The sequence below is a fragment of the Pseudoxanthomonas kaohsiungensis genome (assembly GCF_010211765.1).
In the GTDB taxonomy this organism is placed as follows: Bacteria; Pseudomonadota; Gammaproteobacteria; order Xanthomonadales; family Xanthomonadaceae; genus Pseudoxanthomonas; species Pseudoxanthomonas kaohsiungensis.
In genome coordinates this window covers 1-57,671 of sequence record NZ_PDWO01000014.1, presented here as the reverse complement: position 1 = coordinate 57,671, position 57,671 = coordinate 1, and the positions used below count along the sequence as shown (strand labels likewise).

Here is a 57,671-nt window from a genome sequence, read left to right as displayed (position 1 = left end):
GAATCCTCCATCAGCGCCACCATCGCCTGCACGCTGCTCTCGGCGATGCCGCCGATCAGCCCGGCCTCGCGCAATTGCCAGAACAGCCGGGTGAGGCCGATGGAAATGCCGACGCCCGGCAGCCTCGACTTGGTGTAGTGGCTGGCCAGGTCCTCGTAGCGCCCGCCGGAGCAGATCGAGCCGATCTCCGGGTGGTCGACCAGCTGGGTCTCGTAGACGGTGCCGGTGTAGTAGTCCAGGCCGCGGGCGATGGAGAAGTTCAGGCAGTAGGCGGCCTCGGGCACGCCCAACGCCTTGACCAGTTCCAGCACCTCGCGCAGCTCGGCGGCGCCGGTGCGCAGCGTCTCGCTGGCCTGGTCGCCGGCTTGGGCGAGCACCCGCTCGATCCGCGCCAGCGCGTCGTCGTGGGACTGCGAGCGCACTTCGACGAACGCCAGGATCCGCTCCACGGCCGCCACCGGCAAGCCGAAACCGGGACCGGCGAGGGTCTCGCGCACGTAGTCGGCGCCACGCTTGTCGATCTTGTCCACTTCGCGCAGGACCAGCGCCTGCTGCTGCGGATCGGTGACGCCCTGGGCCTCGAAAAAGCCGCGCATGAGCTTGCGGTTGTTCAACTGCACCTTGAACGCGCCGATCCCCAGCTCGGCGAACACCGCGTGGATCACCGCCAGCACCTCGGCGTCGTAACGGATGCTCAGCGCGTCCTTGCCGATCACGTCGATGTCGCACTGGTAGAACTCGCGGAAGCGGCCGCGCTGGGCTCGCTCGCCGCGGTACACGCGCTGCATCTGGTAGCGCCGGAACGGGAAGCTCAGCTCGTGCTCGTGCTCGGCCACGTAGCGCGCCAGCGGCACGGTCAGGTCGAAGCGCAGCGCCAGCTCGGGGAGGCCACCCTCGGGCTTGCCGGCCTCGGCCCCGGCCGCGGCATTGGCCAGCGCGCCGGTGGACTGGACGAAGTACACCTGCCGCTCGGTCTCGCCCCCGGACTTGGTCAGCAGCACGTCGGAGAGCTCGAACACCGGCGTCTCCACCGGCAGGAAGCCGAAGCGCTCGTAGTTGCGGCGGATCACGTCGAGCATGCGCTGGAACGCGATCTGCTCGCGGGGCAGCAGCTCCATGACGCCGGGCGGGGTACGGGGCCTGATCAAGCGGGAAACTCCTCACGCGCTGGGGCCGCAATTCTACCTTGGCCGGGGCGGGACCCGTTCGGCGCGCGCGTCCGCGCGCCGGTATCATGGGCGCACCGATCAAGCGACGCGACGCATGTCCTGGCCCCCGTTCGACAGCCCCTGCCTGGCCCCGCCACCGGATGACGCCGGCCCGCTGGGGCCGTGCCTGCATTGCCAGGTCCGCCACCTGGCGGTGTGCTCGGCGCTGTCGCCCGAGGAGATCCAGGCGCTCGAGACGGCGGCCAGCGTGCAGGCGCTCGAACCCGGGGCGGTACTCGCCCGACAGGGCGAGACCCGCCGCCACGTGTATACCGTCACCCGCGGCGCCCTGCGCCTGGTGCGCGTGTCCGCCGACGGCCGCCGCCAGGTCGCCGGCTTCGCCTTGCCGGGCGACTTCGTCGGCCTCAGCGGCGCCCCCACCCACCAGCACGACATCGAGGCCCTGGCCGCGACGGAACTGTGCCGTTTCGGCGCCGACGCGATGCAGCGCCTGGGCACCCGTTATCCGCACCTGCAGGCCAAGCTGCTGGAGCGCGCCTGCGTAGAACTGGACACCGCCCGCGAGCAGATGATGTCGCTGGCGCGGATGACCCCGATCGAGCGCATGGGCGACTTCCTGCTCAGGCTGGCCGCGCGCCAGGCGCGCGCCGGCAACCCGGGGCCCGCGGTCGCGCTGCCCATGCCGCGCGCCGACATCGCCGACCACCTCGGCCTGACCGTGGAAACGGTCAGCCGCAGCCTCACGGCGCTGCGCACGCGCGGGCTGATCGCGCTGCCGGGCACCTACGTGGTGGAAATCCTCGATCCGGCCGGCCTCAAGGCGCTCGAAGCAGCCTGAGGCCGCATTGCACGACCCGGCGTGCCGGTGATGACCGGATCCGCCGCGATGCGTCGTCGCAACGCCCGCCAGCGCGCTGCCGGAACCGGGGAAACGGCCAAAGAAAAAGCGGGCCGGAGCCCGCTTTCTCGTACCAGCTAGGGAGCGCGCGGATTACTCCGTCACGCCCTCGCCTTCCTCGACAGCCTTGATCGACAGGCGGATGCGGCCCTGCTTGTCGACTTCCAGGACCTTGACCTTCACCAGGTCGCCTTCCTTCAGCGCATCGCCGACCTTCTCGACGCGGTCGTTGGAGATCTGCGACACGTGGACCAGGCCGTCCTTGCCCGGCAGGATGGTCACGAAGGCGCCGAAATCCATGATCTTGGCGACCTTGCCCTCGTAAATCCGGCCCGGCTCCACGTCGGAGGTGATCTGCTCGATGCGGGCCTTGGCGGCCTGGCCGGCGGCGCCGTTCACCGAGGCGATGGTGATCGTGCCGTCGTCCTGGATGTCGATCTGGGTGCCGGTCTCCTTGGTGATCGCCTGGATCACCGAACCGCCCTTGCCGATCACCTCGCGGATCTTGTCCGGGTGGATCTTGATCGTGATCAGGCGCGGCGCGAACTCGCTCAGCTCCTGGCGCGGTGCCGTCATCGCATGGGCCATCTCGCCCAGGATGTGGAGGCGGCCGGCCTTTGCCTGCGACAGCGCCTGCTTCATGATCTCTTCGGTGATGCCCTCGATCTTGATGTCCATCTGCAGCGCGGACACGCCGTTCTGGGTACCGGCCACCTTGAAGTCCATGTCGCCCAGGTGGTCTTCGTCACCCAGGATGTCGGACAGCACGACGAAGTCGTTGCCTTCCTTGACCAGGCCCATCGCGATGCCGGCGACCGGTGCGGAGATCGGCACGCCGGCATCCATCAGCGCCAGCGAGCTGCCGCAGACCGAAGCCATGGAGGAGGAGCCGTTGGACTCGGTGATTTCCGAGACCACGCGGATCGTGTACGGGAACGCTTCCATGGTCGGCATCACCGCCAGCACGCCGCGCTTGGCGAGGCGGCCGTGGCCGATCTCGCGGCGCTTGGGGCCCATCATGCGGCCGGCTTCGCCCACCGAGTACGGGGGGAAGTTGTAGTGGAACAGGAAGTGCTCCTTGTACTCGCCGGAGACCGCGTCGATGATCTGGCCGTCGCGGGCGGTGCCCAGCGTGACCGCGACGATCGCCTGGGTCTCGCCACGGGTGAACAGCGACGAGCCGTGCACGCGCGGCAGCACGCTGACCTTCGACGTGATCGGGCGCACGGTGTCCAGCGCACGGCCGTCGATGCGGACCTTGGTCGCCAGCACCGAACCGCGCATGGTCTGGTATTCCAGCTCGCCGAACTCCTTGGACATGGCCGAGGCGGTCCAGCCGTCGGCTTCGGCGCGTCCGGCCAGCTGCTGGAACACGTCCTTCTTGATCGCGGCGATGGCGTCGCGGCGCTGCAGCTTGTCGCGCACCTGGAAGGCGGCCTCGAGCTGGTTGCCGACGGCTTCCTTCAGCGCCGAGATCAGCGCTTCGTTCTTGGCCGGCGCGGCCCAGTCCCAGTTCTTCGTGCCGGCCTCGGTGACCAGCTCGTTGATGATGTTGATGACCTTCTGCATCTCGCGGTGGCCGAACATCACCGCGCCCAGCATCACGTCCTCGGACAGCTCGGCCGCTTCGGACTCCACCATCAGCACGGCGTTGGAGGTACCGGCGACGACCAGCTCCAGCTTCGAGTTCTTCAGTTCGCTGACGGTCGGGTTGAGCACGTACTCGCCGTTGATGTAGCCGACCTTGGCGGCGCCGATCGGGCCGTTGAACGGCGCGCCGGTCAGGGCGACGGCGGCGGACGCGCCGATCAGCGCCGGGATGTCGCCGTCGATCTCCGGGTTCAGCGACATCACCGTGGCGATGACCTGCACTTCGTTGCGGAACTCCTCCGGGAACAGCGGACGCAGCGGGCGGTCGATCAGGCGCGAGATCAGGGTTTCCTTCTCGGTGGCACGACCTTCGCGCTTGAAGAAGCCACCCGGGATGCGGCCGCCGGCGTAGAACTTCTCCTGGTAGTCGACCGTCAGCGGGAAGAAGTCCTGGCCTTCGCGGGCCGACTTCGCTGCCACGGCGGTGACCAGCAGCACGGTGTCATCGAACTTGACGATGACGGCACCGCCGGCCTGGCGGGCGATCTCGCCGGTTTCCAGGGTGACCTGGTGCTTGCCGTACTGGAAGGTTTTGGTGATTTTTGCCACGTTGGTTCCTTGGAGATTCTGCTTGCGATTGACCGGGGGCGGCCCTTGCCGCGACCGGGTGGCCGGAGAGCCCGGCCGCTGGCGATGGAGCGTCCGGACCGGCCGGACCGACTACGGGGTTTTCCTTGCGGGTGCCGAAATGCAAACCGCGGCGCATCTCTGCGCCGCGGCGGGGTCTTGCATCAGCGACGCAGGCCGAGCTTCTCGATCAGGGCCTTGTAGCGCTCGTTGTCCTTGCGCTTGAGGTAGTCGAGCAGGCTGCGGCGGCGGTTGACCAGCTGCAGCAGGCCACGACGGCTGTGGTGGTCCTTCTTGTGGGTCTTGAAGTGCTCGGTCAGCTGTTCGATGCGGCCGGTGAGCAGGGCGACCTGGACTTCCGGCGAGCCGGTGTCGTTGGCGCCGCGCGCGTTGTCGGCGATGATCTTCTGGGTATCGATGGACATGGTTTCTTCTCTGGATGCGAGGCCGGCAGGAACGCGCTGGGCGCACCGCCTGACCCGCCGCTTGCGGATGGCCGCCCCGCCCGGCAGAACAGGGCAATGGGCGGAAAGGGATTGGCCCGGAAAACAGGCGCGCGAATTGTACCTGCGGGCACCCGCTCCGGACAAGGCGCTAGCCGCCGCAGCCCGGCTCCAGGGCCGGCCGGAACAGGCGCTGCGGCGACAGGCGGCCATCCGCTTCGACGCTGCCCAGGCCCAGGGGCCGGCCGCCGCGGGTGAACACGCCGGCCGGCTCGGCCGCCGGCCAGGGCCCGCGCAGGCGCTGTCCCAGGCTGAACCGGGCCGCCTCCCCCTCCTCCAGCTCGACCCGCGGGAGGCCGGCCAATCCCGCCGACAGGGGCAGCAGGCAGGCGTCCAGCGCGGCCTCGCCCGCCCCTTCGGCGAGCGCCTCCAGCTCCTCCAGGGTGTGCATCCGCGGCTCCCTGAACGGATCGACCCACAGCCGGCGCAGGCTGGCGATGTGCGCGCCGCACCCCAGGGCCTCGCCCAGGTCGCGTGCCAGGCTGCGGACGTAGGTGCCGGTTCCGCAGGTCACCCGGATGCGGAGCCGGTCGCCGGCGAAGTCCAGCAGTTCGATCGCGCGGACCTCCACCTCGCGCACGGGCGCTTCGATCGCCTCGCCCCGGCGCGCCCGCGCGTACAGCGGCTCACCGCCCTGCTTGAGCGCCGAATAGACCGGCGCACGCTGCTGCAGCACCCCGGTGAACGGAGCCAGCGCGGCCTCCAGCGCGGCGCGCTCCAGCACCGGCACCGGCCGCCGGCGCAGGGGCTGGCCGTCGGCATCGTCGGTGTCGGTGGTGGCCCCCAGCACGATGCCGGCCTCGTAGGCCTTGTCCGAGCCCAGCAGCAGGCCGGCCAGCTTGGTCGCCTCGCCGAAGCACAACGGCAGCAGCCCGGTCGCCAGCGGATCCAGGCTGCCGGTATGGCCGCCCTTCTCGGCCCGGAACAGCCGCCGCGCCGCCTGCAGGGCGGCGTTCGAGCTCATTCCCGCAGGCTTGTCGAGCAGCAGGATGCCGTCGAGGGGTCGGAAGCGGATCTTGGGACGGTTCATCGTCATGGCACGACCTGTGCGGCCCGCCGCAGCGGCGCGATCGCGCCGCGCCGCCGGCGGAGGGGATGGCGGCGCCAGGGCAGCCGGAGCGGGCGCAGGCCTACGACTCGGGGTCGATCGGCGGATTTTCCTTCAGCAGCGCCTCGATGCGCTCGCCGCGGTCGACCGAGTCGTCGTAGTGGAAATGCAATTCGGGCACGTGGCGCAACTTGACCCGCCGGGCGAGCTCCATGCGCAGTTCCCTGCCCAGTTCCTTCAGCGCCTTGACCGCCTCGGCCGAACGGTCGGGCAGCAGCGCCGTGACGAACACCTTGGCATGGGCCAGGTCGCGTGTGACCTCGACGTCGGAGACGCTCACCGAGGGCAGCCCATGCTCGCGCACGGCCTCGTGGATCAGCGTGCCCAGTTCGCGGCGCAGCTGCGCCGACACCCGGTCGGTACGGTGGAAGGACTTGGTGGGCATGGCTCTACTCCTCGCCGGCGCGTGGTCCGTGCCGGTGCAGACAACGGTAGCAGCCCGGCACGGCGGCAGGGCCCGAAACGACGGGACGGCCGCGTGGGCCGTCCCGTTCCTCGCGCATCGGCCGGCCCGTGCCGGCCGATGCGCGGCTTACAGCGTGCGCTGGACCTCGATGCGCTCGAAGCACTCGATCTGGTCGCCCGCCTTGACGTCGTTGTACTCCTTCACGCCGATGCCGCACTCGGTGCCGTTGCGCACTTCGTCCACGTTTTCCTTGAAGCGGCGCAGCGACTCCAGCTCGCCCTCGAATACGACCGTGTTGTCGCGGAGCACGCGGATCGGCTTGTTCCGCTTGACCACGCCCTCGATGACCATGCAGCCGGCTACCGCGCCGAACTTGGAGCTGCGGAAAACATCTCGCACCTGGGCGATACCGATGATCTCCTCGCGGATCTCCACGCCCAGCAGGCCCGAAGCGACCTGCTTCACCTGGTCGATGACGTCGTAGATGATCGAGAAATAGCGCAGGTCCACGCCGCTGGACTCGATGATCCGGCGGGCCGAGGCGTCGGCGCGGACGTTGAAGCCGATCACCGTGGCCTTGGTGGTCGCGGCGATGTTGGCGTCCGACTCGGTGATGCCGCCCACGCCGGAGCTGATCACGTTGATCCGGATCTGGTCGTTGGACAACGCCGTCAGCGACTGCTTGAGCGCCTCCACCGAACCCTGCACGTCGGCCTTGACCAGCAGGTTGAGGACCTGCTGGCCCTCGCCCTTGCCCATCTGGGCCATGATGTCTTCCATGCGGTTGCCCGCGGCCTGGACCAGGCGCGATTCGCGGCGCTTGGCGTCGCGCTGCTGGGCCACGTCCTTGGCCAGGCGCTCGTCCTTGACGACCACGAAGTCGTCGCCGGCATCGGGCACGCCCGACAGGCCGAGCACCTGCACCGGGATCGACGGGCCAGCCGAGGCCGGCTGGCCGCCGACCTCGTCGAACAGCGCGCGCACGCGGCCGTACTGGATGCCGCAGACCAGGTAGTCGCCCTTCTTCAGCTGGCCCTGCTGGACCAGCACGGTGGCGATCGGGCCACGGCCCTTGTCCAGCGCCGACTCGATGACCACGCCGCTGGCGTTGCCGTCCGGCACCGCCTTCAGCTCCAGCACTTCGGCCTGCAGCGAGATCGCATCGAGCAGCTCGTCCACGCCGGCGCCGGTCTTGGCCGACAGCTCGACCATCTGGGTGTCGCCGCCGAAGTCCTCGGCCACGACCTGCTCGCCGAGCAGTTCGTTCTTGACCCGCAGCGGGTCGGCATCGGACTTGTCGATCTTGTTGATCGCCACGATCAGCGGCACGCCGGCCGCCTTGGCGTGCTGGATGGCTTCCTTGGTCTGCGGCATGACGCCGTCGTCGGCCGCCACCACCAGCACCACGATGTCGGTCAGCTTGGCGCCGCGGGCACGCATGGAGGTGAAGGCCGCGTGGCCCGGCGTATCCAGGAAGCTGATCACGCCCTTGGGCGTTTCCACGTGGTAGGCGCCGATGTGCTGGGTGATGCCGCCGGCCTCGCCATGGGCGACCTTGGTGCGGCGGATGTAGTCCAGCAGCGAGGTCTTGCCGTGGTCGACATGGCCCATGATCGTGACCACCGGCGGACGCGGCGACATGTCGCCCTGGTCCTGCTCGACGTGCGCCAGCAGCTCGCTCTCGGCGTCGTCGTTGCCGGCGCGCACCACCTTGTGGCCGAGTTCCTCGGTCACCAGCGCGGCGGTGTCGTGGTCGATGGTCTGGGTGATGGTGGCCATCACGCCCATCTTGAACATCGCCTTGACCACGTCGCCGCCCTTGAGGGCGAGCTTCTGGGCCAGGTCGGCCACGGTGATCGCGTCACCGATGGCCACCTCGCGCACGACCGGCGCGGTCGGGCGCTCGAAGCCGCCGGCACCGCCGGCGGACGAACCGCCCCGCATCTCCTGGCGACGCGGCTTGGGCTTGCCACCCGGGCGGGTCGTGGTCCGGCGCGCACGCTCGGCGGCCGACAGGTGCAGCTGGCCGGCGAAGCGGCTGGCGGCCGAGTCGTCCTCGATCCCGGCAACCATCGCGTGCGAGCCGCGGGTCTTGTGCTTGTGGCCGCGGCCGTCGTCGGCACCCCGGTCCGGGGCCGGACGGTGGGCGGGCGTGGCGGCGCGGGGCGGGCGCGGCACGCTTTCGTCGATCGGTACGCGCGTCGCGGCCGGCTTCTGCCGCTCTTCGTCGGCCTTGCGCTGCTGCTCCTCGGCGAGGCGCTGGGCCTCCTCCTCCTGGCGCTTGCGCTCCAGCTCCTCGGCCCGGGCCCGGTCGACCTCGGCCAGGTGCTGCTGCTCGGCGAGGTTGCGCTGGCGCGACTCCTCCAGCTTGCGCAGGACCTCGGCGCGCTCGTCGTCGACCGAACCCGCCGGAGCGCCGGTGGTGGCGGCGCCCTCGGGCGCCTTCACGTAGGTGCGCTTCTGCCGGACCTCGACGTTGACCGTGGTCTTGCTGCGTCCTCCGCCGACGGTCAGCTCCTGGACCTTGCGGCGGGCCAGGGTGATCTTCTTCGGCGCGGCGGCGTCTTCGACCGGGGCTTCGGCCTTGCCGTGGGAGCGCTTGAGGAAGCCGAGCAGCTTGAGCTTCTCGGCGCTGGACACGACCTGGTCGGGATCGCTGAAGGGCATGCCGGCCTCGGCCAGCTGCTCCAGCAGCTTCTCGACCGGGGTGTTGACCAGCTCGGCGAGCTTGCGAATGGTGGTTTGCTGCGACATTCGGATCCTATGCTCTGTTTGGCGCCCCCTCGCGCAGAGCAAGGGAAACGCGGATTCTAAGCCCTTGCGGTTGCAGGGCGGTGTTCATCGCCGGCTCATTCGCCGTACTCCGTGGGGGCGGCCGGGGCGTTCACCGGCCCCGCTCCAGGCGGGCCGGGGCGCTCATGCGCCACGCTCCAGGCGGGCGATCTCCTCGGCGCGGGCAGCCAGGATCAGCGCCGCGGCGCGGGCCTCGTCCAGGCCTTCGATGCCGAACTCCACCACTTCGTCGGCGGCCAGGTCGGACAGGTCCTCGCTGGTGCGCACCCCGTGCGAGGCCAGGGCGAAGGCGGTTTCCTCGTCCATGCCTTCCAGCGCCAGCAGGTCCTCGGCCGGCTGGTGCTCGTCCAGCTCCTCCTCCACCGCCAGCGCCTCGTTGAGCAGGGCGTCGCGGGCGCGCGAGCGCAGCTCCTCGACGATGTCCTCGTCGAAGCCCTCGACCGCCAGCAGCTCGCCGACCGGGACGTAGGCGATCTCCTCGACCGTGTTGAAGCCCTCGGCGACCAGGATCCCGGCGATCTCCTCGTCGACTTCCAGCTTGTCCATGAACAGCTGGCGGGCCACGGCCTGCTCGGCCTCCGACTTGGCCGCGACCTGGTCCTGGGTCATGACATTGAGCTGCCAGCCGGTCAGGCGGCTGGCCAGGCGCACGTTCTGGCCGCCCTTGCCGATCGCCTGGGCCAGGCGGTCCTCGGCCACGGCCAGGTCCATCGAGTGCTTCTCCTCGTCGACGATGATCGACTGCACCTCGGCCGGCGCCATCGCGTTGATGACGAAGTTGGCCGGGTTGTCGTTCCACAGCACGATGTCCACGCGCTCGCCGTTGAGCTCGTTGCTCACCGCCTGCACGCGCGAGCCGCGCATGCCGATGCACGCGCCGATCGGGTCGGTGCGGTTGTCGTGCGCGACCACGGCGATCTTGGCGCGGTCGCCCGGATCGCGGGCGCAGGCCTTGATCTCGACCAGGCCCTGGCCGACTTCCGGCACCTCGAGCTTGAACAGTTCGATCATGAACTCCGGCGCGCCGCGGCTGATGAACAGCTGCGGGCCGCGCGGTTCGCTGCGGACCTCGAACAGGTAGCCGCGCACGCGGTCGCCGGTGCGCAGCACGTCGCGCGGAATGCCCTTGTCCTTGGGGATGAAGGCCTCGGCATTGCCGCCCAGGTCGACATAGATGTTGCCGCGCTCGGCGCGCTTGACCACGCCGGTGACCAGCTCGCCGACGCGGTCCTTCCAGGCATCGACCACCTGCTGGCGCTCGGCCTCGCGGACGCGCTGCACGATCACCTGCTTGGCCGCCTGCGCGGCGATGCGCCCGAACTCCGGGTTCTCGATCTGCTCCTCGATCCAGTCGCCGACCTCGACGCCGTCGGCCTCGTCGACCGCGTCCATCAGCCGGATCTGGCGGTCCGGGGACTCCATGACCACGTCATCGGCCACCACTTCCCAGCGGCGGAAGGTCTCGTAGCTGCCGTCCTTGCGGTCGATCGCCACGCGGGTGACCACGTCCTGGTCGACGTAGCGCTTCTTGGCCGCCGAGGCCAGCGCGGCCTCGAGCGCGTCGAAGATCACATCGCGCGGCACGCCCTTTTCGTTGGCGACCGCGTCCACTACCAGAAGAAGTTCCTTGCTCATCTCGATTTACCCCGCGTGCGGCTTTCCGGCCGCCGGCTTGTTGGAGGATTGCTTGCCAGTGCTGCCGTTGCCGGTCTTCGGCGCAGGCTTGCCCTTGTTCGAGGGCGAATACTTGTTCGGCGCCAGGCCGAGCGCGGCCCAGTCCGGGACCAGGCGCGCCTTGTCGATGTTCTCGGCGGCCACCGCGAACTCCGCGCCATCCAGCCCGAACACCACCGTGCCGGCCTCGACCCGCAGGATCCTGCCCTGCAGCCGGCGGCGGCCGTCCTGCGGCAGCTTCAGCGACACCTTGGCCTGCTCGCCCAGGAAACGGGAGAAATGCGCTGGCGTGAACAGCGGCCGGTCCAGGCCGGGCGAGGACACCTCGAGGGTGTAGTTGCCGGAGATCGGATCGGCCACGTCCAGCTGCGCCGACACCTCGCGGCTGACCGCCTCGCAGTCCTCGATGGTGACCGTGCGGGCGGCCTCGCCGGCGTCAGCGGGCACGTCGATATACAGGCGCAGGGTCGCGCCGCCGGGCGCCGGCAGGTATTCGATGCCAAGCAGCTCCAGGCCCAGCGACTCGACGGTCGGACCCAGCAGCTCGGTGATTTCGCTGTGCTTGTCGCTCATTGCGGCGGCTTCTCGAACGCGGAAAACGGAAGCTTGGACGACGTCCGGACCCCGGAAACGACAAAGGGCCCGACCGGGCCCCTTGTCCGACGGGAGGCCCGCCTGGGCTTCCCATCCGATGATGCTGGAATCGGCGCAACGGCGGGAACATGCGCCGTTGCAAGCCCAGGCTTTGTGGCCGCCGTTTTCCCGTGGAAACACCGGGAAAACGGAACCACGAAACATGGTAGCGGGGGCAGGATTTGAACCTGCGACCTTCGGGTTATGAGCCCGACGAGCTGCCAGACTGCTCCACCCCGCAGCAGAGGCGGGATTATGACGATTGGCCGGACCTATTGCAAGCCTCGGGAGCGTCTGCCGCCTGAACCGTGGACCTGGAGGGTTCGCCGGCTGCAGGTCTGAAGGCATCCGCCTTGGCCTGGGATGCCGTGCGCCGGGTGCCATGGCGAGCAGGCCATGGCTGGCGTGCCCCCGCCGGGAAGCAGCAACCACGGAATTCGGCAGCCCCTCCCGGATCCGGCGCACCTGTCCGGCTTCCCGACAAAGCAGAACCCCCGGCAAGAAGCCGGGGGTTCTCTTGGAGACCTGATGGCGGCGGCGGATCACATGAAAGCGCGCTGGCACCACTCCAGGATCGGGTTGAGGCCCAGCGGCAGCACCAGCAGGGCCAGCGAGTTCACGCCCAGCACGATGCCCAGCACGCGATCGTTGTGCCCCGGCAGCGGCGCGCCGACCGGCTCGTCGAAGTACATCACCTTGATGACGCGCAGGTAGTAGAAGGCGCCGATCACCGCACAGATCACGCCCAGCAGCGCCAGCCACAGCATCCCGCCCTGCACCGCCGCGCCCAGCACGGCCAGCTTGGTCCAGAAGCCGAGGAACGGAGGCACGCCGGCCAGCGAGGCCATGATGCACAGCACCAGTCCGGCCATCCACGGGTTGCGCGCGTTCAGGCCCTTGAAGTCGTCGATGTTCTCGGCCTCGAAGCCCTGCCGCGACAGCGCGATGATCGCGCCGAAGGACGCCGCCGACATCAGCGCGTAGGCGATGGCATAGAACAGCGCCGCCGCGTAGCCGCGCTCGTCGCCGCTGGCCAGGCCCATCAGCAGGAAGCCGATGTGGGAGACGGTCGAGTACGCGAGCATGCGCTTGAGGTTGCTCTGGGCCACGGCCATCAGGTTGCCGACCACCAGCGAGACCGCGGCCAGGCCCGCCAGCAGCCACTTCCATTCATCGGCCAGCGGGCCCATGCCGGCCTCCAGCAGCCGCCAGGCCATGCCGAACGCAGCCAGCTTCGGGGCGGAGCTGACGAACAGCGCGACCGGCGCGGTGGCGCCCTGGTACACGTCCGGCAGCCACATGTGGAACGGCGCGGCGCCGAGCTTGAAGGCCACGCCGGCGACCATGAACACCGTGCCGGTCAGCAGCAGCGTGCGCTCGTCCGAGCCGGCGATGGCGGCGTTGATCGCATCCAGCTGCAGCGTGCCGGTGGCGCCGTAGACGAGCGACATGCCGTACAGCAGCAGGCCCGAGGCCAGCGAGCCCAGGACGATGTACTTCATCGCCGCCTCGGTCGCCTTGCCGTTGTCGCGATCGGCCGCCACCAGCGCGTAGGAACACAGGGCCAGCAGCTCCAGGCCCAGGTAGACCATGACCAGGCTGCCGGCCGAGACGAGCATCATCATGCCGGCGGTGGCGAACAGCACCAGCACGGGCACCTCGCCCTTGTACAGCTCGCGCTCGCGCAGGTAGCTCCAGCCGTAGACGAGGGTCAGCCCGCTCATCAGCACGATCGCCAGCTTCATCACGTCGGCGGCGGTATCGCGCACGAACATGCCGTTCATCACCGTGCCCTGCCCGCCCTGGCCGGTCGCCAGCATCGCCAGCACCACGACCAGCACCAGCACCGACAGGAAGTGGGTCCAGACCTTGTGCCGGGCGTCGATGAACAGGTCCACGATCAGCAGCGCGAAGGCGCCACCGATCAGCACCAGTTCCGGCAGCAGCGGCAGCAGCTCGGCGGCGGTCGGCATCGAGGGAGACGTGATCATCTTCTGGGAATCCTTACAGCTTGCTGGTGGCGATCTGGATCGCCAGTTGCGCGATCGACGGCTCCATCAGGTCGGTCAGCGGCTTGGGCCACACGCCGAGCAGCAGGGTACCGGCGGCGAACACCCCCAGCACCAGCGCCTCGCGGCCGTTGATGTCCTTCATCTCGGCCACGTGCGCGTTGCCGACCTCGCCGAAGAACACGCGCTTGTACAGCCACAGCGTGTACGCGGCGGTGATCACGAGCGTGGTGGCGGCCAGGAACGCGACCATCGGATGCTTCTGGAAGCTGGCCATGATGACCATGAACTCGCCGACGAAGCCGCTGGTGCCCGGCAGGCCGGCATTGGCCATGAAGAACAGCATCGAGAAGGCGGCAAACCACGGCATCACGTTGGCCACGCCGCCGTAGTCGGCGATCCGGCGCGTGTGCATGCGGTCGTAGAGGACGCCAATGCAGGTGAACATCGCGCCCGAGACGAAACCGTGCGAGACCATCTGCACCATCGCGCCCTGCAGGCCAAGGCGGGCGGCGTCGAGCGAGCCGAAGTCGCGCACCAGGGTGAAGACGATGAACGTGCCGAGGGTGACGAAACCCATGTGCGCGACCGACGAGTACGCGACGAGCTTCTTCATGTCGTCCTGTACCAGCGCGACCAGGCCGACGTAGACCACCGCGATCAGCGACAGCGTGATCACCAGCCAGGCGTACTCGTGGCCGGCATCCGGGGTGATCGGCAGGTTGAAGCGCAGGAAGCCGTAGCCGCCGATCTTCAGCGCGATCGCCGCCAGGATCACCGAACCGGCGGTCGGCGCCTCGACGTGGGCGTCCGGCAACCACGTGTGGACCGGGAACATCGGCACCTTGACCGCGAAGGCGATCATGAAGGCGAAGAAGATCCAAGTCTGCTCGCGGGCCGTCAGCGGCAGCGCGTACAGGTCGGCCAGCTGGAAGCTGCCGCCCTTCAGGTACAGGTAGACCAGGGCCACCAGCATCAGCACCGAGCCGAGGAAGGTGTACAGGAAGAACTTCAGCGCCGCATAGATGCGCCGCGGCCCGCCCCAGACGCCGATGATCAGGAACATCGGGATCAGCATGGCCTCGAAGAACACGTAGAACAGGATCGCGTCGGTGGCGGCGAAGATACCCACCGTCACGCCCTGCAGGATCAGGAACGAGGCCACGTACTGGTGCACGCGCTTGTTGACCACGCCCCAGGCGCCGACCAGGGCCAGCACGCCGACGAGGGTGGTCAGCAGGATCAGCGCGACCGCGATGCCGTCCACGCCGAGGTTGTAGTGGATGCCGTAGGACGGGATCCAGGCGTGCCGCTCGACGAACTGCATGCCAGGGTCGGCGTAGTCGAAGCCGGTCAGCAGCCGCAGGCTGGCCAGCAGCGTGGCCACCGCCACGGCCAGCGAGGCCCAGCGCGCGGCCGCCGCCCGGGTTTCGCCCAGGGCGAGGATCAGCGCGCCGCCGATCACCGGCAGCCAGATCAGGACACTAAGCAGATGCGTGTTCGCCACGTCTCGTTCTTCCGTACGGTCAGCGCCAGACACGCATGAGCACGGCCAGAAGTGCAATCAGGCCGATGATCATCGCGAAGGCGTAGTGGTAGAGGTAACCGGATTGGGTGCGGCGCAGCAGCGTGGCGGCCAGGTCGACCACGCGCGCGCTGCCGTTCACGAGCACCCCGTCGATCAGGGTGCTGTCGATCCAGCGCGACATGCGGCCCAGCGCGACGCCACCACCGGCGAAGCCCTTGATCCACAGGTGGTCGAAGCCGTACTTCTCTTCGAGGATCCGCACCAGCGGCGCGAAAGTGCGGCGCGCGCGGCCGGCCAGGTCGGGCTTCCACAGGTAGAACAGGGCCGCGAGCAGGAAGCCGGCCACGGTCAACCAGAAGGCCGGCATCATCATGCCGTGGGTCGCGTAGGCGACCGGACCATGCCAGAACTCCTCGCCGACGCGGGCGATGGTGTCGCGCGCCGGATCGATGAAGTCGATCGCGCCGGTGAAGTAGGTCACGAGCTGCCCGGGCACCGCCGCGGCGTGGTGCGTGCCCTTCCAGTCGGTGCCGAACAGCATCGGGCCTGCGGTGAAGAAGCCGATCAGCACCGACGGGATCGCCAGCAGGACCAGCGGCACGGTCACCACCCAGGGCGATTCGTGCGGCTCGTGTGCGCCGTTGTGGGCATGGTCGTCGTGGCCGTGCTCGTCGGCGTGCGCATGGGCATCCTGGCCGTGCGCGGCCTCGGCATGGCCGTGGTGGGCGTCATGGCCGTGCCCATGGCCGGCGTGCGCATCGCGGAAGCGCTCCGGCCCATGGAAGGTCATGAACAGCAGGCGGAAGCTGTAGAAGCTCGTCACGATCACGCCGCCCAACACCGCCCAGTAGGCGTAGTGCGGGATGAACCAGGCCCAGCCGCTGGCCGCCCCGGCGCCATGCGCGTGCAGCGCGGCGGCCTCGATGATGGTGTCCTTGGAGTAGAACCCGGAGAAGAACGGCGTGCCGACCAGGGCCAAGGTGCCGATGACGCTGGTCCAGTAGGTGACCGGCATGTACTTGCGCAGGCCGCCCATCTTCCGCATGTCCTGTTCGTGGTGCATGCCGATGATCACCGAGCCCGCGGCCAGGAACAGCAACGCCTTGAAGAAGGCGTGGGTCATCAGGTGGTAGACCGCGCCCGAGTAGGCCGAAACGCCCAGCGCCACGGTCATGTAGCCCAGCTGCGACAGGGTCGAATAGGCGACCACGCGCTTGATGTCGTTCTGGACGATGCCGATCAGGCCCATGAAGAACGCGGTGGTGGCGCCGATGAACAGCACGAACGCCAGCGCGGCCTCGGACAGCTCGAACAGCGGCGACATGCGCGCCACCATGAAGATGCCCGCGGTCACCATCGTCGCGGCATGGATCAGCGCCGAGATCGGCGTCGGGCCTTCCATCGAGTCCGGCAGCCAGACGTGCAGCGGCACCTGCGCCGACTTGCCCATCGCGCCGATGAACAGGCAGACGCAGATGATCGTGGCCACGCCCCAGGGATGGCCCTCGAAGATCTGCACCTGCGCGCCGGCCAGCTGCGGCGCGTTGGCGAACACCGTCGCGTAGTCCAGCGTCCCGAACCACAGCAGCACGCCGGCGATGCCCAGCAGGAAGCCGAAATCGCCCACGCGGTTGACCAGGAACGCCTTCATGTTGGCGAACACCGCGGTCGGGCGCTTGAACCAGAAGCCGATCAGCAGGTACGACACCAGGCCGACCGCTTCCCAGCCGAAGAACAGCTGCAGGAAGTTGTTGCTCATCACCAGCATCAGCATGCTGAAGGTGAACAGCGAGATGTAGCTGAAGAAGCGCTGGTAGCCCGGGTCGTCGGCCATGTAGCCGATGGTGTAGACGTGGACCAGCAGCGACACGAAGGTCACCACCACCATCATCATCGCGGTCAGCCGGTCGACCATGAAGCCGACGTGGGCCGAGTAGCCGCCGACTTCGAAGAACGTGTAGACGTTCTGGTTGAACGGCGAGGCACCGCCGGCCACCAGCTGGTACAGGACCCAGCACGACAGCGCGCAGCTGGCGGCCACGCCGAGAATGGTCGCGTACTGCGCGCCCCTGCGGCCGACCTGGCGCCCGAACAGGCCCGCGATGATGCTGCCCAGCAACGGGGCCAGCACGATCAGCAGCAGATGGGTTTTGGAGATGATCATGGTGTGCCGTCTAATCCAGTACGTGCCTGTCGGTGCGGACGCGGGCCCGGGGCCCTCGCCTGCGCATGCCGCAATTCCCTACTATCGCCAGCCGCATCGCCTCGAAGGCCGAAGCGTTGCGCGATCATTGGTGTTCCCCGCCGTTCCTGGCGGTACCGCGCGGGTCCCGGAGAACCCCGCCCGGCCATCCGTGGCCGGGCGCTGGGCGGATCGAACCGATGGCTCGGTCCGCTCAGCCCTTGAGCGTGTCCACCTCGCCGACGTTGATCGTGCCCCGGGTCCGGAACAACGCGACCAGGATCGCCAGGCCGATCGCCGCTTCGGCCGCGGCCACCGTCAGGATGAAGAAGACGAAGATCTGCCCTGCCGCATCCCCAAGCTCGCGCGAGAACGCGATGAAGTTGATGTTGACCGACAGCAGCATCAGTTCGATCGACATCAGCAGGACGATGACGTTCTTCCGGTTGAGGAAGATGCCGGCCATGCTGATGCAGAACAGCACCGCGCCCAGCGCGAGCAGGTGTCCGAGCGTGATCATGCCTGGCCCTCCCCTTCGGCCGGTGCCGCGGGCGCCGGCTTCTCCGCCGGCATGGACACCATGCGCAGCCGGTCGCCGGCCTTCACCCGCGACTGCTCGGACGGGTTCTGCGTCTTGATGCCGGTGCGCTTGCGCAGGGTCAGCATGACCGCCGCCACCACCGCCACGGTCAGGATCACGGCGGCGAACTCGAACGGCAGGATGAAGCCGGTGAACAGGTGCTCGGCCAGCCACTTGGTGTTGGACGTATCGGCGGCCACCGAGGCGGCGTTGTCCGGGAACGGCGCCGCGGCGCGCATCTTCACCCCGATCAGGCTGAGCATCTGCACCAGCATCACCACCGCCACGACCAGGCCCACGGGCAGGAACCGCACCCAGCCCTCGCGCAGCGCCGCAACGTCGATGTCCAGCATCATCACCACGAACAGGAACAGCACCATCACCGCGCCGACGTAGACCAGGATCAGGGCCACGCCGAGGAACTCGGCGCCGACGAGCAGCCAGACGCAGGCCACGGAGAAGAACGTGAGGATCAGGCACAGCACCGCGTTGACCGGGTTGCGCACGCTGATCACGGCGCCGGCGGATACGACCGCGGTGGCGGCGAAGGCATAGAAGGCGATCTTGATCCAGTCCATCGTGGCCTCAGCGGTAGGCGGCGTCGGCGGCGCGGCGCTCGGCGATCTCCGCCTCCAGGCGGTCGCCGATGGCCAGCAGCTGCGGCTTGGTGACGATGTTCTCGCCGCGCTTCTCGAAGTGGTACTCCAGCACGTGCGTCTCCACGATCGAATCCACCGGGCAGCTTTCCTCGCAGAAGCCGCAGTAGATGCACTTGAACAGGTCGATGTCGTAGCGCGTGGTGCGGCGGGTGCCGTCCTCGCGCTTGGTCGAGTCGATGGTGATGGCCAGCGCCGGGCACACCGCCTCGCACAGCTTGCAGGCGATGCAGCGTTCCTCCCCGTTCGGGTAGCGGCGCAGCGCGTGCAGGCCGCGGAAGCGCGGCGACTGCGGGAACTTCTCCATCGGGTACATCAGCGTGTACTTGGGACGGAAGAGGTAGCGGAACGTCAGGCCGAGCCCCTGGATCAGCTCCAGCAGCATCAGGCTCTTGAAGTAGTGGACGACTTTGTTCATCGGTCAGGCGCCCTTCTCGAACACGCCATAGAACACCAGCAGCGCGGTGACCGCGATCCAGGCGATCGTGATCGGGATGAAGACCTTCCAGCCCAGCCGCATGATCTGGTCGTAGCGGTAGCGCGGGAAGCTGGCGCGGAACCAGATGTAGGCGCTGGCGAAGAAGAACACCTTCAGCAGGGTCCAAGGCCAGCCACCCTTCCAGAGCCAGTCGATCCACGGCGACACGTCGCCGGTGACCCAGCCCTGGACCGGGCTCAGCCAGCCGCCCAGGAAGAAGATCGTGATCAGGAAGCTGACCAGGATCATGTTGGCGTACTCGGCCAGGAAGAACAGCGCGAACGCCGAACCCGAGTACTCGACCATGTGGCCGGCCACGATCTCCGACTCGCCCTCGACCACGTCGAACGGCGCGCGGTTGGTCTCGGCCACGCCGGACACCCAGTAGACGACGAACAGCGGCAGCAGCGGCAGCCAGAACCATTCCAGGAAGCCCGAGTTGCCGGCCTGGGCCATGACGATGTCGGTCAGGTTCAGGCTGCCGGCGGCGATCAGCACGCCGACCAGGGCGAAGCCCATCGCGATCTCGTAGCTGACCACCTGCGCGGCCGAGCGCATCGCACCCAGGAACGCGTACTTCGAGTTCGAGGCCCAGCCGGCGATGATCACGCCGTACACGCCCAGCGAGGTCATCGCCAGCAGGTACAACAGGCCGGCATTGGCGTTGGACAGCACCAGCTTGTAGTCGAGCGGGACCACGGCCCAGGCCGCGAACGCCGGCGCCAGCACGATCAGCGGCGCCAGGATGTACATCGTCCTGTGCGCGTTCGCCGGCCGGATGACTTCCTTGAACAGCAGCTTGAAGACGTCGGCGAACGCCTGGAAGATGCCCATGCCCACGTACATCGGCCCGTGGCGCACGTGCATCCAGCCGATCAGCTTGCGCTCCCAGACCACGTAGAACGCCACCGCGATGATCACCGGCATGGCGATGGTCAGGATCTTCAGCACGATCCACAGTGCCGGGCCCAGCTCGCCGAGCGCATGGAACCATTCGCGCAGCGGGCCAACCGCCTGAATCAGCAACTCGTTCATGCCTTCACCACCTCGACCCGGCCCGCGCCCAGCGGCGCGGTGGCGCCGTGGCCGCCTTCGATCCATGCCACGCCCGCGGCGACGCCCGCATCCATCGCCACCGGCAGCGTCGCCGTGCCGTGTGCGCCCTTGACCTTGGCGACCGTTCCGTCGGCCAGGCCGGCGGCGGCGGCGTCGGCCGGGTTGAGCACCAGGCGCGCCTCGCGATTGAGCGGATGCGCCTGCAACGCCGGCGCACGGCGCACCACGGCGTCGGTGCGGTAGATCGCCGGCACCAGCGCGAGCTCCAAACCGGCGCCCGCCAACCCTGCGCCCTCCGCGTTGCCGGCCTGTCCGGCCTTGACCAGGACCTTGCGGCCGCCTTCCAGCAGCGCGCGCGCGCCGGCCAGGTCGGTGAACTCGAAGCCCGGCAGGTCCAGTTCGCCGCCGAGCGCGCGCAGTACCCGCCAGCCCTCGCGGGCCTGGCCGGGCAGCTTGCCGCCAGCGCGTGCCGGCTGCTCGACGCCGTCGAGGTTGGTCAGCGTGGCCTCGACCTCGGGCAGCGCGCCGATTGGCAGGATCACGTCGGCCACCGCGCGGGTGGATTCGCAGGCGAAGTGGCTGAAGGCCACGACCTGCGCGCCGTTCAACGCCTTCAGCGCCGCGGCGGTGTCGGCGAAGTCCAGGCCCGGCTCGATTCCGTACAGGACGTAGGCGCTACGCGGCTGGGCGAACATCGCGGCGACGTCGCGGGCGGCCGGCAGCACCCCGGCGCGCGCCAGGCCGACGGCATTGGCGCCCTGCGGGATGCGGCACAGCGAGGCCCCGGTGGCGGCGGCGAAGTCGCGCGCGGCAGCGCGGATCGTGGCCGCCTGCGGATGGTTCTCGGCGATCGCGCCAACGATGACCACCGCGCGCGTGGCGGCCTTGGCGGCATCGCGCAGGGCGGCATCGCCCAGCGCCTCGGCCAGGCGCGACGGCGGCACGATCTGCTTGCCGGCGAGGCTGAAGGCGAAGTCGAAGTCGACCGGGTTGAGCGCATGGATGCGCGCGTTGCGCTTGACCTGCGCCTGGCGCAGGCGTGCATGCAGCAGCGGCAGCTCGTGGCGCACGTGGGTGCCGACCAGCACGACCACGTCGGCCTGCTCGATCTCGGCCAGCGGCAGCGCGAACGGCTCGGCCACGGCGGCGTCGGAGAAGTCGCGGTTGCCGATTCGGTGGTCGAGGTTGCCGCTGCCCAGTTCGCCGGCCAGCACGGCCAGCAGGCCGCCCTCCTCGTTGGAGGTCGCCGGATGGGCCAGCACGCCCAGCGCGTCGCCCTGGTGCGCGCGCAGGATCTCGCCCGCCGCGGCCAGCGCCTCGGTCCAGCTCACCTCGCGCCACTGCCCGTCCACCTTGCGCATAGGCACGGTGGCGCGGTCAGCCGCGTACAGGCCCTGGTGCGAATAGCGGTCGCGGTCGGACAGCCAGCACTCGTTGACCGCTTCGTTGTCACGCGGCACGGTGCGCAGCACTTCGCCGCGGCGCACGTGCAGGTACAGGTTGGAACCCATGGCGTCGTGGTAGCCGAGCGACTCCTTCGCGACCAGCTCCCACGGACGGGCGCGGAACTGGAACACCTTGTTGGTCAGCGCGCCCACCGGGCACACGTCCACGACGTTGCCGGACAGTTCGGTGGTCAGCGGCTTGCCATCGTAGGTGCCGATCTGGAGGTTCTCGCCCCGGTACATGCCGCCCAGCTCGTAGGTGCCGGCGATCTCCGCGGTGAAGCGCACGCAGCGCGTGCACTGGATGCAGCGGGTCATCTCGGTGGCGACCAGCGGACCGATGTCCTCGTCCGGCACCACGCGCTTGCGCTCGACGTAGCGGCTGACCGAACGCCCGTAGCCGAGCGAGACGTCCTGCAGCTCGCACTCGCCGCCCTGGTCGCAGATCGGGCAGTCGAGCGGGTGGTTGATCAGCAGGAACTCCATCACGTTCCGCTGGGCCTTGAGCGCCTTCTCGTTGCGGGTGAAGACCTTCAGGCCGTCCATCACCGGGGTGGCGCACGCCGGCGACGGCTTGGGCGCGGAGCGCCCGCCGACCTCGGTGTCGACCAGGCACATGCGGCAGTTGGCCGCCACGGCCAGCTTGTCGTGGTAGCAGAAGCGCGGGATGGGGATGCCGGCCTTGTCGGCGGCATGGATGATCATCGACCCCTTGGGCGCGGCCAGCTCGACCCCGTCGATGAAGACGGTGACGTGATCGGGCGGCAGGTTCGGGTTCACCGGCTGCGCACTCACGCGGCCACCTCCAGCTTGCTGCGCACCACGGTGCCGTCGCGCTCGTCGTCGACCAGGAAGCGCTTGTTGACGATCGCGTACTCGAACTCGTGCCAGAAATGGCGCAGGAAGCCCTGCACCGGCCAGGCGGCGGCCTCGCCGAACGCGCAGATGGTGTGGCCTTCGATCTGGCCGGCCGCCGCGCGCAGGGTGTGCAGGTCTTCCAGGGTCGCCTTATGCTCGGCCACGCGGGTCAGCATGCGGTACATCCAGCCGGTGCCCTCGCGGCACGGCGTGCACTGGCCGCAGCTTTCCTTGAAGTAGAAGCGGGCGATGCGCTGGCACGCACGCACCATGCAGGTCGTCTCGTCCATCACCACGACCGCGCCCGAGCCCAGGCCGGAGCCGGCCTTCTGGATCGCGTCGTAGTCCATGGTCAGCCCCATCATCACTTCGCCCGGCAGCACCGGCATCGAGGAACCGCCCGGGATCACCGCCTTGATCTTCCTGCCTTCGCGCATCCCGCCGCACAGTTCCAGCAGTTCGGCGAAGGGGGTGCCCAGGCGGATCTCGTGGTTGCCCGGCCTGGCGACATGGCCGGAGACCGAGAAGATCTTGCAGCCGCCGTTGTTGGGCTTGCCCAGGTTCATGAACCACTCGGCGCCGTTGCGCACGATCGCAGGCACCGAGGCGTAAGTCTCGGTGTTGTTGATCGTGGTCGGCTTGCCGTACAGGCCGAAGTTGGCCGGGAACGGCGGCTTGAAGCGCGGCTGGCCCTTCTTGCCTTCCAGCGACTCCATCAGCGCGGTCTCTTCACCGCAGATGTAGGCGCCCGCGCCCAGCGCGTTGTACAGGTCGATGTCCACGCCCGAGCCGAGGATGTCCTTGCCCAGCCAGCCGTTGGCGTAGGCCTCGGCCGTGGCTTCCTCGAGGTGCTCGAACGGCTCGTGGTGGAACTCGCCGCGCAGGTAGTTGTAGCCCACGGTGGAACCGGTGGCGTAGCAGGCGATCGCCATGCCCTCGATCACCGCGTGCGGGTTGTAGCGCAGGATGTCGCGGTCCTTGGCGGTGCCCGGCTCGGACTCGTCGGAGTTGCAGAGGATGTACTTCTGCATGTCGCCCTTGGGCATGAAGCTCCACTTCAGGCCGGTCGGGAAGCCCGCTCCGCCACGGCCGCGCAGGCCCGACTGCTTGACCATCTCGATCACGTCGGCCGGCGGGATCTTCTCGGTGAGGATCCGCCGCAGCGCCTGGTAGCCGCCGGTCTTCAGGTAGTTCTCGTACGACCACGGCTTGTCGAAGTGCAGGGTCGTATAAACCGCCTGGTGCTCCTTCGGCGCCGGGCCGACCGGGCCGTAGCCCTCGGAAATCTTGGTGTGGTGCGCCATCTGCCGTGGCCTCACTTCAGTCCGTCGAGCAGCTCGTCCACCTTCTCGGGGGTGAGCTTCTCGTGGTAATGGCCGTTGATCACGACCACCGGGGCGCCGCAGCACGCGGCCACGCACTCTTCCTCGCGCTTGAGGTAGACGCGGCCGTCGGCGGTCGATTCGCCCAGCTTGCAGCCCAGCTTCTTCTCGGCGTGGGCGACCAGGCCCTCGGCGCCGTTGAGCCAGCAGCTGATGTTGGTACAGAAGGCCACGTTGTTCCGGCCGACCTTCTCGACCTCGAACATCGAATAGAACGTGGCGACCTCGTAGGCCCAGACCGGCGGCAGGTCGAGGTAGCGGGCCACGCCGGCGATCAGCTCGTCGGTGAGCCAGCCGCCGTTCTGCTCCTGGGCGGCGTGCAACCCCTGCAGCACCGCCGACCGCTTGCGGTCCGGCGGGAACTTGGTCAGCCAGTGGTCGATGTGCGCGCGCGTGTCGTCGCTCAGGACGACCATCGGGTCGACGTGGCGCGCGTTCTCGAAGTTACCGGTGGCCTTCATCGATCCACCTCACCGAATACAAGGTCATAAGTACCGATCATGGCGACGACGTCGGCCAGCATGTGGCCGCGCACGATCTCGTCCATCGAGGACAGGTGCGCGAAGCCGGGGGCGCGCAGGTGCACGCGGAACGGCTTGTTGGCGCCGTCGGAAACCAGGTAGCAGCCGAACTCGCCCTTGGGGGCCTCGACCGCGGCGTAGGTCTCGCCGGCCGGCACGCAGTAGCCCTCGGAGAACAGCTTGAAGTGGTGGATCAGCGCTTCCATGTCGTCCTTCATCTCCTCGCGCTTGGGAGGGGCGACCTTGAAGTTCTGGACCATGACCGGGCCGGGGTTGGCCTTCAGCCACTCCACGCACTGGGCGATGATGCGGTTGGACTGGCGCATCTCGGCGACCCGGACCAGGTAACGGTCGTAGCAGTCGCCGTGGGTGCCGAGCGGAATGTCGAAATCGACGCTGTCGTACTTGGCGTAGGGCTGCTTCTTGCGCAGGTCCCAGGCGATGCCCGAACCGCGCAGCATCACGCCGGTCATCGACCAGGCCTTGGCCTGCTCCGGGCTGATCACGCCGATGCCGACGGTGCGCTGCTTCCAGATGCGGTTGTCGGTCAACAGCGTCTCGTACTCGTCCACGCGCTTGGGGAACTCGCGGGTGAAGTGCTCGACGTAGTCCAGCATCGAGCCCTCGCGGGCCTCGTTGAAGCGCTTGAGCTTGGCGCCCTTGTGCCAGGGCGATTCCTTGTACTTGGGCATGCGGTCGGGCAGGTCGCGGTAGACGCCGCCGGGCCGGTAGTAGGTCGCGTGCATGCGCGCGCCGCTGACCGCCTCGTACACGTCCATCAGCTCTTCGCGCTCGCGGAACGCGTACAGGAACACCGCCATCGCGCCCAGGTCCAGCGCGTTGGAGCCCAGCCACATCAGGTGGTTCAGGATCCGGGTGATCTCGTCGAACATCGTGCGGATGTACTGGGCGCGCTCGGGAGCCTCGATTCCCATCAGGGCCTCGATCGCGCGCACGTAGGCGTGCTCGTTGCACATCATCGAGCAGTAGTCCAGGCGGTCCATGTAACCGATCGACTGGTTGAATGGCTTGGACTCGGCCAGCTTCTCGGTGCCGCGGTGGAGCAGGCCCACGTGCGGGTCGGCGCGGACGATGGTCTCGCCGTCCATCTCCAGGATCAGGCGCAGCACGCCATGCGCGGCCGGGTGCTGCGGGCCGAAGTTCATGGTGTAGTTGCGGATTTCCTGCCTGGCCTCGCCGGGATTGCTGGCGAACGCGGCGCCTGCCTGGTGGATGGTGGTGTCGGGCGTCATCTGTGCGCTCACTTGGCGGCCTCCCGCTGGGCGGCTTCGCCGGCGGCGGTCTGGTAGCGGGCGTCGTCGCGGATCACGCGCGGCACGCCCACGCGCGGCTCGACCGAGGTGACCGGCTCGTAGACCACGCGCTTGCGCTCTTCGTCGTAGCGCACCTCGACGTTGCCGATCAGCGGGAAGTCCTTGCGGAACGGATGGCCGACGAAGCCGTAGTCGGTGAGGATCCGGCGCAGGTCCGGATGGCCTTCGAAGACGATGCCGTACAGGTCGAACGCCTCGCGCTCGAACCAGTTGGCGCCCGGCCAGATGCCGGTGACCGAGGCCACCATCGGCAGCGCGTCGTCGGGCGCGAAGCCGCGGACGCGGACGCGCTGGTTGTTGGCGTAGGAAATCAGGTGCAGGACCGCGGCGAAGCGACGCTGCGGCGCCTCGATGGGAGTGATCGCGCCGCCGTCTTCCTGGCTGGGGCGCTCGCCCCAGCCGAAGCGGCCGGTGCCCTTGCCTTCCACGCCACGGCTGAAGCCGCCGGAGGAGACGCCGTCGGTGTCCCACTCGTCGCTGCCGTAACCCAGGTAGTCGATGCCACTGACCGCGGTCAGCTGTTCGAAGCCGAACTCGTCGCGCAGCGCCTGGCACAGCGGCAGCCATTCATGGCCTGCGGTCTCCAGGGTGATCTCGCCACGGGGTTCGGCCACGGTCACCACGGCGTCCGCGAAGCGGTCGCGCAGTCGTTGGGCGAAGGAGGCTGCTGGCTCGGCCATGGGGCTTGGCGTATTCCAAAGAAGGGCGTGGGTTCAGCGGTCTATCGTGTTGGCTTGCCTGGCGACGGTCTGCGTGCGCCAGATCTTCTTCTGCAACTGCAGGATGCCGTAGACCAGCGCCTCGGCCGTCGGCGGGCAGCCGGGCACGTAGACGTCGACCGGCACGATGCGGTCGCAGCCACGGACCACCGAGTAGGAATAGTGGTAGTAGCCGCCGCCGTTGGCGCAGCTGCCCATCGAGATGACCCATTTCGGATCGGGCATCTGGTCGTAGACCTTGCGCAGCGCCGGGGCCATCTTGTTGACCAGGGTGCCGGCCACGATCATCACGTCGGACTGGCGCGGCGACGGGCGGAAAACCACCCCGTACCGGTCCAGGTCCAGGCGCGCGGCGCCGGCGTGCATCATCTCCACCGCGCAGCAGGCCAGGCCGAAGGTCATCGGCCACATCGAGCCGGTGCGGGCCCAGTTCACCAGGGCGTCGACGCTGGTGGTGACGTAGCCCTTCTCCAGCAGCGGGTTGTCGCCCTCGGGACGCAGGATGTCGTCCACCCGCCCTTCCGGGATCGGGTTGGTCATCAGGCGGTCGAGGGTCTGGATCACTCCCATTCGAGCGCTCCCTTCTTCCAGACGTAGATGAAGCCGAGGAAGAGCATCCCCACGAACAGGCCCATGGTGACCAGCGCGCGCGGTCCCAGCTCCTGGAACACGAGGGTCCACGGCACGATGAAGATGATTTCCAGGTCGAAGACGATGAACTGGATCGCGATGAGGTAGTAGCGCACGTCGAACTTCATGCGCGCGTCCTCGAACGCCTCGAAGCCGCACTCGTAGGGCGACAGCTTCTGCGCATCCGGGCGGCGCGGCCCGAGCACGTGGCCGACGATGATCAGCGCGACGCCGATACCGGTGGCCACGATCAGGAACAACAGGGTCGGCAGGTATTGGGCCAGCACGTGCGGTTCTCTCTTGCCTCTGCCCGGCAGGCCGGGCTTGGGTCAGTTTCCGCGAAGGCCGCGGAGCGCCTGTTGCGTCGTCGCCGCCGGGTGACCGGCGATGCCGCGGACGGGCGCATGTGCCGGTGTCCGCTGCGATTGTGCACAGCAGCGGAATTGTAGCGGCTGCGCGGCTCGGTAGTAAACGCTTGCACGTTGCCGCAGTGCGGCGAATCCAAAGAAAAAGCCCGCTGCGAGCGGGCCTTGTCTTGTACCGCGATCCGTCGCGCTCGGCGCGGCGGCTTTCACATGGTGCCCAAGAGGGGACTCGAACCCCTACGACCTAAGTCGCTACCACCTCAAGGTAGTGCGTCTACCAATTCCGCCACCTGGGCATGTCTTGCTCGTCGTCAAACGTGCGCCGGACCAGCGGCGCGGCGCATTGTACGCCTTACTGCGCCGGCGGAGCAGCCTCCGGCTGCGGCGCGGGCACCGTCCCGGCGTCGACCGGGGCGTTCTCGACCGGCGGCGCGACCGGCGCGGCCGCGGGCACCTCGGTCGCGGCCGGCGCCGGCGGCGGCACCGGCATCTCGCCCGGGGCCGGGGCACCCTGCACCGGCGCGACCGGCTCGCCCATCAGGCCCAGGCTCTGCTGCGCCACCGGGCGGGCGCTGTGGCTGGCGTACCAGGCCATGAACAGGCTGATCCCGAAGAACACCACGGCCAGCCACTTGGTGCTCTTGGACAGGAAATTGGACGCGCCACGGGCGCCGAACACCGTGCCCGAGGCACCGGCGCCAAACCCGGAGCCGGCGGCGGCGCCGGCGCCGCGCTGGAGCAGGATCAGCGCGATCATGGCGATCGCCACCAGCACGTACACCACGTTGAGGATCAGCATCAGCATTCTTGTCGTCTCGACTTGCTCGTCTCGCCCCGGGGCCTAGGCGGCCGACCGGGCAATGGCCAGGAAATCCGCGGCCACCAGCGAGGCGCCGCCGATCAGCCCGCCGTCTACGTCCGGCTGCGCGAAGAGCGCGCCGGCGTTGTCGGGCTTCACGCTGCCACCGTAGAGGATCGGCAGGGAATCGGCGATTCTAGCATCGTGCCCGGCGATCTGGCGACGGATGAAGGCGTGCATGGCCTGGGCCTGCTCGGGGGTGGCGGTCCGGCCGGTACCGATCGCCCAGACCGGCTCGTAGGCCACGACCGCACTGGCGAACCCCGCCACCCCGACCAGGTCCAGGACCGGCTGCAGCTGGGCGGCGATCACCGCCTCGGCCTCGCCCGCATCCCGCTGCGCCAGCCCCTCGCCCATGCACAGCACCGGTTTCAGCCCGGCATTGAGGGCCGCGCGGAACTTCAGCGCGACCAGCTCGCTGCTTTCGTGGTGGTACTGGCGCCGCTCCGAATGCCCGCACAGGCCGTACCGCGCACCGACGTCGACCAGCATCGAGGCGGAGACCTCGCCGGTATACGCCCCTTGCTCGTTGCTGCTCACGTCCTGGGCGCCGAAGGCCAGCGGCGTGCCCTCGAAGTCCTCGATCAGGTCCCCCAGGTAGGGCAGCGGCGGCAGGACCACCAGCTCGACCCCCGGCACCGGCGCGGCCCCGGCGATCTGGCCGAGCAGCGACGTGGCGAACGCACGCGACCCGTGAAGCTTCCAGTTGCCCGCGACGATCCTGCGACGCATGCCCTTCCCCGCATAGCCTGTATTGCCGGAAAGGATACCGCGCGGTACGGATGTCCTGCGCGCTGACAACGCAGGACACCGGCCGGGCAGCCCGGGCCCGGCGCTACTTGAGCTTGATCTCGCGCAGCCGCTCCTCGAGGTAGCCCTGCGCGGTGATCGGCTCGGGGTAACGGCTCGGGTTGTCCGCGGTGACCGTGGACGGCAGCACGTCGATCACGAAGTCCGGGTTCGGGTGCAGGAAGAACGGCACCGAGTAGCGCGGCTTGCGCGCCTGTTCGGCCGGCGGGTTCACCACGCGATGGGTGGTCGACGGATACACGTGGTTGGTCAGGCGCTGCAGCATGTCGCCGATGTTGACCACGATGGTGTCGGCGTCGGCGGTGAACGGCACCCACTCGCCCTTGCGCGACAGCACTTCCAGGCCCGAAGCGCTGGCCCCGACCAGCAGCGTGATCAGGTTGATGTCCTCATGCGCGCCGGCGCGCACGTTGGGGATGTCCTCGGCGGTGATCGGCGGATAGTGGATCGGGCGCAGGATCGAGTTGCCCGAGTCGGTCTTGTCGGCGAACCAGTGCTCGGGCAGGCCGATGTGCAGGGCCAGCGCGGACAGCACGCGCGAACCGAGCTGGTCCAGCGCCCGGTACAGGCCATAGCCGTGCTCGCGGAAGCCCGCGACCTCTTCCGGCCACAGGTTCGGCGGCATCACCGCCCGGTACTTCGAATCGTCCGGGATCTCGCGGCCGATGTGCCAGAACTCCTTGAGGTCGAAGTGCCGGGCGCCCTTGGCGGTCTCCACGCCGAACGGGGTGTAGCCGCGCGCGCCGCCGCCACCGGGGACGTGGTACTTCATCTTCACCGCTTCGGGCAGCGCAAAGAAACGCTTGAACACATCGTAGGCCGCGTCGATGCCGGCCTGCGGGATGCCATGGTTGCGGATGCCGGCGAAGCCCCACTCGCGGTACGCGGCACCCAGCTCGGCGATGAAGGCCTCGCGGTCGGCGCTGCTGGCCGGCGCCGTGAAGCGGGTGATGTCGAGGGTGGGGATGCGTGCAGACATGGTGCGTGCTCCGGGTGATCGTCCGCGGCGATTCGACCACGCCGCGGTTCGGGTGTCCTTGATCCTGCGCAGGCGGCCGCGGTCAGGCCGCCGCGGCCTCGCGCACGGCGGCGGCCAGGCGGTCCAGGGTGTCCTGCATCAGCAGTGCGTCGTCGGCTTCCACCGTGACCCGCACCACCGGCTCGGTGCCGGACGGACGCAGGAACGCACGCCCCCTGCCCTGCACCGCCGCCTGCGCGCCCTCCAGCGCACCGCGAACGCCGTCGGCTTCCACGATGGCCTTGGCCGAGGCACCTTCCAGGCGCACGTTGATGGTCCTCTGCGGCACCGCGGACAGCCCGTCCAGTGCCTCGCGCAGGCTGCGGCCACTGCGCCGCAGCACGTCCAGCACCTGCAACGCGCTGACGATCGCATCGCCGGTGGTGGCCCGGTCCAGGCACAGCAGGTGGCCGGAGGCCTCGCCGCCGAGCACGCCATCGTTCTCGACCAGCGCCTGGTGGACATAGCGGTCGCCGACCCTGGCCCGCTGGAACGGGATGCCGGCCTGGGCCAGCGCCTTTTCCAGTCCGTAGTTCGTCATCAGCGTGCCGACCACCGGTCCGCGCAGGCGCCCGCTCGCCTGCCAGGCCCGCGCCAGTACGTACAGCAGGCCGTCGCCGTCGACCGGGTTGCCCAGGTCGTCGGCCATCAGCACCCGGTCGCCGTCGCCGTCGAACGCGATGCCCAGGTCGGCACCGGTCTCGCGCACCTTGGCGGCGAGGTTGTCGACATGCATCGAGCCGACGCCGGCGTTGATGTTGAGTCCGTCCGGCGACGCACCGATCGCGGTGACCTCGGCGCCCAGCTCGCGGAACAGCAGCGGAGCGATGTGGTACGTGGCGCCATGCGCGCAGTCGATAACGACCTTCAGCCCGCGCAGGTCGAAGCCGCGCGGCACCGACGCCTTGCAGAACTCGATGTAGCGGCCGACCGCGTCGCGCGCGCGCACCGCCTTGCCCAGTTGCTCCGAGCCGACGGTGGTGAACTGGCCGTCCAGCGCCGCCTCGATCGCCAGCTCGGTGGCGTCGTCCAGCTTCTCGCCCTCGGCCGAGAAGAACTTGATGCCGTTGTCGTAGTGCGGGTTGTGCGAGGCGCTGATGACGATGCCGGCGTCCGCGCCCAGGGTGCGGGTCAGGAATGCGACCGCCGGGGTCGGCATCGGCCCCAGCAGCTGCACGTCTACACCGGCGGCGACCAGGCCGGCCTCCAGCGCCGCCTCGAACATGTAGCCGGAAATGCGGGTGTCCTTGCCGATCACCACCGTGCGCCGGACCGGCTGGCCCGCAGCCAGCACGCGGCCCAGCGCGTTGCCCAGGCGCAGGACGAAGTCGGCGGAGATCACGCCCTCGCCGACCCGGCCGCGAATGCCGTCGGTACCGAAGTAGCGGCGCGCACTGCTCATGCCGCGTCCAGGGTGTCGCTGTCTTCCGGCTGCGGCTGGCGCATCATCATCGCCAGCAGCCCTGCCAGGCGGTCGCGCAGTTCGCGGCGATCGCAGATCTGGTCGATGGCGCCGTGCTCGAGCAGGAATTCCGAACGCTGGAAGCCCTCGGGAAGCTTCTCGCGCACGGTCTGCTCGATCACCCGCGGGCCGGCGAAGCCGATCAGCGCCTCGGGCTCGGCGATGTTCAGGTCGCCCAGCATCGCGAACGAGGCCGACACGCCGCCGGTGGTCGGATGGGTCAGCACCGAGATGTACGGCAGCCCGGCCGCGCGCAGCTTGCCCAGTGCGGCGGAGGTCTTGGCCATCTGCATCAGCGAGAACAGGCTCTCCTGCATGCGCGCTCCGCCACTGGCGGAGAAGTTCACGAACGGCGCCCCGATCTCCAGCGCCTTCTCCGCGGCCAGGGTGAACTTCTCGCCCACCACCGAGCCCATCGAGCCGCCCATGTAGGCGAAGTCGAACGAACTGGCCACCAGCGGCCGGCCCTTGAGCAGGCCGTGCATCGCCACCAGCGCGTCGTACTCGCCGGTGGCCTTCTGGGTGGACTTGATCCGCTCGGCGTAGCGCTTGGAATCCTTGAACTTGAGCACGTCGGTCGGCGCCAGGGTCGCGGCGATCTCGGTGGTGCTGCCCGGGTCGAACAGCGAGGCCAGGCGGGCGCGGGCCCGGATCGGCATGTGGAAGTCGCACTTCGGGCAGACCTCCAGGTTCTCCTCCAGCTCCGGCCGGTACAACACCGCGCCGCAGCGGTCGCACTTCTCCCACAAGCCTTCGGGCACGGAGCGCTTGCGGTTGGCGGCGTTGTCGGTGCGGATGCCGGAGGGCATCAATTTGCTGAGCCAGCTCATTCGAAAGGGTGTGTTCCGTTCAGGGGCCGTCGCCGGCCGGAAAAGGGCGACAGTCTAGCTCACGCGCCCCGCGCCGGTGCCTGCCGCGACCGCATCCGTACTGGCTCGTATGGTACGCTCGCACGCCCTCCGCCCCGTCGTCCCGTGATGAAGCCTTCGATCCTGCGCCACGGCATGAACCTGTGGCCGCCTTTCCTGTTCGCCGGCATCCACGTGGCGGCGATCTCGCCGGACTGGCGGCACGCGCGGGTCGAGCTGCGGATGCGCCCGTGGAACCGCAACTACGTGGGCACACACTTCGGCGGCAGCCTGTTCGCGATGACCGACCCGTTCTGGATGCTGCTGCTGATGCGGTTGCTGGGCCGGGAGTACTACGTCTGGGACCAGTCCGGCGCGATCGACTTCCTCAAGCCCGGCCGCGGCACGGTATCCGCCCGCTTCGACATCGACGACGCGGTCCTGGCGGAGATCCGCCAGGCCACGGCGGGCGGCGCCAAATACCTGCACTGGTTCGAGAACGAGGTCGTCGATGCCGGCGGCGAGGTCGTCGCCCGGGTACGCAAGCAGGTCTACGTGCGCCGCAAGCCGGACCGCCGACCCGCTCAGGGCGACACGCCAGCCGATTGAAGCCGACTGCCCGGCAGCGGCACCGACCAGGTGCCGTCGCGGCCGTGGGTTCCGGGCCGGGGCTTCTCGTACAGCGCCGTGCCGAGGGTGCCGGTCGCCAGGTCCAGCCGCAGCGGCCGCTCCGGGCTGCGCAGCGGTGCCGGCGCCCGCGCCAGCGCGGCCTCGTCGATCGGCCCGTCGAGCCCGCGCAGCCACAGCAGCGCCGCCGTGGTCCGCAGGCGCGCGCCGGCGTCCTGCAGGCGCACGCCGTAATCCGCATAGGCGGGCTGGGCGATGTCCGCGAGGATGCACCCGACCGGGTTGGAGGCGCAGCGCAGCGACCACAGCGAAGGCGGCGGCGTCTGGTCCGCCAGTGGCCGGTCCGCGGCGACCAGCGCGCGGGCCTGGTCGCCGCAGTACCAGGCGAAGGTCGGCGCCATCCGCGCGGCGGTGCGTTCGGGATCGAACAGCAGGCGCGTGCCCCAGGCGGGCACGTCGTGGCCGGACGCCTCCGCGGCGATCTGCCCGGTGACCTGGGTACGCATGCCGCCGATGGAAAAACGCCCCTCGCCCAGCATGACGCGACACACGCCCTGCTCCAGCGCCAGCGGGCGCGCCACGGCCTCGGAGCATTGCGCCGGCAGCGGATGCTGGCGTGGCAGTTCGGCCAGCATCTCGGCCAGCAAGGTCGCGTGGCCCTGGACCAGGGCCGCGCCGATCATGCTGGCGATCAGCGAATCGCCCGACTCGATCATGCGCCGGCCCAGCGCCACGCCGTCGCAGGTACCGGCAAGCGCTGCGTCCAGCTCGCCGCGGGCGAAGCGCCAGGCGTTGCGCGTGGGCAGGTGGGTGAGCGACTGGTAGGCCGGGATCGGCATGTCCAGGCGCGCCGCGAACGGGTTGCGGAAATAGTCGTACCCGGCCAGCGCCGAGGAGCGCTCGAGCTGGACCGCATGGCGTTCGATCAGGCCAGCGTAGGCCTCGGGCGCCGCGCGCACCCGCTCGATGCATCCCGGCTCGCGCAGCGCGCACCACGGCGGATCGCCCGCCTGCTGCGGGTCCAGCCTCGGCCAGTCGTCCAGCACGCTGCGCCAGCCCGGCGCATAGGCACCTTGCTCCATCGACAGCGGTGGGGAGGCGGCGAAACGCCTCACGTCTTCGGCCAGCACGCGCGCCTGGTCGGCCGGCGGGACGTCGTGGCCGACGCTGTAGAGCGCGGCGAAGCCGTCGCGCCCGTCCGGAAGCTGCGGCGGCGCATCGACCAGCGCCAGCGCCGCGGACTCGCCCCGGGTAGGACCCATCGCGCGCGAAAGCGCATACACCGCCAGCACGAACACGGCCAGGGCGACGACGCCCGCGGCCAGCCACTTCAGGATCCGGACCATGCTTCCCCCTTTCGGCGCTCCCCGCCGGCCCGCAGCATAACCGCCGCCGGCGCTACAATCGCGCCATGTCCCCCGACCCCCACGCGCCGCAGCGCGCCTCGCTGCAAGGGCTGTTCTTCACCGGCCTGCTGACCCTGCTGCCGATCTGGCTGACCTGGGTCGTGATCAAGTTCGTCTTCGTCATGCTGTCGAGCATCAGCGCGCCATGGGTGGTGCCGCTGTCGGAGAACATCGCCGATTCGTTCCCCGACTACATGGGCTGGGGCAAGGCGCTGTGGGTGCAGAACACCATCGCCATGGCCGCCACCGTGCTGGTGATCCTGGGCGTGGGCGTGCTGGCGCGACGCATGGTCGGCCAGCGCCTGCTGGTCTGGTTCGAGGCGGTCATGGCCCGGGTACCCCTGGCCAACCTGGTCTACACCAGCGTGCGCAAGCTGCTGGACATCCTGCAGACCAAGCCCGGCAGCACCCAGCGCGTGGTCCTGGTCGACTTCCCGCACCGGGAAATGAAGGCCATCGGCCTGGTCACCCGCGTGCTGAAGGAGGAAGGCACCGGCCGCGAACTGGCCGCGGTCTACGTGCCGACCACGCCCAACCCGACGTCCGGCTACCTGGAAGTAGTGCCGGTGGAACTGCTGACGCCGACCGACTGGACCGTCGACCAGGCCATGGGCTTCATCATCTCCGGCGGCGCGGTGGCCCCGGAAACCATGCCCTTCACCCGCGCAGGCGAGCGCTAGGGCGGGGCTCGCCCCGCTGCCCACGGCCATGACCACCGCACCCGCACCGGATGCCACGGCGGCCGCGCCCACCACCATGGCCGCGCGCCTGCTCGACGACCGCGCGGTCCGGCTGTACATCGCGCTGGCCGCGTTCTTCTGCGTCAATGCGGCGCTGGCCGAATTCATCGGGGTCAAGATCTTCGCCCTCGAGGACACCCTGGGGGTGGCGCCGCTGGAGTGGAACCTGTTCGGCCAGAGCGGGTCGCTGAATTTCACCGCCGGCACCCTGCTGTGGCCGGTGGTGTTCATCATGACCGACACCATCAACGAGTTCTTCGGCCGGCGCGGGGTGAGGTTCATCTCCTGGCTGGCGGTGGGGTTGATCGCCTACGGCTTCCTGTTCGCCTTCGCCGCGATCGAACTGGCGCCGGCCGGCTGGTGGCGCGGCGCGGCGCAGGCGCAGGGCGTGCCGGACTACCAGGCGGCATTCGCGGTGGTGTTCGGCCAGGGACTGTGGACCATCGCCGGTTCGATGGTCGCCTTCCTGCTGGGGCAGATGATCGACGTGGTGGTGTTCCACCGCATCCGCCGCGCCACCGGCGAGCGCTGGGTGTGGCTTCGCGCCACCGGCTCCACCGCGGTATCGCAGCTGGTCGACAGCTTCGTGGTGATCTGGATCGCGTTCGTGCTCGGGCCACAGAAATGGCCGACCTCGCTGTTCCTGGCGGTCAGCACGCTCAACTACGCATGGAAGATGCTGGCGGCCATCGCCCTGATCCCGCTGCTGTACCTGATGCGCCGCTGGATCACGCGCTACCTGGGCGTCGCGCGTGCGCGCGAACTGCGCGAGCAGGCCGCAAGCTGACGCTGCTGTGACCGGCCACGCTGGCCTGCGTCGGCTGGATGCGGCACTCTCGGTGTCTTCACGTCCACGGAAGTCACCCATGACCCGGTTCCCGCTGCGCTGGCTCGCCGCCTTGCCCCTCGCCTTCGTCCTGCTGGCTCCCGCGCCGGCCGATGCGGCGAAGAAGAAGAAGGCGGCGCGACCGGCAGCGGCGGCCAAGGCTTCGCCGGCGAAGAAGACCCAGACCAAGGCCGAGCAGCTGCAGCGTCTCTACGCCGAGTACTGGGACGCCTCGCTCGCGCTCAACCCGTTGCAGGCCACTTTCCAGGGCGACCCGCGCTGGAACGACCAGCTGCCCAACTACCTTTCGCCCGACTTCCGCAAGCAGAGCCACGACTTCACCGCACAGTGGCTGGCCAAGGTCGAGGCGGTCGGCGAGGAAGGCCTGGAAGGCCAGGACCTGCTCAGCTACCGGATCTTCGTGCGCAACGCACGCGACGCGCTGGAGGGCGAGCGCTTCCCCGGCTGGATGCAGCCGGTCAACCAGTTCAACAATCCGGCCACGCTGATGGCGATGCTCGGTTCGGGCACCAGCGCCCAGCCGTTCCAAACGGTCAAGGACTACGAGAACTGGCTCAAGCGCGCCGGCCAGGTGCCGGCCCTGTTCGAGCAGGCGATCGCCAACATGGAGCAGGGCATGGCCGCCGGGGTGGTCCAGCCCCGCCCGCTGATGGAGAAGGTGCTGCCGCAGCTGGATGCACTGATCAAGCCGACCGCGGAAGAGACCCTGTTCTGGAACCCGGTCCGGAACATGCCGGCCGGGTTCTCAGACGCCGATCGCCAGCGCCTGGCTGCCGAGTACAAGTGGACGATCGAGAACCGGCTGCTGCCGTCCTACCGTCGCCTGCGCGGATTCATCGCCACCCGGTACCTGCCGGCCACCCGCGCCAGCGCCGGCATGGCCGCCCTGCCCGACGGCGCGGCCTGGTACGCCTACAACGCCCGGCAGAGCACCACCACCGGCCTGGCGCCCGAGCAGATCCACCAGATCGGCCTGGACGAGGTCGCGCGGATCCACGGCCAGATCCGGCAGGTCATGAAGGAAGTGAAGTTCCGCGGCAACATGCAGAAGTTCTTCCGCTTCATGCAGCAGGATCCGCGCTTCCAGTTCGGGGACGAGGACGCGTTGCTGGCCTACTACCGCGGCCTGGAGTCGAAAGTGATGGCCAGGGTGCCGCAGCAGTTCTCGCTGCTGCCCAAGGCCGGCTTCGAGATCCGGCCGGTGGAACCCTACCGCGCGCAGTCGGCCGCCGGCGGCTCGTACATGCGGCCCAGCGAGGACGGCAGCCGTCCGGGCGTGTTCTACGTCAACACCTACGACCTGCCCTCGCGCAAGACCTGGGACGCCGAAGACCTGTTCCTGCACGAGGCCATCCCCGGCCACCACTTCCAGCTGGCGCTGCAGCAGGAACTGGCAGGCCTGCCCGCGTTCCGCCGCTTCGGTGGGGAGACCGCGTTCACCGAAGGCTGGGGCCTGTACGCCGAGTCGCTCGGCCGCGACCTGGGCCTCTACCAGGATCCGTACTCCTACTTCGGCTACCTGCAGAACGAGCTGTGGCGCGCGATCCGCCTGGTCGTCGATACGGGCCTGCACGCCAAGGGCTGGACCCGCGAACAGGTGATCAAGTACATGCTCGACAACTCGGCCACCAGCCAGGTCGAGGCGGTCGCCGAGACCGAGCGCTACATGGCCATCCCCGGGCAGGCGCTGGCGTACAAGATCGGTGAACTCAAGATCATGGAACTGCGGCGCAGGGCGCAGGCCGCGCTGGGTCCGCGTTTCGACGTGCGCGCCTTCCACGCCGAGGTGCTCAAGGACGGCTCGGTACCGCTGGACGTGCTGGAGGCCAAGCTCGATGCCTGGATCGCGAGCCAGCAGGGGGCGGCGGCGCCGGCCGCGGCAGGTTAACCTCGACGACGGCGCCGCTGGCGCGCTCCAGGGGGATTGCATGCATGGCTTCCTGCCGTTCCTGACCATCGCGGTGCTCGCAGGCACGCCCACGTCCGCGCCCGGCGCGCACGCCGGCGCGGCCGCGGCCGTCGATGCGCTGCTGCGCGAGTACGACGGCGACGTGCCCGGCGCATCGGTGCTGGTGCTGCACGACGGGCAGGCCGTGGTGCGCCGCGGCCATGGCCTGTCCGACCTGGAACAGGGCATCGAGGCCGGGCCGCGGACCAACTACCGCCTGGCATCGATCACCAAGCAGTTCACCGCGGCGGCGATCCTGCTGCTGGCCGAGGACGGCCTCCTGTCGATCGACGATCCGGTACGGCGCTGGTTGCCCGAACTGCCGGCGGCTACCGAGGCGGTGACCCTGCGCCAGCTGCTCAGCCACACCTCCGGCCTGGTCGACTACGAGGACCACATACCGGCTGGTTTCGAAGGCCAGTTGCACGACGCCGACGTGCTGTCGATCCTGGCCGGCCAGGATCGGACCTATTTTCCGCCCGGCAGCGGCTACCGCTACAGCAACAGCGGCTACGCCCTGCTGGCACTGGTGGTGGAACGCGCCTCCGGGATGGACTTCGCCCGCTTCCTCGGCGCGCGCATCTTCCGGCCGCTCGGCATGGCCGACACCGTCGCCCACCGCGAAGGCCAGGACACCGTCGCCCATCGCGCCTGGGGCTACAGCCGGATCGACGGGCGCTGGATCCGCACCGACCAGAGCCAGACCAGCGCCGTACTCGGCGACGGCGGCATCTACTCGTCGATCGACGACCTGGCCCGGTGGGACGCGGCGCTGTACGACGACCGCCTGCTGCGGCCCGACTCGCTGGCGCTGATGTTCGCGCCGGCCACGGCCACCGACGAGCCCGGCGTGCCGCACTACGGATTCGGCTGGCGGCTCGACGGCGACAGCAACTGGCACAGCGGCGAAAGCATCGGCTTCCGCAACGTGATCCTGCGCTGGCCGCGCGAGCGCCTGACCGTCATCGTCCTCACCAACCGCGACGACCCGGAGCCCTACGCGCTGGCGCAGGCCATCGCCCGCCTGTTCCGGCCGGGGCCAGCGCCGTGAGGCGGTTCCGCACCCTCCCGCCCCATCGCCGGCCGCCTTGCCGTTCCCAGGCCATGACTTTCCACCGATAGCCGACCCGTGCCGGACCCGGCAGGATCCGGCCGACATCAATGGAGGATGTACCGCATGCTCGAGATCCGCTCGCTGTCCAAGACCTACGCCAACGGCGTGCAGGCCCTCAAGGACGTCAACCTGGATATCCCGCGCGGCATGTTCGGCCTGCTCGGCCCCAACGGCGCCGGCAAATCCACGCTCATGCGGACCATCGCCACGCTGCAGGACGCCGACAGCGGCAGCATCTCGCTGGACGGGCTCGACGTGCTGAAGGACAAGACCGAAGCGCGGCGCCGGCTCGGCTACCTGCCCCAGGAATTCGGCGTGTACCCCAAGGTTTCCGCCGAAGCCATGCTCGACCACTTCGCCGTGCTCAAGGGCGTGACCGCGCGCAAGGAGCGCAAGGACCTGGTCCAGGCGCTGCTGCAGCAGGTGAACCTGTGGAACGTGCGCAAGCGCAAGCTGGGCACCTTCTCCGGCGGCATGCGCCAGCGCTTCGGCATCGCCCAGGCGCTGATCGGCCAGCCGTCGCTGATCATCGTCGACGAGCCCACCGCCGGCCTGGACCCGGAGGAGCGCAACCGCTTCCTCAACCTGCTGGCCGAGATCGGCGAGAACACCGTGGTGATCCTGTCCACCCACATCGTCGAGGACGTGACCGACCTGTGCCCGCGCATGGCGATCATCGCTTCCGGCCAGGTGCGGCTGGCCGGCGAGCCGCGCGAGGCGATCCGCTCGCTGGACGGGCGGATCTGGCGCAAGCGCGTGGACAAGGCCGAGCTGCCCGGCCTGGTGGAATCGCAGGCCGTGCTGTCCACGCGCCTGGTCGGGGGCCAGCCGGTGGTGCACGTGCTGGCCGATGCCGACCCGGGCGAAGGTTTCGCCGCGGTACCGGCCAACCTGGAGGACGTGTACTTCGGCGAGCTGCGCAAGGTCGCGCTGGCCGCCGCCCCGGCGCAGGGGGCCTGACATGTTGCGCCACCTGCTTTCCTTCGAGCGGCGCCTGCTGCTGCGCAACGGCGTGTTCTGGATCGTCATGCTGGTGTTCGGCCTGCTCGCCTTCGGCAGCATGGCCTCGGACAACGTCAGCTTCGGCGGCGGCGTCGGCAACATCCTGCGCAACGCGCCGGCGGTGGTGATCTCCCTGCTGGGCAGCTTCAGCGTGCTGTCGGTGCTGCTGACCACGATCTTCGTGGCCGGCATCGCCCTGCGCGATTTCGAGCAGCGCACCGCCGAGCTGTTCTTCGCAACTCCACTCCGCAAGCGCGACTACCTGCTCGGCCGCTTCGGCGGTGGCTTCATGGCCAGCCTGGCGATCATGCTGGCCACCGCGCTGGGCCTGTGGCTGGGCAGCCTGATGCCCTGGCTGGACCAGGCCCGGCTCGGACCGACGCCGTGGAGCGCCTACGCCTGGGCGTTCGCCGTCCTGGTGCTGCCGAACCTGCTGTTCCTGTCGGCGCTGCTGTTCCTGCTGGCCACGCTGACCCGCTCGATGCTCTACACCTACATCGGCGTGATCGCGTTCTTCGTGCTGTGGACAGTGGCCGGCTTCCTGACCCAGGACCTCGATTCGCGCTGGATCGGCGCGCTGCTCGATCCCTCGGGCACCACGGCGGTGGGTGAGCACATCCGCTACTGGTCCAGCGCCCAGTACAACCAGCAACTGCCGGCGCTCACCGGGCTGCTGCTGGGCAATCGCGCCCTCTGGCTGGGCGTGACCGCGCTGTTGCTGTGGGCCGCGTTCGGCCTGTTCCGCGCCGATCGCGAGGGCATCGTCATCCGTCGCCGGCGCAAGGCCAGCCCGGCCGATGCCGATGCCGCGCTGCCGGGTGTCGTGGCGGTGGGCACGTCGCTGGCGCTGCCGGCGGTGACGCTGCGCCAGGATGCGTCGGCACGCTGGACCCAGTACCGCCAGCTGGCCACCTTCGACCTGCGCGGCGCCCTGACCGGCGCGCCGTTCCTGGTGATGCTGGTGCTGGGCCTGCTGATGATCTTCTCGGTCCTCAAGTTCGGCGCGAGCATGTACGGCACCGAGCTGTATCCGGTGACCCGGCGGATGCTGTCGGCGATCGACGGTGGCATGAGCCTGTTCCTGGTCATCATCGTCACCTTCTACGCGGGCGAACTGGTCTGGCGCGAGCGCAGCCTGCGCGTGGCCGAGGCGACGGATGCGTACGCCCTGCCCGACTGGATCCCGCTGGCCTCGAAGATGACCGCGCTGGTCGGCCTGGTCGCCGCCTTCCTGTTCGCCGGCGCGCTGTTCACCGCCGGCTGGCAGGTGGCGCACGGCCACATGGCGCTGGAACCGCTGCTGTACCTCAAGGGCCTGGCCCTGGCGGTGATCCCGTTCGCGCTGATGGCGGCGCTGGCGGTCTTCCTGCAGGCGGTGAGCGGCAACAAGTTCATCGGATACCTGCTGATGATCGTGTACCTGGTCGTCCGCGCGACGATGGGCATGCTCGACCTGGACCACCTGCTCTACCGCTATACCGCGGCCACGCCGGCCCCGTACTCGGACATGAACGGCTACGGCCACTTCATCGGACCGCACCTGCTGCTGCGCGGCTACTGGGCCGCCTTCGCCGCCGCGCTGCTGGTAGTCGCCCTGCTGTTCTGGCCACGCGGCACGTCGCTCGGCCTGCGCGAACGCCTGCGCCAGGCGCGTGCCCGGCTGCGCGGCCCGGCGCTGGCGGCGCTGGCCGCGTCGCTGCTGCTGTTCGCGGGGCTGGGCGGCTGGATCTTCTACAACACCAACGTGCTCAACGACTACGTGCCCGGCGACCTGGCCGAGGAGCGCGCGGCGCAGTACGAGAAGGACTACCGCCAGTACAAGGACCTGCCGCAGCCACGGATCGCCTCGATCCGCGCCGACGTGGACATCTTCCCCGAAGAGCGCCGGGTCGACATCCGCGGCGCCTACCGGCTCGAGAACCGCAGCGGCGCACCGATCGCGGAACTGCATGTCGCGACCAACCCCGACATGGAGATGCGCAGGCTCGAGTTCGGGCCGCACACGGTGGTGAAGAAGGACGACGTCGCCGGCTACGCGATCTACCGGCTCGCCACGCCGCTGGCACCGGGCGCCTCGCTGGACTTCGAATTCGAATTGTCCAGCGTCCCGCACGGCTTTCCGATGAACGGCGGCGGTACTTCGGTGGTCTACAACGGCACGTTCTTCAACAACTACGCCGCCCTGCCGCAACTGGGCTACGACGAGCGCCGCCAGCTGCAGGACCGCAACGACCGGCGCAAGCACGACCTGCCGGTGCTGCCGCGGATGAACCCGATCGGCGACGCGGCCGCGCGCGGCTCCAACTACCTCACCACCACTGGCGACTGGGTCGACTTCGAGACCACCGTGTCCACCAGCAGCGGCCAGGTCGCACTGGCCCCAGGCTACCTGCAGCGCGAGTGGGAGCAGGACGGCCGCCGCTACTACCACTACAAGTCCGAGGCGCAGCTGCTGCCGTTCTTCTCCTGGCTGTCGGCGGACTGGCAGGTGGCGCGCGACCGCTGGAACGACGTGGCGATCGAGGTCTACCACCATCCCGCGCACGCCTGGAACGTGCCGAGGATGATCGACTCGACCAAGAAGTCGCTGGACTACTACACCCGGCACTTCTCGCCCTACCAGTTCCGCCAGTTCCGGATCCTGGAGTTCCCCGGTTACCAGCAGTTCGCCCAGGCCTTCGCCGGCACGATTCCGTACTCCGAATCGATCGGCTTCATCGCCGACCTGCGCGACCGGGAGGACATCGACTACGTGTTCTACGTCACCGCGCACGAGGCCGCGCACCAGTGGTGGGCGCACCAGGTCATCGGCGCCAACGTGCAGGGCGCGACCATGCTGTCCGAATCGCTGGCCCAGTATTCGGCGCTGATGGTGATGGAGGAGGAGTACGGTCCGCGGCAGATGCGGCGGTTCCTCAAGTACGAACTGGACCGCTACCTGATGAGCCGGGCGACCGAACGGGTCGAGGAACTGCCGCTGGCGCTCAACGAGAACCAGCAGTACATCCACTACCAGAAGGGCTCAGTGGTGTTCTACGCCCTGCGCGACGCCATCGGCGAGGAGCAGCTCAACGCGGTGCTGTCGGAATTCGTGCGGCAGTGGGGATTCAAGGGGCCGCCCTACCCGACCACCCGCGACTTCCTCGACCTGCTCTACGCCCGAACAGCGCCGGAGCACCACCCGTTCATCCGCGACCTGTTCGAGCGGATCGTGTTCTGGAACCACCGCGCCACGCGCGCCGACGTACGCAGGCGCGAGGACGGCAAGTACGTGGTCGCGCTGGAAGTGCACGCGGAGAAGGTGTCCACCGACGGCAGGGGCAAGGAGACCGACGAGCCGGTCGACGTGATGGTGGACATCGGCGTGTTCGCGCGGCCCGAGGGCGGCAAGGAATCGGACGAGAAGGTCCTGTACCTGCAGAAGCACCGAATCACCCAGGCCGAGACCACCCTGGAGCTGGTGGTCGACGAGCTGCCCTTCGAGGCCGGCATCGACCCCTACAACAAGCTCATCGACCGCAACTCCGGCGACAACCGCAAGAAGGCCGTGCTCCAGTAGGAGCCGGCCTTGCTGCTGGCGGTAGCCGCACGCTCCGCCAGCGGGGCAGAAAGCAACAGCGCTGGTGCAGTTGCTTCGGGCTGGGCCGCGGCAGCCAGTGGGTCTCGCGGTCGGCACGGCGGCACATCCATGTGCCGACGCGCCGACGCGGACATCCCTGTCCGCTGCCGCGAGACCCACTGCCCGCCGCGTCCTGTCGCGACGACCCGGTCGCAGCTCCGCTCTTAGTCGCTGCCTGCAATGCCTGCTGGCCGGGCAATCGAGCCGATGCCCGGACAGGTGCCAACGCGTAACGATCCGAGCTTGCCAGGCCACCTCGGAATGGGAACAGGCATCCGGCCACCGCGCTCCTGCTCGAGCCTCTCGAACGAAGCAGAAGCCTCAAAACTCCCGAGGACGCCGTCCGACAGGGGCATGGCGCAAGTGGCACATGGATGTGCCACGACCCGAGTCCGGACAGGACGTCCGGTCGAGGGATGCGCCATGCCCCTGTCGGGCGGCGGCCCCTCCCGAAGCCGAGTGCCCCTTCCGTCCGGCCAGGCCTTTCCGCATCCGCAGCGCAACGCAACGGACGCCCACCATCAGCGCAGATCCGAAATCAGCACCTGCGCCGCGTTGTGCCCCGGCGCACCGGTGACACCGCCTCCCGGATGCGTCCCCGAGCCGCACAGGTACAGCCCCGGGATCGCCCCTCGATACCCGGCCTGCCCCAGCATCGGCCGCGCCGAGAACAGCTGGTTCAGGCTCAGCGCGCCGTGGAAGATGTCGCCACCGACCAGGCCGAACACCCGCTCCAGGTCCAGCGGACTGAGCACCTGCCGCCCCAGCACCGAGGCAGCGAAGCCCGGCGCATGGCGGTCGACCGTGGCGATCATCAGGTCCGCCACCTCCTCGCGATGGTCGTCCCAGCTGCGCCCGCCGGGAAGCTCCGGCGCCACGTGCTGGCAGAACAGGCTGGCCACGTGCATGCCCGGTGGCGCCAGCGAATCGTCCAGGGTGGAGGGAATCAGCATCTCCACGATCGGCTCGCGCGACCAGCCGTGGTCGTGCGCATCGCGCCAGGCCCGGTCCATGTAGTCCAGCGAGGGCGCGATGATGATCCCCGCGGTGAGGTGGTCGCCCTCGCCGGGCAGCACGGAGAAGTCGGGCAGCCGCGACAGCGCCACGTTCATGCGGAAGGTGCCCGAGCCGCAGCGCCAGTGGCGCATGCGCTCCGCGGTGGCCGCCGGCACCGCCGCCGCGGGCAGCAGGCGCTGGTACAGCAACTTCGGATTGACGTTGGCCACGACCGCGCGGGCGCGCAGGACCTCGCCCGAGTCGGTGACCACGCCGGTGGCGCGGCCGCCCTCGACCTGTACTTCGCGTACCCCCGCAGCGATGCGGATCTCCACCCCGGCGGCAGTGGCGGCGCGCGCCATCGCCTGGGTGATCGCGCCCATGCCGCCGATCGCATGGCCCCAGGCGCCCTTGACCCCGTTGACCTCGCCGAACACGTGGTGCAGCAGCACATAGGCCGAACCGGGCGCGTAGGGGCTGGCGAAGTTGCCGACGATGCCGTCGAAGCCGAACAGCGCCTTGATCGGCGCGCTCTCGAACCAGCGGTCCAGGTACTCGGCCGCCGAGATCGAGAACAGGTCCAGCAGTTCCTGGCGCAGCGTTTCATCCAGCGCGTGCAGGCGCCTCCCGAGCCGGGCGCCACGCAACAGCTCCGGCAACGCCTTCCACCAGCCGCCGTCGGTGACGTTGGGCGGCGGTTGCAGCGCCAGCGCGCGCAGCACGTCGGCGATCGCGTCCAGGCGCGCCTCGTAGGCCGGCAGCGCCTCGGCGTCGCGGCGCGAGAATTTCGCCACTTCCGCCGCGGTCTGCCCGCCGCCGGTCAGCAGGTAGCCGCCCTCGGGCAGCGGCAGGAAGTTGTTGCGCCGCCGCTGCACCACGCGCAGGCCATGGCCGTGCAGGTCCAGGTCGGCGATGACCTTGGGCTGCAGCAGCGAAACCGTGTACGAGGCCACCGAATTGCGGAAGCCGGGGTGGAACTCCTCGGTCACCGCCGCCCCGCCGACCACCGGCCGGCGTTCGAGCACGGTGACGTCGAGCCCGGCGCGGGCCAGGTAGGTGGCGCATACCAGGCCGTTGTGGCCGCCGCCGACCAGCACGGCATCGCGGATTCTTGCAGGGTTCGTCATCGGCACAGGTATACCACTGCGCCTATACTGGCCGCGCAGGGGGCTGGCGATCGGGGGAAGCGATGGTCGCAATGCCGCAGGTAGCGTCTGCCGTTCCGGAGGCGATCGCATGCGCGCCGACGGGGCGCCGCGGGCGCGCGCGCCGATGAGGCCGGGCGCCGGAACATTGCGATCGCTTCGTCGTGGCGCCCTGGCGCTGGCCGCCGGCGCGCTGGCCGCGCTGCTGGGCGGCCTGGGCCTCGCCGCGCCGCTGGACGACCTGCTGCAACGCTGGCTGTCGCCGACTTCCGCGCCGCAGCCGAGCGCACCCGGCGTGGTGCTCGCGATCGGTCCCGACGACCCCTGGCCGTGGCCCAACGGACGCCTGGCGCAGCTGCTCGACCGCCTGCGCGATGCCGGCGCGCGTGGCATCGCGCTCGACCTTCCGCTGCAGGCCAGCGCCGACGACCCGGCAGGCGATGCGCGCCTGGCGCGCAGCCTGCTCGACAACCGCGTCGCGCTGGGCGTCGCGCTGGACATGGCACCGGGGAAGGCGCCGCGGGCGCGCATGCCGCCGGTGGAGTTCGCCGACGCGGCACGCCTGGGCCATGCGCACCTGGCGCCCGATCGCGACGGCAGGGTCCGCCAGCACCTTTCTTACGTGCTGGCCGCGGACGGAGTGCGCTGGCCCTCGCTGCCCCAGGTGCTCGTGCAGCCGGGCAACCGCGCCGGCGGCGGTGCCCGTGCACTCGATCGCTGGCGGATCGGCCATGCCGGCGGCCTGCCGCCTACCCTGCCCGCATCCGGCGTCCTGGACGGCCGGCTCGGCGCGTCGCAGCTGCATGGCCGCTGGATCCTGGTCGGCCTGGCCGACCCGCGCTTGCAGCCGCGGCTGCCCGGCCCGTTCGGCAGCGCGCCGCTGTATCCGGTCGAGCACCAGGCCCGCGCCCTGGTCGCACTGCTGCGGGGCGCCACGCCGCGGCCGCTGCCGGCCGCGGCGCAGGCCGTGCTCGCCCTGCTGCTGGCCGGCGGCGCAGTGCTGGTCGGCCTGTCCGCCGGCGGCCGCGACTGGCGGCTGCCGGCCGCCGCAATCGGGGGGCTGGTGGCGACACTCGGCCTGTTCGCCTGGCTGCTGGGACGCCAGCTCTGGTTCGCGGCGGGTGGCGTAGTCCTGGTCCTGGCCATCGTGCTGCTGGCATGGTGCCTGACCGCGCTGTGGAAGCTACTGCGCGAGCGCCAGCAAGCGCCGGGCCTGGCCTCGCGCGCCCGCATGGAGGCCGCCCTGCACGCCGTGCGCGCCACCGGCCAGCCGCATGCCCTGCTGCTGGTCGGGATCGCCGCGGGCGACACGCGAAGCGAAGCGGGCCAGGCCGACGCCTGCCGCCTGGCCCGGCTGCTGCGCGAACGGGCACGGCGCCCCGGCGACATCGCCGCCTGCCTGGGCGATGGCGCTTTCGCCCTGCTGCTGCCGGGTACGCCGGCCAGCGCGGCCGAGCACATCCTCGACGAGATCCGGCAACTCGCCGGGCGCGGGATGGCCTCGCCGGTGCGGGGCAGCGTGCACGGCTGCGATGGCGATCCATGCGAGTGCAGCCGCCGCCTGGGAGCGGGCGCAACCGCCGCCGGCGCCCCGCTGGCCTAGCCGCCCCGCTCAGACCTCGCAGCGCATCCCCGGCCGCGCCAGGGTCACGCGCGCGCCGCTGCGCTGCCCGATCTCTCCCGCCAGCGCCTCGCGGGCGCGGTCCTCGCCATGCACCAGCACCAGCGGCGGCGAGCCGCGGAAGTGGCCATACCACTCCATCAGTCCGCGCTGGTCGGTGTGCGCCGAGAGCCCGCCGACGGTATGGATCTGGGCGTTGACCCGGTAGTCCTGGCCATGGATGCGCACCCACTGCGCCCGCTCGACCAGGCGCCGGCCCAGCGTGCCTTCGGCCTGGTAGCCGACGAACACCACGTGGGTGTCGCGCCGTCCCAGCCGGTGCCGCAGGTGGTGCAGGATGCGGCCGCCATTGGCCATGCCCGAACCGGCGATCACGATCGCGCCGCTGCTGATCGAATTGATCGCCATCGACTCCTGGGTGCTGGCGGTGATGTGCAGGTTGGGCAGCCGGAACGGCGAGGGCCGCTGCCGCCACACCGCCTGCGCCTGGGCGTCGAACAGCTCGTGGTGGCGGTCATAGACGCCGACCACGCGCCCGGCCATCGGGCTGTCCAGGAAGATGCGCCAGCGTCCAAGGTTCCACTCGTCCCAGTAGCGTGCGAACCAGTACAGCAGTTCCTGGCTGCGCCCGACCGCGAACGCCGGGATCAGCACGTTGCCGCGCTCGCGCCAGGCGTGTTCGAACACCTCGCCCAGTTCGGCCACCGTGGCCTGGCGTTCGCGGTGTTTGCGATCGCCGTAGGTCGATTCCATGACCACCAGGTCGGCCTGTTCGATCGGGCACGGATCGCGCAGGATCGGCGTGCCCTTCGGCCCCAGGTCGCCGGAGAACACCAGCTTGCGGCTTCGCCCGTGTTCCGTGGCCCACACCTCGACGATGCACGATCCCAGGATATGGCCGGCGTCGCGCAGGGCGATGTCCACGCCCGGCAGGATCGTGGTGCGCGCGTCGTAGTCCAGGGGCCGCAGCAGCGGCAGCACGCGCGCCACGTCCCGCCGGGTGAACAGCGGCGGCATCGGCGGCTGCTCCGGGTCGCGATGGCGGTTGGCGCGCTGGGCCTCGGACTCGGCCAGCGAGGCGGCGTCCTCCAGCATCACCGGCAGCAGGTCGGCGGTGGCCCCGTGCAGCCAGATCGGCCCGTCGAAGCCGCGCGCCACCAGCAGCGGCACGCGTCCGATATGGTCGATGTGGGCATGGCTGAGGACCAGCGCATCCAGGCTTGCCGGCTCGAACGGGAACGGATCGGCGTTGCGCGCCTCCAGTTCGCGCCGGCCCTGCAGCAGCCCGCAGTCCAGCAGCACCCGCCGGCCGGCGGCGTGGACCAGGTGCATGGATCCGGTGACCTCGCCGGCCGCGCCGTGGAATTCGACCTGCATCTGCCCGCCTCCGTCCAGGGGAGTCAGGCGCCATTGTGCCGCCATGACCTCCGGCAGTCCCTCCGTTCAGCCGTCCGGCGTAGAGTCGCCCCCACTGCCCCGTCCCGGGGCCTCCCACCATGCCCGCCCGGCGGGCCGGAGATCGAGCCACGTGAACATCCGCAAGACCCAGACCCTGCTGCTGCCGGTGGCCATTGCCGTCGCGCTGGCCGCCTGCTCCAAGAAGGAAGACGCCGCGCCGGCCGCCACCGCCGCCGCGCCGGCCGCCCCCGAGTACCGCCTTGACGAGAGCACCCTGCCTGGCGTGAACCGCTTCACCCTGGCCGACCTGGACACCACCCAGGACGCCTGCACCGATTTCGCCGCCTACGCCAACAGCAAGTGGCTGGCCGCCAACCCGATCCCGGGCGACCGCACCAGCTGGGGCGCGTTCGAGATGCTCGACGAGCGCTCCAACGCGGTCCAGCGCCAGCTGGCCGAACAGGCGGCGGCCGACGCCGATGCCACCGGCGTGAAGAAGATCGTCGGCGACCTGTGGGCCACCGGCATGGACGAGGCCAAGGTCAACGCCCAGGGCATCGAGCCGCTGGCCGGCCACCTGGCCGCGATCGACGCGCTGGCCGATGGCCCGGCCGTGGCCGAGTACCTGCGCACCAGCGCGGCCAAGGGCGAGAATTTCCTGTTCGGCTTCGGCGCCGAGGCCGACTTCCAGAACCCGGACCTCAACATCGCCTACGCGATGCAGGGCGGCCTGGGCCTGCCGGACAGCAAGTACTACTTCGACGCCGACAAGAAGGACATCCGCGACGCCTACGTGGCCCACATCGCCAAGGTGCTGGAGCTGTCGGGCGTGGCCGCGGCCGACGCGCAGAAGCAGGCGCAGGACGTGATGGCGTTCGAGACCCGCTTGGCCAAGGTGTCCAAGTCGCGCGAGGACATGTCGCGCGACGTGTCGCTGTACTACAACCCGGTCAGCCTGGCCGACGCCGACAAGCTGGCGCCGAACTTCCCCTGGACCAAGTTCTTCGAGTCGCAGGGCGTGGCCGCGCCGCAGATGTTCTCGCTGGCGATCCCCGCCTTCCACCAGGAAGTCAGCAAGGCGTTGGGCGATACCGACGCCTCGGTGTGGCGCTCCTACCTGCGCTTCCACACCGTCGACGGCGCCTCGCCGTACCTGAGCGACGCCTTCGCCCAGGAGAACTTCAACTTCTACGCCAAGACCCTGCGCGGCCAGAAGGAAATGAAGCCGCGCTGGAAGCGCGTGCTGGCCACGGTCAACGAGCAGGCCGGCGAAGCGCTGGGCCAGATGTACGTCCAGGTCGCCTTCCCGGCCGAATCCAAGGCCAAGATGGAGGCGCTGGTGGCCAACCTGGGCACCGCGCTGAAGGCGCGCATCGAGAACCTGGAGTGGATGGGCGCCGACACCAAGCAGAAGGCGCTGGCCAAGCAGGCCGCGTTCACCCCGAAGATCGGCTATCCGGACAAGTGGCGCGAATGGAACGGCCTGGAGACCAGCCGCGACAGCTACATCGGCAACGTGCTGGCGGCGCAGCAGTTCAACTACCGCTGGAACCTGTCCAAGATCGGCAAGCCGGTGGACAAGACCGAATGGGGCATGAGCCCGCAGACGGTCAACGCCTACTACAACCCGCTGCAGAACGAGATCGTGTTCCCGGCCGCGATCCTGCAGCCGCCGTTCTTCGACCCCAATGCCCCGGATGAAATGAACTACGGCGGCATCGGCGCGGTGATCGGCCACGAGATGACCCACGGCTACGACGACCAGGGCAGCCGCTTCGGGCCGACCGGCAAGTTCGAAAACTGGTGGACCGAGGCCGATGCCAAGGGCTTCGCCGGGCGCACCGACAAGCTGATCGCGCAGTTCGACGGCTACACCACCGCCGACGGGCAGAAGATCAACGGCCGCCACACCCTGGGCGAGAACATCGCCGACCTGGGTGGCCTAGCCACGGCCTACGACGCGATGAAGGCCGCCGCCGGCGACACGCCGGACCCCATGACCGACGGACTGAGCCGCGACCAGCGCTTCTTCCTCAACTGGGCCACGGTGTGGCGCCGCAATTTCACCCCGGAGGAGCTGAAGAACCGCATCGCCACCGACGAGCACGCCCCGGCGCAGTTCCGCGCGGTCGGCGCGCCCTCGAACCTGCCGGCCTTCGCCGCGGCGTTCAAGTGCGAGCCGGGCAAGCCGATGGTCCGCCAGGGCGACGGCCAGGTCGTGATCTGGTAAGCCACCAGCAACCGCAACGTCCCGCGAGGCCCGGCATGTCCGGGCCTCGCTTTTTCAGGCTCCCGTCGTTGGGGGAGTCTGGAAGCAACAGCAACGGCGAGGGCGCGTGGTGGCGTCGGTTCCTGGCGTGTCTTTCGCGATCGTGGGGGTCGTCGTTTCGCTCGACTGGAAACAACGATGCATCTTCATGGCTCGATGCTCCTGCCGTTGTAGGAGCCGATTCATCGGCGATGCGACACCCTCGGCACGGGCGACAGCCTCGTCGCCCCGACGCCCGTGTCGCCGATGAATCGGCTCCTACAAGGACCACAACGCCGCCGTCGAACATCGCATGGATCGACCGAGCGGAGCCACGACCATCACGTTGCCCGAGGACGTCGTCCTGTCGGGGGATGGCGCAAGTGGCACATGGATGTGCCACGGCCCCGAGTAAAGACAGGATGTCGTCCCGAGGGTGCGCCATCCCCCGGCAGGACGGCGGCCCCTTACCGGAGCCCGCGCTCTAGCTTCACAAAAGCCCCCCAAATCCGGCGCCACCTCCGTTCCCCGCCCTGGGCCGGCACTGCAGCCCAGCCCCGGATTTCGCCACCCCAGGACAAGACCCTGCCGCCACCCGCCTCACCCACCCGGCCAGAAAACGCGAACCACCAACCCGGTTCACGTTTCCGGCAAGACAGCCTGCAGCGCGTGCATGGCGGCCGTGGACGCCTTGCTACACTCCCGCGACACCCAACCGAGGCCCCCGCCCCGATGATGCCCACGCCCCGTCCGCTGGTCCTGGCCCTTGGCCTGGGCCTGCTCGCCCTGGTCTCCACCGCCGACGCCGATGCCCAGCGCAAGAAGAAGGCCCCGGCGGTCAGCGCCCAGTGCACCGATTTCTATGCCTGGGCCAACGCCGAGTGGCTCAAGGCCAACCCGCTGCCGGCCGATGCCGGCGCGATCAGCGCACTGGGCCAGCTGACGGACCTGGCCCTGCAGCAGCAGCGCCAGCTGCTCGATGCGGCGATGAAGTCCCCGCAGACCGAAGTGCAGAACCGGCTGGGCGACTTCTGGGCCAGCGGCCTGGACGAAGCGGCCATCGAAGCCGACGGCTCCCGGCCGATCGCCCCGCTGCTGTCGCGCATCGATGCGATCAAGAAGGCCAAGGACGTGCCGGCCTCGATCGCCGCGCTGCACCAGGTCGGCATCCCGGTGGTGTTCAACTTCGCCCCGGACGTGGACCTGAAGGCGCTGGACCGCCACATCGGCTACTTCATGCAGGGCGGCATGGGCCTGCCGGACCCGGCCTTCTACACCCGCAACGACGCCGATACCCAGGCCGTGCTCGCGCGCTACCGCGACTACGTCAAGCAGATCCTGGCGCTGACCGGCACCCCCAAGGAGCGGCTGGAAGCCGATGCCAAGGCGGTGATCGACATCGAGACCGCGATCGCGCGCAAGTCGCAGTCGCTGGCCGACCTCAACAACCCGTTCCGCAACTACGTGCCGGTGCCGGTCGCCGACGCCGCCAAGCGCTACCGCAACCTGCAGCTGGCCCAGTTCCTCGAGGCCCAGGGCGTGAAGGACGACCTGGTCTCGCTGCCCGACCCGGCGCTGTTCGCCGAGCTCGACGCGATGATCGGCCGGGTCAAGCCCGAGCAGTGGAAGGCCTACCTGCGCTGGCGCGTGGGCGACGCGATGGCGCCCTACCTTTCCAGGAGCTTCCGCGACGCCAGCTTCGGCTTCCGCGGCCAGGTGCTGGCCGGCCAGTCCGCCCCGGCGCCGCGCTGGCAGCAGGTGATCGAGGCGATCAACACCGCCGCCGGCCCGATGCTCGGCCACGAGTACGCCAACCGCTACCTCACCTCCGAGGAACGCCGCCGCGCCACCGTGGTCGCCGACGAGGTCCGCGACGCGCTGGTCGCCGCGGTCGAGGGCAACACCTGGCTGAGCGCGCAGGCCAAGGCCGAGGCGCAGGCCAAGCTCAAGGCTCTGAAAATCGAAGTCGGCACCCCGCGCCGCGACCTGGACTACACCGTGCAGCCGATGGGCCGCGGCAGCTTCGGCGGCAACATGCTGATCGCCTCGACCTGGCGCCACCGCGAGGAGATGAAGCGGATCGGCAAGGGCAATGCCGACCGCCGCTGGGACGTGCTGCCGCAGCAGCCCGCGCTGGCCTACGACATCGCCCAGAACCGGCTGATCGTCACCGCCGCGGTGCTGCAGCCGCCGGTGCTGGACGTGGACAGGCCCGCCACCGCCTACGGCGCCTATGGCGCGCTGGTCGGCACCCAGCTCAGCCGCGCGATCGACGCCAAGGGCGCGCAGGTCAACGCCCGGGGCGAACTCGGCAACTGGTGGACGCCGGCCGACACCGCCGCCTGGAACACGCTGGGCGAGCGCGTGGCCGCGCAGTACGCCGGCCAGCCCTATCCGGGCGTGAAGGGCGGCAAGGTCAACGGCGGCCAGGTCCGCGACGTCGCCCTCTCCGACCAGGCCGGCCTGCAGCTGGCCTGGGACGCCTATGCCAAGGCGCAGCCGGAGGCCAAGGCGGCGGACCAGCAGGCGTTCTTCGGCGCCTGGTCGAAGCTGTGGGGCCAGCAGGTCTCGGAAAACGTCGCCGCCGAGCGCCTGGCCGCCGAGATCCACGCGCCCGGACCGCTGCGCAGCAACGTGCCGCTGTCCAACCTGCCCGCCTTCGGTGCGGCGTACGGCTGCAAGGCCGGCCAGCCGATGCAGCGCGCCGAGGCCGACCAGGTCCGCGTCTGGCGCTGAGCTGGCGCGCGCACCATGGAAAAAGGCGCGGATTTCCGCGCCTTTTTTCTTTCGGACGACGGAACGGCCGCGGCCGTTCCGGTCACTTCACCCGGCGCAGGTGCGACGGACCGCGGGGTGGCCCGCGGCGGCCGAACGGCGGCTGACCGCGCCAGTAGCGGATCACCAGCCAGCCGAACAGCATCCCGCCCAGGTGCGCGAAGTGGGCCACGCCCGGCTGCCAGCCGGTGAACCCCAGGACCAGCTCGGTGATGCCGAACAGGATCACGAAGGTGCGCGCCTTCATCGGGATCGGCGGGAACAGCAGCATCATCCGCTGGTTCGGGAACAGCATGCCGTAGGCCAGCAGCAGGCCGAACACGCCGCCCGAGGCGCCCACGGTCGGATAGGCCGCCCCGCCGCCGCTGGTGATCCACCAGCCCACCGCCAACTGGCACAGGCCGGCACCGGCCACGCTGATCAGGTAGAAGGCCAGGAACCGGCGCGGCCCCCAGGTCAGCTCCAGCGGCGCGCCGAACATGTACACGGCCAGCATGTTGAACAGCAGGTGGCCGAAGCTGGCGTGCAGGAAGCCATAGGTCAACAGTTGCCAGGGCTGGAAGTTCTCGCCCGGCGAGAAGGGATCGAAGCCGCCCAGCGGCCACAGCATGAAGGGGGCGAACGTGGACTGGCCCAGCATCAGCTGCAGCAGGAACAGCGCGGTGTTGGCGATCAGCAGGGCCTGGGTGACAGGCGGCAGGCGCGAGAACATGCGGTTGCGGCTCGGGGGAACGGGCGGCCATCATAGCGGCCCGCGTCGTCGACGGCCGGCACGTCGGGTCCGGCCGCCCTGGCGAAGGCTCGTGCGTTGCCTGTTCATGGCGGCGGGACGCCGGCGCGCGACGCCCCCGGCATCCCGACGTGGCACTCCCGGAATGGTCGCCTGCGACGACGCCGGGGCTCGCTGCATGTAGGAGCCGATCTTCATCGGCGACCCGACGCCGCCGGCACGGGCGACGCACCGGGCATCCGGAGACCGTGTCGCCCATGAGGATGGGCTCCTACGCGCTATCGGGGCCCCAGATGGCGGCGTCGAGGTCGGCCGGCCCGCGCGCGCGCCGGACCCGGCCATTCTCCACCCGCACGCCCTCGGCGCTCAGGCGCCGGCACTGCTCGCGCCAGCCCGGCGAACCCTCGGGGAAGGCGATGCGTCCGTCCGCGCGCAACACGCGATGCCAGGGCAGCGCCGGATCCTCGTTGGCGGCCAGCACCCGGGCCGCCAGCCGTGCCCGCCCCGGCAACCCGGCAAGGCGCGCGACTTCGCCGTAGCCGGCCACCTGGCCGCGCGGAATGGCGCGCACCGCGGCCAGGATGCGGCGGGTGGAATCGTCGCTGGAAGACGTGGCAGCCATCTGCGGCTAGCATACCGGCGGGGGATCGCGAGGACCGCCATGCGCAATTTCGAACAGATCCGCAGCCACCTGCTGACCGCCGGCTTCCGCCTGACCATGCAGGAGCCCTACGTGGCCTGCGTGGAACTGTCGCTGGAGGGCGGCAGCCGCCACCAGTCGATCTTCATTTCCGAGCTGGACGGCGACGACCAGCGGCCGATGGTGCGGGTCAGCACGGTGATCGCGCCGACCACCGGCATCGATGCCCGGCGGGCCCTGGTGTTCAACTGGCAGAGCAGCGTCGGCTACCTGGCGATCGGCGAGCTGGACGGCGTGCCCTACCTGCAGCTGTGCGAGAACCGCCCCTACGACGGCCTGACCCCGGCCGAGGTCGAGCGGCTGGTGCTGGAGATCGGCGGCCTGGGCGATCGCATGGAGCGGGCGCTGTCGGCCGAGGGCGACCTGCTGTAACCGTAGAGCGGGGCTTGCCCCGCTGCCCGGTGAGCGGGATCGCGTGCGTCGACAGCGGGGCAAGCCCCGCCCTACGCGTCGACCGCAGGCCGCAAGCGGGTCCGCCCCACGCCTCGGCGACGCGCCGGCCTCAAGCCCAGCCCATCGCCTCGATCAGCTTGAAGATCAGGTAGGCCACGCCACCGGCGGCCGGGATCGTCAGGATCCAGGCCCAGATGATCCGCTCGACCACGCCGAGCTTGAGCGCGCGCGGGTTCTTGGCGAAGCCCACGCCCATGATCGCGGTGGAGATGCTGTGGGTGGTCGACACCGGCATGCCGAAATGCGCGGCCATCGTCAGCACCGTGGCCGAGCTGGTCTCGGCGGCGAAGCCGTGGATCGGGTGCAGCTTGACCATCTTGTGGCCGAGGGTCTTGATGATGCGCCAGCCACCGGAGGCGGTGCCCAGGGCCATGACCACGGCGCAGGTCAGCACGATCCACATCGCGATCTCGGCCCCGCCCGCATCGCCCGGGTGCAGGAACGCCAGCCAGCCCGGCAGGTTGTCCAGGTGCCCGGCCGATTCGGCGCCGATCAGGGTCAGGGCGATGATGCCCATGGTCTTCTGCGCGTCGTTGTGGCCGTGGGCGTAGCCCATGTAGGCCGCCGACAGGATCTGCGCCTTGCCGAAGAACGCGTTGACCCAGCGCGGCCGCGCCATGCGCGCGAACACGCCACCGAGCCGGACCATCCCGGCGATGAGCGCCCACAGCAGCAGCATCATGGTCACGCCCAGCAGGAACCCGGCCAGCGGCGAGGTCACCATCGGCAGGAACACCTTCCACAACAGGCCCTTGTTCTTGGTCCAGTTGCCGACGGTCTCCGACCAGATCAGCGCGTCCCAGTCGTTGTGCGCGGCGGCCAGGGCCGCGCCGCACAGGCCGCCGATCAGCGCGTGCGAGGACGAGGACGGCAGGCCGAACCACCAGGTCACCAGGTTCCAGATGATGCCGCCCAGCAGCGCGCACAGGATCACCTGCGAGGACGCCTCGACCACGTCGGTGTTGACGATGCCGGTGGCGATGGTCGCCGCCACCGCGGTACCGGTCAGTGCGCCGATCAGGTTCATCACCGCGGCCAGCGACACGGCCGAGCCGGGCGAGAGGACCTTGGTCGCCACCACCGTGGCGATGGAGTTGGCCGTGTCGTGGAATCCGTTGATGAACTCGAATACCAGCGCGGTGAAGATCACCACCAGTACCAGCGTCAGCATGGCGCGCCTCCGTCCAGGCATGCTGCTGCACCCGGCATCCGGCGCCCGACGCGGAGCCCCCTTGAGTCAAGGGGGCGGCCTCGCCGCGCAGCGGCGAGGCGGGGGTTGTGGAAGCACGGCCCGGGGGCATCGGCGCAGCCGATGCCCGGCCTGCCGGAGCGAGGACCGCTGACGGTCTGGACGGCGGCCATCGTCAGCTGTTCTTCAACACGATCTGGTAGGCGACCACGCCGGCCTCGCGGCAGCGGTCGATGGCCTTCTCCAGGATCTCGAAGAACTCCTTGAGCAGGAACATCTGCAGGTGGTCCAGGCGCCCGGAGTAGATGTCGCGGTACAGCTCCAGCATCAGGCGGTCGGCCTCGTTCTCGATCGCGCGCAGCTTCTCGTTGAGTGCGGTCATGCGGTCGATGTTGAGGGTGCGCAGCTCGCGGACCATCTCCACCACCACGCCGGCGGCCTGCTCGAGCATCGCCGCGCGCGGGGCGAAGTCGATATGGGCCAGGTGCTGGGTCGCCAGCGAGTAGCGGTCGGCGAACTTCTCGATCTGCTTGGGGATCTTGTACAGCGCCGAGCCCAGCGCCTCGATGTCCTCGCGCTCGATCGGGGTGATGAAGCTCTCCACCAGCGCCTTGCCGATCTTCTCCGAGGCGGTGCGCTCGCGCTGGCGCGCCAGCTTGAACTCGTCCAGCGCCGGTTGCCGGTCCGAGGCCTTCATCATCTGGTGGAGGGCCTTGGCGCTGTCGTGGGCGGCCTCGGCCGCCTCGTCCAGCAGGACGAAGAACTGCTTGCCGGAACCGAAGATCGTCTGCAGGGAGAACATGGTTGGAGGTCCGCCGCCTCGGGAGGGGCGGCCAAATGCTGCGGAATTATGACAGCCCGCCACGCCGCCCGGGAACCCGTGGGCGCTGACGCCGCCTGCACGGGGGGCCTCTGCTAAGATGCCCCCGTGCCGCTGGCACACCCTATGGACGGGTTCTTAGACACATCTGA

Annotated in this window: 46 protein-coding genes and 2 tRNA genes (1 of these 48 running past the window's edge); 12 read left to right on the top strand and 36 right to left on the bottom strand. The window is 69.6% G+C overall.

What is annotated here, in order from left to right:
• Nucleotides 1-1,148, bottom strand: the 5' portion of a protein-coding gene (gene hisS, locus CSC66_RS13845; protein ID WP_162377997.1) for a histidine--tRNA ligase. Its footprint begins 277 nt before the window's first position; only the first 1,148 of its 1,425 coding nucleotides appear in the window; its start codon is at nucleotides 1,146-1,148; its stop codon lies off the left edge, out of view.
• Nucleotides 1,149-1,263: 115 nt separating this feature from the next.
• Here hisS and CSC66_RS13840 point away from each other — a divergent pair, with 115 nt between their 5' ends.
• The gene (locus CSC66_RS13840; protein WP_162377996.1) at nucleotides 1,264-2,007 is read left to right on the top strand and encodes a Crp/Fnr family transcriptional regulator; all 744 of its coding nucleotides are present in this window, start codon (nucleotides 1,264-1,266) and stop codon (nucleotides 2,005-2,007) included.
• Nucleotides 2,008-2,160: 153 nt separating this feature from the next.
• Here CSC66_RS13840 and pnp read toward each other — a convergent pair whose 3' ends face one another.
• The 28 genes from pnp to accD all read right to left on the bottom strand — a co-directional run bounded on the left by pnp (nucleotide 2,161) and on the right by accD (nucleotide 32,123).
• Nucleotides 2,161-4,266: a polyribonucleotide nucleotidyltransferase gene (gene pnp, locus CSC66_RS13835; protein ID WP_162377995.1), complete on the bottom strand. Its 2,106-nt coding sequence runs from the start codon at nucleotides 4,264-4,266 to the stop codon at nucleotides 2,161-2,163.
• A gap of 182 nt (nucleotides 4,267-4,448) precedes the next feature.
• Nucleotides 4,449-4,709, bottom strand: coding sequence for a 30S ribosomal protein S15 (gene rpsO / locus CSC66_RS13830; protein ID WP_162377994.1), 261 nt, complete (start codon nucleotides 4,707-4,709; stop codon nucleotides 4,449-4,451).
• Between the two features lie 169 nt (nucleotides 4,710-4,878).
• A complete protein-coding gene (gene truB, locus CSC66_RS13825) occupies nucleotides 4,879-5,817 on the bottom strand; it encodes a tRNA pseudouridine(55) synthase TruB (protein WP_162377987.1) in 939 nt (312 codons plus the stop codon).
• A 100-nt stretch (nucleotides 5,818-5,917) separates the two neighbouring features.
• The gene (gene rbfA / locus CSC66_RS13820) at nucleotides 5,918-6,280 is read right to left on the bottom strand and encodes a 30S ribosome-binding factor RbfA (RefSeq protein WP_162377986.1); all 363 of its coding nucleotides are present in this window, start codon (nucleotides 6,278-6,280) and stop codon (nucleotides 5,918-5,920) included.
• Nucleotides 6,281-6,427: 147 nt separating this feature from the next.
• On the bottom strand, nucleotides 6,428-9,055 hold the full coding sequence (infB, locus tag CSC66_RS13815) for a translation initiation factor IF-2 (protein WP_162377985.1): 2,628 nt from the start codon (nucleotides 9,053-9,055) through the stop codon (nucleotides 6,428-6,430).
• 162 nt (nucleotides 9,056-9,217) lie between these two features.
• The gene (gene nusA / locus CSC66_RS13810; RefSeq protein ID WP_162377984.1) at nucleotides 9,218-10,729 is read right to left on the bottom strand and encodes a transcription termination factor NusA; all 1,512 of its coding nucleotides are present in this window, start codon (nucleotides 10,727-10,729) and stop codon (nucleotides 9,218-9,220) included.
• Nucleotides 10,730-10,735: 6 nt separating this feature from the next.
• Entirely contained in the window at nucleotides 10,736-11,341 is a 606-nt protein-coding gene (gene rimP / locus CSC66_RS13805; protein WP_162377983.1) for a ribosome maturation factor RimP, read from the bottom strand.
• Nucleotides 11,342-11,565: 224 nt separating this feature from the next.
• Nucleotides 11,566-11,642: transfer RNA gene (locus tag CSC66_RS13800), tRNA-Met, on the bottom strand.
• Nucleotides 11,643-11,943: 301 nt separating this feature from the next.
• Entirely contained in the window at nucleotides 11,944-13,392 is a 1,449-nt protein-coding gene (gene nuoN, locus CSC66_RS13795) for an NADH-quinone oxidoreductase subunit NuoN (protein ID WP_162377982.1), read from the bottom strand.
• Between the two features lie 13 nt (nucleotides 13,393-13,405).
• Nucleotides 13,406-14,917 carry an NADH-quinone oxidoreductase subunit M gene (locus tag CSC66_RS13790; protein ID WP_162377981.1) on the bottom strand — a complete coding sequence of 504 codons (1,512 nt, stop codon included), beginning with the start codon at nucleotides 14,915-14,917 and terminating at the stop codon, nucleotides 13,406-13,408.
• A 19-nt stretch (nucleotides 14,918-14,936) separates the two neighbouring features.
• Nucleotides 14,937-17,102: an NADH-quinone oxidoreductase subunit L gene (gene nuoL, locus CSC66_RS13785; protein WP_162377980.1), complete on the bottom strand. Its 2,166-nt coding sequence runs from the start codon at nucleotides 17,100-17,102 to the stop codon at nucleotides 14,937-14,939.
• Nucleotides 17,103-17,334: 232 nt separating this feature from the next.
• A complete protein-coding gene (gene nuoK, locus CSC66_RS13780; protein WP_162377979.1) occupies nucleotides 17,335-17,640 on the bottom strand; it encodes an NADH-quinone oxidoreductase subunit NuoK in 306 nt (101 codons plus the stop codon).
• Complete coding sequence (locus CSC66_RS13775; RefSeq protein WP_162377978.1) at nucleotides 17,637-18,278, bottom strand: NADH-quinone oxidoreductase subunit J; 642 nt, start codon at nucleotides 18,276-18,278, stop codon at nucleotides 17,637-17,639. The genes nuoK and CSC66_RS13775 overlap by 4 nt, the downstream gene beginning before the upstream one ends.
• Before the next feature lie 7 nt (nucleotides 18,279-18,285).
• Entirely contained in the window at nucleotides 18,286-18,774 is a 489-nt protein-coding gene (gene nuoI / locus CSC66_RS13770; RefSeq protein WP_162377977.1) for an NADH-quinone oxidoreductase subunit NuoI, read from the bottom strand.
• Between the two features lie 3 nt (nucleotides 18,775-18,777).
• Nucleotides 18,778-19,869, bottom strand: coding sequence for an NADH-quinone oxidoreductase subunit NuoH (gene nuoH / locus CSC66_RS13765; protein WP_162377976.1), 1,092 nt, complete (start codon nucleotides 19,867-19,869; stop codon nucleotides 18,778-18,780).
• Nucleotides 19,866-22,130, bottom strand: coding sequence for an NADH-quinone oxidoreductase subunit NuoG (gene nuoG, locus CSC66_RS13760; protein WP_162377975.1), 2,265 nt, complete (start codon nucleotides 22,128-22,130; stop codon nucleotides 19,866-19,868). Before nuoG ends, nuoH begins: the two co-directional genes overlap by 4 nt.
• Nucleotides 22,127-23,497 (bottom strand): NADH-quinone oxidoreductase subunit NuoF, encoded by a 1,371-nt coding sequence (gene nuoF / locus CSC66_RS13755; protein WP_162377974.1) that lies wholly within the window; start codon nucleotides 23,495-23,497, stop codon nucleotides 22,127-22,129. The genes nuoG and nuoF overlap by 4 nt, the downstream gene beginning before the upstream one ends.
• A gap of 11 nt (nucleotides 23,498-23,508) precedes the next feature.
• Nucleotides 23,509-24,036, bottom strand: a complete 528-nt coding sequence (gene nuoE, locus CSC66_RS13750) for an NADH-quinone oxidoreductase subunit NuoE (RefSeq protein WP_162377973.1) — start codon at nucleotides 24,034-24,036, stop codon at nucleotides 23,509-23,511.
• Nucleotides 24,033-25,349: an NADH-quinone oxidoreductase subunit D gene (locus CSC66_RS13745; RefSeq protein WP_162378037.1), complete on the bottom strand. Its 1,317-nt coding sequence runs from the start codon at nucleotides 25,347-25,349 to the stop codon at nucleotides 24,033-24,035. The genes nuoE and CSC66_RS13745 overlap by 4 nt, the downstream gene beginning before the upstream one ends.
• 8 nt (nucleotides 25,350-25,357) lie before the next feature.
• Nucleotides 25,358-26,110 (bottom strand): NADH-quinone oxidoreductase subunit C, encoded by a 753-nt coding sequence (locus CSC66_RS13740; RefSeq protein WP_162377972.1) that lies wholly within the window; start codon nucleotides 26,108-26,110, stop codon nucleotides 25,358-25,360.
• Between the two features lie 33 nt (nucleotides 26,111-26,143).
• Nucleotides 26,144-26,719 carry a NuoB/complex I 20 kDa subunit family protein gene (locus CSC66_RS13735; RefSeq protein WP_162377971.1) on the bottom strand — a complete coding sequence of 192 codons (576 nt, stop codon included), beginning with the start codon at nucleotides 26,717-26,719 and terminating at the stop codon, nucleotides 26,144-26,146.
• Complete coding sequence (locus CSC66_RS13730; protein WP_162377970.1) at nucleotides 26,710-27,066, bottom strand: NADH-quinone oxidoreductase subunit A; 357 nt, start codon at nucleotides 27,064-27,066, stop codon at nucleotides 26,710-26,712. Before CSC66_RS13730 ends, CSC66_RS13735 begins: the two co-directional genes overlap by 10 nt.
• A gap of 289 nt (nucleotides 27,067-27,355) precedes the next feature.
• Nucleotides 27,356-27,440, bottom strand: a tRNA-Leu gene (locus tag CSC66_RS13725).
• Between the two features lie 56 nt (nucleotides 27,441-27,496).
• Entirely contained in the window at nucleotides 27,497-27,949 is a 453-nt protein-coding gene (gene secG / locus CSC66_RS13720) for a preprotein translocase subunit SecG (protein WP_162377969.1), read from the bottom strand.
• A gap of 36 nt (nucleotides 27,950-27,985) precedes the next feature.
• Complete coding sequence (gene tpiA / locus CSC66_RS13715; RefSeq protein ID WP_162377968.1) at nucleotides 27,986-28,735, bottom strand: triose-phosphate isomerase; 750 nt, start codon at nucleotides 28,733-28,735, stop codon at nucleotides 27,986-27,988.
• Nucleotides 28,736-28,838: 103 nt separating this feature from the next.
• Nucleotides 28,839-29,792, bottom strand: a complete 954-nt coding sequence (locus CSC66_RS13710) for an isopenicillin N synthase family dioxygenase (protein ID WP_162377967.1) — start codon at nucleotides 29,790-29,792, stop codon at nucleotides 28,839-28,841.
• Between the two features lie 82 nt (nucleotides 29,793-29,874).
• A complete protein-coding gene (glmM, locus tag CSC66_RS13705; RefSeq protein ID WP_162377966.1) occupies nucleotides 29,875-31,233 on the bottom strand; it encodes a phosphoglucosamine mutase in 1,359 nt (452 codons plus the stop codon).
• A complete protein-coding gene (gene accD / locus CSC66_RS13700; protein ID WP_162377965.1) occupies nucleotides 31,230-32,123 on the bottom strand; it encodes an acetyl-CoA carboxylase, carboxyltransferase subunit beta in 894 nt (297 codons plus the stop codon). Before accD ends, glmM begins: the two co-directional genes overlap by 4 nt.
• A 147-nt stretch (nucleotides 32,124-32,270) precedes the next feature.
• Here accD and CSC66_RS13695 point away from each other — a divergent pair, with 147 nt between their 5' ends.
• Nucleotides 32,271-32,750 (top strand): DUF4442 domain-containing protein, encoded by a 480-nt coding sequence (locus CSC66_RS13695; RefSeq protein ID WP_162377964.1) that lies wholly within the window; start codon nucleotides 32,271-32,273, stop codon nucleotides 32,748-32,750.
• On the opposite strand, the gene CSC66_RS13690 is transcribed toward CSC66_RS13695, so the two are convergent.
• Nucleotides 32,726-34,114 (bottom strand): hypothetical protein, encoded by a 1,389-nt coding sequence (locus CSC66_RS13690; RefSeq protein ID WP_162377963.1) that lies wholly within the window; start codon nucleotides 34,112-34,114, stop codon nucleotides 32,726-32,728. The genes CSC66_RS13695 and CSC66_RS13690 overlap by 25 nt on opposite strands.
• 65 nt (nucleotides 34,115-34,179) lie before the next feature.
• Here CSC66_RS13690 and CSC66_RS13685 point away from each other — a divergent pair, with 65 nt between their 5' ends.
• The 6 genes from CSC66_RS13685 to CSC66_RS13660 all read left to right on the top strand — a co-directional run bounded on the left by CSC66_RS13685 (nucleotide 34,180) and on the right by CSC66_RS13660 (nucleotide 43,384).
• Nucleotides 34,180-34,854, top strand: a complete 675-nt coding sequence (locus CSC66_RS13685; protein WP_162377962.1) for a DUF502 domain-containing protein — start codon at nucleotides 34,180-34,182, stop codon at nucleotides 34,852-34,854.
• A 76-nt stretch (nucleotides 34,855-34,930) separates the two neighbouring features.
• Nucleotides 34,931-35,701 carry a queuosine precursor transporter gene (locus CSC66_RS13680; protein WP_162378036.1) on the top strand — a complete coding sequence of 257 codons (771 nt, stop codon included), beginning with the start codon at nucleotides 34,931-34,933 and terminating at the stop codon, nucleotides 35,699-35,701.
• Nucleotides 35,702-35,780: 79 nt separating this feature from the next.
• Entirely contained in the window at nucleotides 35,781-37,649 is a 1,869-nt protein-coding gene (locus CSC66_RS13675) for a DUF885 domain-containing protein (RefSeq protein ID WP_162377961.1), read from the top strand.
• Nucleotides 37,650-37,689: 40 nt separating this feature from the next.
• The gene (locus tag CSC66_RS13670) at nucleotides 37,690-38,760 is read left to right on the top strand and encodes a serine hydrolase domain-containing protein (RefSeq protein ID WP_162377960.1); all 1,071 of its coding nucleotides are present in this window, start codon (nucleotides 37,690-37,692) and stop codon (nucleotides 38,758-38,760) included.
• Between the two features lie 126 nt (nucleotides 38,761-38,886).
• The gene (locus CSC66_RS13665) at nucleotides 38,887-39,783 is read left to right on the top strand and encodes an ABC transporter ATP-binding protein (protein ID WP_162377959.1); all 897 of its coding nucleotides are present in this window, start codon (nucleotides 38,887-38,889) and stop codon (nucleotides 39,781-39,783) included.
• Between the two features lies 1 nt (nucleotide 39,784).
• Nucleotides 39,785-43,384 carry an ABC transporter permease/M1 family aminopeptidase gene (locus CSC66_RS13660; RefSeq protein WP_162377958.1) on the top strand — a complete coding sequence of 1,200 codons (3,600 nt, stop codon included), beginning with the start codon at nucleotides 39,785-39,787 and terminating at the stop codon, nucleotides 43,382-43,384.
• Nucleotides 43,385-43,965: 581 nt separating this feature from the next.
• Here CSC66_RS13660 and CSC66_RS13655 read toward each other — a convergent pair.
• A complete protein-coding gene (locus CSC66_RS13655) occupies nucleotides 43,966-45,567 on the bottom strand; it encodes a phytoene desaturase family protein (protein ID WP_162377957.1) in 1,602 nt (533 codons plus the stop codon).
• A 166-nt stretch (nucleotides 45,568-45,733) separates the two neighbouring features.
• Between CSC66_RS13655 and CSC66_RS13650 the strand changes: the two genes are divergently transcribed.
• Entirely contained in the window at nucleotides 45,734-47,188 is a 1,455-nt protein-coding gene (locus CSC66_RS13650; protein WP_162377956.1) for a CHASE2 domain-containing protein, read from the top strand.
• 9 nt (nucleotides 47,189-47,197) lie between these two features.
• Here the strand turns inward: CSC66_RS13650 and CSC66_RS13645 are convergent, their stop codons facing one another.
• Nucleotides 47,198-48,583, bottom strand: coding sequence for an MBL fold metallo-hydrolase RNA specificity domain-containing protein (locus CSC66_RS13645; protein ID WP_162377955.1), 1,386 nt, complete (start codon nucleotides 48,581-48,583; stop codon nucleotides 47,198-47,200).
• 175 nt (nucleotides 48,584-48,758) lie between these two features.
• On the opposite strand from CSC66_RS13645, the gene CSC66_RS13640 reads away from it, so the two are divergent.
• Together CSC66_RS13640 and CSC66_RS13635 are read left to right on the top strand one after the other, a co-directional pair.
• On the top strand, nucleotides 48,759-50,834 hold the full coding sequence (locus CSC66_RS13640; protein ID WP_162378035.1) for a M13 family metallopeptidase: 2,076 nt from the start codon (nucleotides 48,759-48,761) through the stop codon (nucleotides 50,832-50,834).
• Nucleotides 50,835-51,587: 753 nt separating this feature from the next.
• Nucleotides 51,588-53,588, top strand: a complete 2,001-nt coding sequence (locus tag CSC66_RS13635) for a M13-type metalloendopeptidase (protein ID WP_162377954.1) — start codon at nucleotides 51,588-51,590, stop codon at nucleotides 53,586-53,588.
• An 82-nt stretch (nucleotides 53,589-53,670) separates the two neighbouring features.
• Here CSC66_RS13635 and CSC66_RS13630 read toward each other — a convergent pair whose 3' ends face one another.
• A complete protein-coding gene (locus CSC66_RS13630) occupies nucleotides 53,671-54,339 on the bottom strand; it encodes a rhomboid family intramembrane serine protease (RefSeq protein ID WP_162377953.1) in 669 nt (222 codons plus the stop codon).
• Between the two features lie 289 nt (nucleotides 54,340-54,628).
• Complete coding sequence (locus tag CSC66_RS13625; RefSeq protein WP_162377952.1) at nucleotides 54,629-54,979, bottom strand: MGMT family protein; 351 nt, start codon at nucleotides 54,977-54,979, stop codon at nucleotides 54,629-54,631.
• Nucleotides 54,980-55,018: 39 nt separating this feature from the next.
• Between CSC66_RS13625 and CSC66_RS13620 the strand changes: the two genes are divergently transcribed.
• A complete protein-coding gene (locus CSC66_RS13620; protein ID WP_162377951.1) occupies nucleotides 55,019-55,429 on the top strand; it encodes a hypothetical protein in 411 nt (136 codons plus the stop codon).
• Nucleotides 55,430-55,559: 130 nt separating this feature from the next.
• Here the strand turns inward: CSC66_RS13620 and CSC66_RS13615 are convergent, their stop codons facing one another.
• Entirely contained in the window at nucleotides 55,560-56,681 is a 1,122-nt protein-coding gene (locus CSC66_RS13615; protein ID WP_162377950.1) for an inorganic phosphate transporter, read from the bottom strand.
• 193 nt (nucleotides 56,682-56,874) lie between these two features.
• Nucleotides 56,875-57,501, bottom strand: a complete 627-nt coding sequence (locus tag CSC66_RS13610; protein WP_162377949.1) for a DUF47 domain-containing protein — start codon at nucleotides 57,499-57,501, stop codon at nucleotides 56,875-56,877.
• Between the last annotated feature and the right edge of the window lie 170 nt (nucleotides 57,502-57,671).

Coding starts and splice junctions, on each gene's coding strand:
- truB (WP_162377987.1), bottom strand. CDS start 5,817: ATGAACCGTCCCAAGATCCGCTTCCGACCCCTCGACGGCATCCTGCTG.
- CSC66_RS13745 (WP_162378037.1), bottom strand. CDS start 25,349: ATGACGCCCGACACCACCATCCACCAGGCAGGCGCCGCGTTCGCCAGC.
- rpsO (WP_162377994.1), bottom strand. CDS start 4,709: ATGTCCATCGATACCCAGAAGATCATCGCCGACAACGCGCGCGGCGCC.
- CSC66_RS13670 (WP_162377960.1), top strand. CDS start 37,690: ATGCATGGCTTCCTGCCGTTCCTGACCATCGCGGTGCTCGCAGGCACG.
- nuoH (WP_162377976.1), bottom strand. CDS start 19,869: ATGAACGAGTTGCTGATTCAGGCGGTTGGCCCGCTGCGCGAATGGTTC.
- CSC66_RS13635 (WP_162377954.1), top strand. CDS start 51,588: ATGCCCACGCCCCGTCCGCTGGTCCTGGCCCTTGGCCTGGGCCTGCTC.
- CSC66_RS13735 (WP_162377971.1), bottom strand. CDS start 26,719: ATGGGAGTGATCCAGACCCTCGACCGCCTGATGACCAACCCGATCCCG.
- CSC66_RS13655 (WP_162377957.1), bottom strand. CDS start 45,567: ATGACGAACCCTGCAAGAATCCGCGATGCCGTGCTGGTCGGCGGCGGC.
- tpiA (WP_162377968.1), bottom strand. CDS start 28,735: ATGCGTCGCAGGATCGTCGCGGGCAACTGGAAGCTTCACGGGTCGCGT.
- CSC66_RS13685 (WP_162377962.1), top strand. CDS start 34,180: ATGTCCCCCGACCCCCACGCGCCGCAGCGCGCCTCGCTGCAAGGGCTG.
- nuoE (WP_162377973.1), bottom strand. CDS start 24,036: ATGAAGGCCACCGGTAACTTCGAGAACGCGCGCCACGTCGACCCGATG.
- CSC66_RS13645 (WP_162377955.1), bottom strand. CDS start 48,583: ATGCAGGTCGAATTCCACGGCGCGGCCGGCGAGGTCACCGGATCCATG.
- CSC66_RS13840 (WP_162377996.1), top strand. CDS start 1,264: ATGTCCTGGCCCCCGTTCGACAGCCCCTGCCTGGCCCCGCCACCGGAT.
- CSC66_RS13690 (WP_162377963.1), bottom strand. CDS start 34,114: ATGGTCCGGATCCTGAAGTGGCTGGCCGCGGGCGTCGTCGCCCTGGCC.
- rimP (WP_162377983.1), bottom strand. CDS start 11,341: ATGAGCGACAAGCACAGCGAAATCACCGAGCTGCTGGGTCCGACCGTC.
- glmM (WP_162377966.1), bottom strand. CDS start 31,233: ATGAGCAGTGCGCGCCGCTACTTCGGTACCGACGGCATTCGCGGCCGG.
- CSC66_RS13710 (WP_162377967.1), bottom strand. CDS start 29,792: ATGTCTGCACGCATCCCCACCCTCGACATCACCCGCTTCACGGCGCCG.
- CSC66_RS13630 (WP_162377953.1), bottom strand. CDS start 54,339: ATGTTCTCGCGCCTGCCGCCTGTCACCCAGGCCCTGCTGATCGCCAAC.
- nuoL (WP_162377980.1), bottom strand. CDS start 17,102: ATGATCATCTCCAAAACCCATCTGCTGCTGATCGTGCTGGCCCCGTTG.
- CSC66_RS13625 (WP_162377952.1), bottom strand. CDS start 54,979: ATGGCTGCCACGTCTTCCAGCGACGATTCCACCCGCCGCATCCTGGCC.
- CSC66_RS13740 (WP_162377972.1), bottom strand. CDS start 26,110: ATGGCCGAGCCAGCAGCCTCCTTCGCCCAACGACTGCGCGACCGCTTC.
- CSC66_RS13665 (WP_162377959.1), top strand. CDS start 38,887: ATGCTCGAGATCCGCTCGCTGTCCAAGACCTACGCCAACGGCGTGCAG.
- secG (WP_162377969.1), bottom strand. CDS start 27,949: ATGCTGATGCTGATCCTCAACGTGGTGTACGTGCTGGTGGCGATCGCC.
- nuoK (WP_162377979.1), bottom strand. CDS start 17,640: ATGATCACGCTCGGACACCTGCTCGCGCTGGGCGCGGTGCTGTTCTGC.
- CSC66_RS13620 (WP_162377951.1), top strand. CDS start 55,019: ATGCGCAATTTCGAACAGATCCGCAGCCACCTGCTGACCGCCGGCTTC.
- CSC66_RS13660 (WP_162377958.1), top strand. CDS start 39,785: ATGTTGCGCCACCTGCTTTCCTTCGAGCGGCGCCTGCTGCTGCGCAAC.
- CSC66_RS13610 (WP_162377949.1), bottom strand. CDS start 57,501: ATGTTCTCCCTGCAGACGATCTTCGGTTCCGGCAAGCAGTTCTTCGTC.
- nuoF (WP_162377974.1), bottom strand. CDS start 23,497: ATGGCGCACCACACCAAGATTTCCGAGGGCTACGGCCCGGTCGGCCCG.
- CSC66_RS13695 (WP_162377964.1), top strand. CDS start 32,271: ATGAAGCCTTCGATCCTGCGCCACGGCATGAACCTGTGGCCGCCTTTC.
- infB (WP_162377985.1), bottom strand. CDS start 9,055: ATGTCGCAGCAAACCACCATTCGCAAGCTCGCCGAGCTGGTCAACACC.
- CSC66_RS13615 (WP_162377950.1), bottom strand. CDS start 56,681: ATGCTGACGCTGGTACTGGTGGTGATCTTCACCGCGCTGGTATTCGAG.
- nusA (WP_162377984.1), bottom strand. CDS start 10,729: ATGAGCAAGGAACTTCTTCTGGTAGTGGACGCGGTCGCCAACGAAAAG.
- CSC66_RS13675 (WP_162377961.1), top strand. CDS start 35,781: ATGACCCGGTTCCCGCTGCGCTGGCTCGCCGCCTTGCCCCTCGCCTTC.
- nuoI (WP_162377977.1), bottom strand. CDS start 18,774: ATGAACAAAGTCGTCCACTACTTCAAGAGCCTGATGCTGCTGGAGCTG.
- accD (WP_162377965.1), bottom strand. CDS start 32,123: ATGAGCTGGCTCAGCAAATTGATGCCCTCCGGCATCCGCACCGACAAC.
- rbfA (WP_162377986.1), bottom strand. CDS start 6,280: ATGCCCACCAAGTCCTTCCACCGTACCGACCGGGTGTCGGCGCAGCTG.
- CSC66_RS13680 (WP_162378036.1), top strand. CDS start 34,931: ATGGCCGCGCGCCTGCTCGACGACCGCGCGGTCCGGCTGTACATCGCG.
- CSC66_RS13775 (WP_162377978.1), bottom strand. CDS start 18,278: ATGGACTGGATCAAGATCGCCTTCTATGCCTTCGCCGCCACCGCGGTC.
- nuoN (WP_162377982.1), bottom strand. CDS start 13,392: ATGATCACGTCTCCCTCGATGCCGACCGCCGCCGAGCTGCTGCCGCTG.